The organism is Aureimonas sp. AU4 (assembly GCF_001463765.1).
Lineage (GTDB): Bacteria > Pseudomonadota > Alphaproteobacteria > Rhizobiales > Rhizobiaceae > Aureimonas.
Genome location: NZ_BBWK01000043.1, coordinates 1 through 57,671 on the forward strand (window position 1 = coordinate 1; position 57,671 = coordinate 57,671).

The following is a 57,671-nucleotide window of genomic DNA, read 5'->3' on the forward strand; positions in this document are numbered from 1 at the left end:
GTTCCCGCCGGCGCGGCGGTGACCAGGACCGCCGCGACGGCACCGGCCAGAAGCACGGTTCCTTTCGCGTGAGAGAGCATGGCGTGTCGAACCCTGTTGGTGACGCGGCCTGTTCGGGTGTTACCCGCCGGCCGTCTCGTTCTGTCTTCGGCTTTCTAGCCCGCACAGGTTTCGTTCCGATTGCGCGGGCGATACGGGACGATGTCATCCGATCTGCGCGGTTAACGCATTGCGCGCCGTCAAGTTTCGCGCGATCCCGCCGGTTGCGGCCGCGCCCGCCCCATGCCAGCCTTGCGCTGCACGCAGGGCGGGCGGGAACGTTTGACGAGGGACTGACTGATGATTCCGGGCGAGATCCTGACGCGCGAGGGCGACATCACGCTCAACGAGGGCCGCGAGGCGATCGAGCTCAAGGTCGCCAACACGGGCGATCGGCCGATCCAGGTCGGCTCCCACTACCACTTCGCCGAGACCAACCCGGCGCTGCGCTTCGACCGCGAGGCCGCGCGCGGTCTCCGGCTCGACATCGCGGCGGGCACCGCGGTGCGCTTCGAGCCGGGCCAAGCGCGCGACGTGCGCCTCGTGCCCTTCGCGGGCCATCGTCGCGTCTTCGGCTTCAACGCGAAGGTGTCGGGCGACCTTTGAGGGCGGGCTCCGTTCGGGGAGCCCGCCGCCCTCAGTTGCCGCGTGCGTCCGGCGTCGCGTTCGGCCCGGCGCGCAGCGCCGAGCGGATCCCCGACAGGTCGACGTTCACGCGCGGGCGCGGGATGTTGTAGAGCGACGCCGGTCCGGTTCCGGCAATGCTCTGGGAGCCGCCCGTGCCGGTTCCGAGGGCGGTGGTTCCGGTGCCGCCGATCGTGGTCGCCGCGCCCACGTTGCCGCTGCGCGCCACCGCGTCGGCATTCACCGAGTTGATCGTGGTGGAGCCGGCCGTGGCGCGCTGCTGCGTCGAGGTCGCACTGCTGCCGAGCGCGCCGCCGCTCGTGCCCACCGTGTTGGACGCGCCGCCAAGGCTCGGCGAGACGCCGCCCCCGGCGGACCCGCCGAGCGAGGAGCCCCCGGCGCTGCCGCCGCCCGCAGCGCCGCCGAGCGACTGGGCCAGAACCGGGGAGGCGAGGAGAAGCGCGGCCGAGACGGCCAGGGAAAGCGGGAGGCGGGACACGGGACGGTTCCTTCGGGTCGGGTTCATGACAGGCTCTAGCGCGAGCGATGCGGGTTGGGAACGATTCGCGCCCGGCGCGGCGGCGAGATCGGGCGCGTGACGCCGCTCCGGTTGAGAACGGAGGGGTCGGAGCGCGCGAAGTCGCCGGCCGTGTCGGGCTGGAGGGTGGAGCGACCCTCGGCCGCGCGCAGGCGCGTGGAGGTGCCGTCTGCGTCGGGCCTGGGCACGCGCGGGCGCAGGAACGAGTCGTCGACGTCCCGCCCGTAGGCCCGTTCCACCGGCGTGTCGCCGAAGACCGGCGCGTCCGGGATCGCGACGCTTGCGCGCGGCGAGCGGTAGTTGCCGATCCGCGCGCCGCTCATCGACGACCCGGCCGGCGTGCCGGGCGGGCCGAAGCCGTAGGGCTGGGCGAGGGCGGGCGTCGCCAGGAGGCCGAGGGCGAGAAGAAGCGGGCGCATGAGGCGATAATGCGCCGGGCGCGGAAAGGTCGCGAGAGGGGCGCGCCCGCCGCCCACAATTCTTCGCGATTGCGTTTGCCCCCGCGAGTGCGCTTAGACTTTGCTGCCCTGCCGTGAAACGAGGACCGCGCCGCACCATGCCCGTGACGATCTCCCGCGCCAGCTACGCCGCCATGTACGGGCCCACCGTCGGCGACAGGGTGAGGCTGGCCGACACGGAGCTCCTGATCGAGGTGGAACGCGACCTCACCACCTACGGCGAGGAGGTAAAGTTCGGCGGCGGCAAGGTGATCCGCGACGGCATGGGCCAGTCGCAGCTCAGCCGGGCGGAAGGGGCGGTCGACACCGTCATCACCAACGCGCTGATCGTCGACCATACCGGCATCTACAAGGCCGATGTGGGCCTGCGGGACGGGCGCATCCACGCCATCGGCAAGGCTGGCAACCCGGACACGCAGGCCGGCGTCACGATCGTGGTCGGCCCCGGCACGGAAGCGATCGCGGGCGAGGGCAAGATCCTGACCGCCGGGGCGATCGACAGCCACATCCACTTCATCTGCCCCCAGCAGGTCGAGGACGCGCTCCATTCCGGCGTCACCACCATGATCGGCGGCGGCACGGGACCCGCGCACGGCACGCTCGCCACCACCTGCACGCCCGGGCCCTGGCATCTGGCGCGCATGCTCCAGGCGCTCGACGGCCTGCCGATGAACTTCGCGCTGGCGGGCAAGGGCAACGCCTCCCGGCCGCAGGCGCTGGTGGAGATGATCCGCGCCGGCGCCTCCTCGCTCAAGCTCCACGAGGACTGGGGCACGACGCCCGCCGCGATCGACTGCTGCCTCACGGTCGCCGACGACCACGACGTGCAGGTCATGATCCACACCGACACGCTCAACGAGTCGGGCTTCGTCGAGAACACGGTGGACGCCTTCCGCGGGCGCACGATCCACGCCTTCCACACGGAAGGGGCGGGCGGCGGCCATGCACCCGACATCATCAAGGTCTGCGGCCTGCCCAACGTCCTGCCGGGCTCCACCAACCCGACGCGGCCCTATACGGCCAACACGCTGGAAGAGCATCTCGACATGCTCATGGTGTGCCACCACCTCGACCCCTCGATCCCCGAGGACATCGCCTTCGCCGAGTCGCGCATCCGGCGCGAGACGATCGCGGCCGAGGACATCCTGCACGACATCGGCGCCTTCTCGATCGTCGCCTCCGACAGCCAGGCCATGGGCCGCGTCGGCGAGGTGGTGATCCGCACCTTCCAGACCGCGAGCAAGATGCGCCAGCAGCGCGGGCGCCTGTCCGGCGAAACCGGCGACAACGACAACCTGCGCGTCCGCCGCTACATCGCCAAGATCACGATCAACCCCGCGATCGCGCAGGGGCTCTCGGCCGAGGTCGGCTCGGTGGAGGTCGGCAAGCGGGCCGACCTCGTGCTCTGGGACCCGGCCTTCTTCGGCGTGAAGCCGGCCATGGTGCTGCTTGGCGGCACCATCGCGGCCGCGCCGATGGGCGACCCCAACGCCTCGATCCCGACGCCCCAGCCCGTGCATTACCGCCCGATGTTCGCCGCCTTCGGCAAGGCGGTGGGCGCGAGCGGCATCACCTTCGTGTCGGGCGCCGCGATGGAGGACGACCTGCGCACGCGGCTTGGCTGCGAGAAGCTCTTCGTGCCCGTCCGCAACACGCGCGGCGGCATCGGCAAGCGCTCGATGGTGCTCAACGACCTCACCCCCCGCATCGAGGTCGACCCCGAGACCTACGAGGTGCGCGCCGACGGCGAGCTCCTGACCTGCGAGCCCGCCACGGTCCTGCCGATGGCCCAGCGCTACTTCCTGTTCTAGATTCAGCCCATGGCCAAGGCGCTTCCGCACGAACCCACGCTCTACGAACGCGACTTCTTCGCCTGGACGCAGGACCAGGCGGCGCGCCTGCGCGCGCGCGCCGCCTTCGACAACCGGGGCGACATCGACTGGGAGAATGCCGCCGAGGAGATCGAGGACTTGGGCTCTTCGCAACGCAACGAGATCGAAAGCCGTCTCGCCGTTCTCCTGATGCATCTTCTGACATGGCGTTTCCAACCCGCCGAACGTTCCAACAGCGGGCGCGCCACGATCGCCGAGCAGCGCTTGAGGCTCGCGCGGCGCCTGCGGCAGAATCCGCGCCTGCGATCCTACCCCGGCGATATCCTGGCCGAGGAATATCCCCTGGCCAAGCTGCGCGCCGTCGCGGAAACGGGACTGGTGCCGGATGCCTTCCCCGACGCCTGTCCCTTCACGATCGAAGACATCCTGGACCCCGACTTCCTGCCGGAGGCTGCATGACCGTCCGCCCCTTCCCGGCGAGCCGACCCGCGTGATCGAGGCCGGCACCATCATCGAGCGCGGCGCCTGGGAGCGACCGGCGGCCGACACGATCACCCTCGACGAGGCGCAGCGCCACCGCCGCCGCATGGCCATGGTCTCGGACGGCGGCATCGCCTTCCTGCTCGACCTGCCCGAAGCGCATCGCCTGCGCGAGGGCGACGCGATCCTCCTGTCGGACGGGCGCCTCCTGGAGGTGCGCGCCAAGCCCGAGCCGCTCGTGGCGGTGTCGGGGCAGGGTGCGGCGCACCTCCTCGCGCTCGCCTGGCAGATCGGCAACCGGCACCTTCCCTGCCAAATCGAGGCGGACCGCCTTCTCCTGCGGCGCGACCACGTGGTGGAGGCCATGCTGCGCGAGCTCGGCGCGCAGGTCGAGCCGGTCGAGGCGGCCTTCGATCCGGAAGGCGGCGCCTATGGCGGAACGCATGGCGGCCATCACCACCCCCATCATGGACACGACTGACGGCACCGGGCGCGGCGGGGGCCTCGCCCTCGTCCAGCTCCTGACCTGGCTCTCGCCCGCCTTTCCGGTCGGCGCCTTCGCCATGTCGCACGGGCTGGAAACGGCGGTGCGCGAGGGGCATGTGCGCGACGGCGAGGCGGCGCGCGACTGGATCGCGGCGCTTCTCGCGCAAGGCAGCGGCTGGAACGACCTCGTGCTTCTCGCGGCCGCCTACAGGGCTTGTGCCGCCGGCGACGGCCACGCCGTGCGCGAGGTGGCCGAGCTGGCCCTCGCGCTCGCCGGCTCGCAGTCGCGCCGCGCCGAAACGCTGGACCTGGGCGAGGCCTTCCGCCGCGCCTCGGCACCCTGGGCCGGACGGCCGAGTGAGGGTGAGGAAGAGGCCTATCCGGTCGCCGTCGCGCGGCTCTGCGCGGCTCGCGCCATTCCCCTCGACGCCGCGCTCCTCGCCTATGCGCAGGGCTTTTCGTCGACGCTCCTGTCGGCCGGGCTTCGTCTCGTGCCGCTCGGGCAGGGGGCGGTGACGCAGGCGCAGCACGACCTGGAAACTCCCATCCTCGATGCCGCCCGGCGCGCGGGCGCCTCGACGCTCGCCGACCTCGGCTCCGCCGCGCTCCTGTCCGACCTTTGCGCCCTTCGCCACGAGACCCTGCAACCAAGGCTCTTCCGATCATGACCGAGACGCATGCTTCGCCCCGCCGCAACGGCCCCTTGCGCGTCGGCATCGGCGGCCCGGTCGGGTCCGGCAAGACGACGCTCTGCGAGCGCCTGTGCCGCGCCTTGCGCGACAGGGTGTCGATCGGCGTCGTCACCAACGACATCTACACGACCGAGGACGCCGAGGCGCTGGTGCGACGGCAGGCGCTGCCGGCCGACCGCGTCATCGGCGTCGAGACCGGCGGCTGCCCGCACACGGCGATCCGCGAGGACGCCTCGCTCAACCTGCGCGCCATCGCCGAGCTTCGCGCGCGCCACCCGGACCTCGACCTCGTGCTGGTGGAATCGGGCGGCGACAACCTCGCCGCCACCTTCTCACCCGACCTCGTGGACCTGCAGATCTACGTGATCTCGGTGTGCCAGGGCGACGACATTCCCCGCAAGGGAGGGCCCGCCATCACGCGGTCCGACCTTCTCGTCGTCAACAAGACCGACCTCGCGCCCCATGTCGGCGCCGACCTCGATCGCATGGCGCAGGACGCCGCGCGCGGGCGCGGCCAGCGTCCGGTCGCCTTCTGCGACCTGTCGCGAAGCGTCGGCCTGGACGCCGTGACGGCCTTCCTCGCGACGCAAGGCGGGCTAGCGCTGCGCGAGCCTGCGACCGCCTGACGCAGGCGCGTTCCCGCGATGCGGCGCGACCGCTTGAGATTTCCTTTACGCCGCGGAACCTAGAACCGATCCCGAGCCGGCCAAAGAGTCCGGCCGGGGTCCAGAGCCATGAACGCGCCAATGACCGCTCCCGAGGGCATGCCGACCATGCCGGGGATCGGCCTGTTGCTCGGCCTGCCGCCCGGCCCGCGCGAGGCCTTCGAGCGCGACACCGAGCGGCAGCGCGTGCGCCAGCTGCGAGCCACGATCGTTCTCGGCCTCGTCTTCTACAATCTCTACAACCTGTCGAACTTCATCCTGATGCAGGAGCTCGGCTGGCTGCCGACGATCCTGCGCCTCGCCGTCACGGCGGCGGGAGGCGTCTTGATCGGGGCCGTGCCGCATCTCGGCGCGCGGCTGCGCGAGACGCTGGTCGCGATCGCCATGACCGGCGCCTCGCTCGTGCCGCTCTTCCTGTTCTGGCTGACGCGCTCGAGCCTCGGGCCCTATTCCTTCAGCGACTTCTTCCTGACGGTGGTCTATGCCAGCGTCCTTCTGGTCCTGCGCTTTCCCGCGGCCCTTCTCTACACGGCGCTCTGCCTGCCGCTGGCACTCGCGGCGATCTGGACGCAGCCGATCCTCACGCATGAACTGTGCTGGGCCCTGACGCTCCAGACCCTGACCGCCCTGATCTTTCTTCTCGTCAGCAACTGGTTGGTCCAGCGCATGCATCGCGAGAGCTACGTCGAGGTCTGGCTGCGCACGCGCGAGGCGCGCGAGCTTGAGACCGCGCGGCGCGCCTTCGCCGACCTCTCCGCCACCGACGCGCTGACGGGCCTTGCCAACCGGCGCCGATTCGACGAGGCGCTGGCCGAGGCCCATGCCAGAGCCCGCACCGCCGGCATCCCCTATGCGCTGCTGATGATCGACGTCGACCACTTCAAGCGCTTCAACGACGCCTACGGCCACCCGGCTGGCGACGGCTGCCTTCGAAGCGTGGCCGGCATCCTGGCCGCAGAGCTTTCGGGACGCGACGCCCTGATCGCGCGCTATGGCGGCGAGGAGTTCGCCGTCGTGCTGCGGGGAGGCGGCATGGACGGTGGGGCAAGGCTCGCCGCGCAGCTCGTCGAGGCGGTGGAGGCCCATGCCATCGCGCATGGCCAGCGTCCCGACACGGGGTGCTTCGTGACCGTCAGCGTCGGGGTCGCCGCCTACGAGGTGACGTCGGCCCTGCCGACCGCCGTGATGCGCGCGGCCGACGCCGCGCTCTACGAGGCCAAGCGGCGCGGCCGCAACCGCCACGCGCTCTTCGGCGCGGACGAGCCGGAGGCGCTGACCGCCTGACGCCTCAGGGAAGCACGAGCTCAAAGCCCTCCCCGAACGCGTATTCCTCGAGGTTGACCCCGTCGCCCTCGCGATCGACGACCAGGAAGTCGCAGACTTCCTCCAGCGCGATCAGCGGATGGTGCCATGCGCCCGCCGGATAGCTGACGCCTTGTCCAGCCCGCGCCATGAAGGCAGCCGGCTCGCCCGGCCTGCCGCCCGCGTCCTGCGCCACGACCACGAGATAGGGGTGCGGCGAAAGCGGCACGAAGGCCTGGCTGCCGAGCGGGTGGCGCTCCATCATCCGGATCGCGACCGGCGGCGCGAAGGGCTTGCCGCGAAAGATCGAGAGGATCGCGCGACCCTCGCCCACCTCCACCGGCGCCACCTCGTGGAAGCGCGTCGTGGTGCCGCCGTTGATGAGGCGGATCGAGCGGGCGTTGTCGCTCTCGATCACCTCGCCGAAGGGGCGAAAGGCATCGGCGTCGAGCGGCCGGGCCGTGATGCGCCTCACGGGGCGCGCCGCCCGAAAAGGCGCAGGCGCGACACGCCGCCGTCCGGAAAGATGTCGAGACGCACGTGGGTGACGGGACCGAGCGGCTCGACCCGGTCGATGCGGCGCTCCTCGTCGGCCTCGAGCTTGGTCTCGGGCACGAGGAGGGGCCAGCGGGCCGACACCTCGTCCAGCTCGGCGGGCGCGGGATCGCTGTCCAGCCTTGCCGCGCGCAGCGAGAAGCGGTCGGGATAGTTGCCCTTGAAGTGGCGCGTGTCGATCAGGAGATGCCGGATCGTGCCGGCGGTCCCGAGCTTCAGGACGCTCCAGTCGTTGCCCGGCCGGCGGCGGCGCGCCGTCTCCCAGCCATCGGCCATGAACGGGGCGCGGCCGGGCGCCAGCATGTTGGCGGGGTGGCCGTAATGCGCGTCGTTCCAGCCGAGCGGCACGCCGCCATTGACCTGCGCGGCGAGGTCGATCTCCTCCTCGGCCGAGACGTCCGACCAGTCGACCTGGATCGTGCCGAAGACGCGCAGGCGCGCAACGCCGCCGTCGGGATGGATATGGAGACGCAGCCACCGCGCGGGCGCGGGCTCGGCGATCGTGAAGAGGTTGTGCCCGTTGCCCTGCAGGGCGGAGCGCGGCACGAGCGGGCGCCAGTCGCCCTCGCCCGGCTCGCCCGCCGTGTCGGCGGCCTCGACCATCGCCTCGGGCGGAAAGTTGCCGGTGAAGAAGCTCGTGTCGATGTCGACGGCGTGAACCGTGCCGCGCCGGCCGAGGCGGATCACCGCCCAGTCGTGGCCGGCCACGCGCTTGCGGCGCGACTCCCAGCCGTCCATCCACTTGCCGTGGTCGTCGAAGCGGTCGGGATAGAAGACCGGCGGAGCCGGGTCGATCATGCGGCTCTTGTCGGCGAAGAAGTCGTCGGTGGCGAACGTCACCTCGGTGCCGAGCCGGGGATGGGCGAGGTCCACGAAGCGCTGAAGAAGGGCGTCCGCCTCGGGCAAAGGCTGGGCTGCGATGAAGCGGTCGCTCAAGAACGGTCTCCGAGGATCTGGTGGATGCGAAGGCGCGCGATCGTTTCCACCTCGCGCGCGGCGGTTTCCAGCTCGGCGGCCGGGTCGTTTTCGACGCGGCTCTCGAACTGGCGAAGGATGTCGTGCTTGGAAAGGCCGCGCACGGCCACCACGAAGGGGAAGCCGAAACGGGCGCGATAGCGCGTGTTGAGCGCGGTGAAGCGCGAAAGCTCGTCCTCGGTCAGCTGGTCGAGCCCGGCCGAGCGCTGCTCGCCGGCCGACTCGGCCGTCAGCCCGCCGCCGAGCGCGAGCCGTCCCGCAAGGTCGGGATGCGCCTCGACGACCGCGCGCCGTTCGTCGGGCGAGGCGAGGCGGAAGGCGGTTGCGAGCGCCGCCGCCAAGCCGTCGGCCGTGTCGTGGGCGGGGCCAAGGCCGCGCTCGTAGGCGCGTTCCGCCACCCAAGGCGAATGCTCGAAGACGCCGCCGAACATCGCGAGGAACACAGGGCGCTCCAGGCGGCTCGGCCGGGTGCGGGGAGCAAAGGGAAAGCGCTCGCGCCAGTGTCGCGCGATCGCCTCGCGCGTGGCCACCCACACGCCGTCCTTGGACCCGATGTAGTCGAGGAAGCGCGCCAGCGACGCCGCGCGCCCCGGCCGCCCGACGAGGCGGCAATGGAGGCCGACGTTCAGCATCTTCGCCGAGCCGGCCTCGCCTTCCGCGTAGAGCGTGTCGAACGCGTCCTTGAGATAGCTGAAGAACTGGTCGCCCGCGTTGAAGCCTTGGGGCGTTGCGAAGCGCATGTCGTTGGTGTCGAGCGTGTAGGGCAGCACGAGGATCGGCTTGGTCTCGGTCTCCTGCCAGTAGGGCAGGTCGTCGGCATAGGCATCCGACACGTAGAGGAAGTCGCGTTCCGCCGCGAGTTCCAGCGTATGCTCCGACGAGCGCCCCGTGTACCAGCCGAGCGGCGCCGCGCCGGTGACGGCCGCATGGAGCGCGACGGCCTCCGCCATGTCGGCGCGCTCGGCCTCGCGCGCGTGGTCGCGGTAGTCGATCCATTTGAGGCCGTGGCTCGCGATCTCCCAGCCCGCCTCCTTCATCGCGGCGACCTGTTCGGGGGAACGCTCGAGGGCGGTGGCCACGCCGTAGACGGTCACCGGCAGGCGGCGCTCGGTGAACAGGCGATGGAGGCGCCAGAAGCCAGCGCGCGCGCCGTACTCGTAGATCGACTCCATGTTCATGTGGCGCTGGCCGACCCAGGGGCTGGCGCCGACGATCTCCGACAGGAAGGCCTCCGAGGCCTTGTCGCCGTGGATCACCGCGTTCTCGCCGCCCTCCTCGTAGTTCACCACGAACTGGACGCAGATCCGGGCCGGTCCGCTCCCGCCGGGATTCGGCCAGGCGGGATCGGGGGTCCTGCGGCCGTAGCCGAGCATGTCGCGGGGGTAGAAGGTCATCGGCGGAGCTCGTGAGGTCGAAAGGCAGGTGACGAGGTAAACCGAAGCCCGCCCGCTTTCCAAGCCTCGGCCCACGCCCATCGATCGCCCGCCCGATCCTGACCCACTGGACGCCGGGTCGCCGGCGGGTGCAAACTCCTGACCAACGGGTCAAAATCGCAAGGGAGGACGGGCGCATGGCGGACGGGATGGCGGGCGGGCGGCTGACGACGCATGTGCTCGACACCGCGCGCGGTCGTCCGGCCGAGGGGCTCGACCTCGTGCTCGACCGCCTGGACGGGGCGGGCGGCCGCGAACGGCTGGCGGAGACCCGCACCAACAGCGACGGGCGCTGCGACGCACCGCTTCTGGACGGCGCCAGCTTCCGGCCCGGCCTCTACGAGCTGACGTTCCGCTGCGGCGACTACCTCAGGCGCAACGCCGGCGATCTGCCGGACCCGCTCTTCCTGGACGAGATCCCGATCCGCTTCGGCCTGTCGGAGGCGCGGCACTACCATGTGCCGCTGCTTCTCTCGCCCTTCGGCTATACCACCTATCGCGGGAGCTGACGCATGGACGCGATCCGCTTTCTCCTGAACGGCCGGGAATGCACGGTGGAGGGCGTCTCGCCCACCGCGACCGTGCTCGAGCACCTGCGCCGCACCGAGCGCCTGACGGGCACCAAGGAAGGCTGCGCGGAAGGCGACTGCGGCGCCTGCACCGTTCTCCTGTCCGAGCCGGACGGGGAGGGGGGGCTCCGACGCCGCGCGGTGAACTCGTGCATCCTCTTCCTGCCCGCGCTCCACGGAAAGAGCGTCGAGACCGTAGAGAGCCTGAAGGCGCCGGATGGCACGCCCCATCCCGTGCAGCGCGCCCTGGTCGAGCATCACGCCAGCCAGTGCGGCTTCTGCACGCCGGGCTTTGCGGTGCAGCTTCACGCCGGCTGGATCGGGGGCGCGCTTCCGGCGGGCGACCGGGCGGCGGTGAAGGATCTCGTCTCGGGAAACCTGTGCCGCTGCACCGGCTACGGGCCGATCGTCGATGCGGGATTGGATCTCGCCGACGTGCCGGTGCCGGATACGGCGGAGGCCGATGCCGCGACGGCGCGGCAACTCGTGGCCATGCGCGGTGACGAGGTGTTCGACTACCGGTCGCATGCCGGGCGCTGGCTCTCCCCGCGCGACGTCGACACGCTGGCCGACCTCTACGCCGCCCACCCGGAGGCGCAGCTTGTGGCAGGCTCCACCGATGTTGGGCTCTGGGTCACCAAGGGGCACCGCGCGTTGCCGCTCCTGATCGACGTCGCGAACGTCGCGGACCTCCGGCATGTCGAGGAGGGGCCGCACGCGCTCTACTTCGGCGCCGCCGTCACCCATGCCGAGGCGCGCCCGCATCTGGCCCGCCTCCACCCCGACCTCGACGAGCTGATGCGCCGCTTTGCCGGCTACCAGACGCGCAACAGCGGGACGGTCGGCGGCAACATCGCCAACGGCTCGCCGATCGGGGATCTTGCGCCCGCGCTGATCGCGCTCGGCGCGCGCGTCCATCTTCGCCGGGGCGACGCGATGCGCCAGCTGCCGCTGGAGGACTTCTTCCTCGCCTATGGCCGGCAGGACCGCCAGCCATCGGAGTTCGTGGTGGCGCTGGAGGTGCCGCTTCTCGACCCGGCCGAGCGCTACGCCGTATCGAAGATCTCGAAGCGCTTCGATTCGGACATCTCGGCCGTGCTCGCCGCCTTCAAGCTGCGCTTCGAGGGCGATGTCGTCGCGGAAGCCCGGCTTGCCTTCGGCGGCATGGCCGGAACGCCCGCCCGCGCCTCGACCGCCGAGGCCGCGCTTCTCGGCCGCCGCTTCGACCGCGAGGCCGCGCGCGACGCGGCCGAGGCGCTGGCCGAGGACTTTCAGCCGCTCACCGACATGCGGGCGAGCGCCGGCTACCGCCTTCTTGTCGCGGGCAACGCCATCGAGCGCTTCCGCCTGGAGCTGGAAGGCAGCGTTCCCACCCGGATCCGCGAGGTGGCCTGAGCCATGGAAGAGACCCGTATCCAGGACCGCGGCGAGGCCGGCACGATCGATCCGGCCGAGGCGCCGGGCGAAAAGCCCCCGGTACGCCATCCCCAGCGCCTGCGCGGCGGCGTCGGGCGCCCGGTGCCGCACGATTCCGGCCCGCGTCACGTCTCGGGCGAGGCGCTCTACACCGACGACGATCCCGAACTTCCCGGCACGCTCCAGGTCTTCATCGCCATGAGCGCGCGCGCCCACGCCAGGCTCCGGCGCCTCGACCTCGACGCCGTGCGGCAGGCGCCGGGCGTCGCCTGCGTGCTGTCAGCCCGCGACATTCCGGGCGTCAACGACTATTCGCCGGTCTTCGGCGACGATCCGATCTTTCCGGAAACCCATGTCGAATATGTCGGCCAGCCGCTCTTCGCGGTGGCGGCCGAGACCGTGGGCCAAGCCCGCGCGGCGGCCAAGCTCGCCGTTGTGGACTACGAGGACCTGAAACCTGCGGTCACGATCGACGAGGCGCTTCGCCTCGCCGATGCGGCGGGACGCGACCTTCTCGACCCGCACGAGATGCGCCTCGGCGATGCCGCTGCCGCGATCCGCGCCGCGCCGCTCACGCTCGAGGGTGAGGTCGAGACCGGCGGGCAGGACCATTTCTACCTCGAGGGTCAGATCGCCTATGCCTGGCCGCTGGAGGGCGGCGACATCCTCGTGCGCTCCTCGACGCAGCACCCTTCCGAGGTCCAGCACAACGTCGCCAAGGCCCTCGGCCTGTCGGATCACGCCGTCACGGTCGAGGTGCGTCGCATGGGCGGCGGCTTCGGCGGCAAGGAATCGCAGCCCGCGCTGTTTGCCAGCGTCTGCGCGCTGGTCGCCCAGGCCACCGGCCGACCGGCCAAGTGCCGGCTCGACCGCGACGACGACATGGAGATGACCGGCAAGCGCCACGAGATGCGCACGCGCTATCTCGTCGGCTTCGACGAGACGGGGCGCCTCCATGGCGCCGACTTCCGGCATCTCGTGCGCTGCGGCTACTCGCGCGACCTGTCGGGCGCGATCGCCGACCGGGCGATGTTTCATGCCGACAACGCCTACGACCTCAAGGCTGCGCGCATCCATTCGCGGCGCCTGAAGACCCACACCGTCTCCAACACCGCGTTTCGTGGCTTCGGCGGGCCGCAGGGCATGGTCGCGATCGAGCGGGCGATGGACCGCATCGCCTTTAAGACCGGGCTCGATCCGCTGGACGTCAGGAAGCGCAACTTCTACGCCCCGATGGGACGCGGCCAGCCCGGCACGACGCCCTACGGCCAGAGCGTCGAGGACTGCGTGATCGGCGAGATCGTCGCGGAGCTCGAAGCCTCCAGCGACTACCGCGCGAGGCGCGAGGCGGTGCGTCGCTTCAACGAGGGGAGCCCCGTCCTCAAGAAGGGGCTGGCGCTGACGCCGGTGAAGTTCGGCATCTCCTTCACCACCTCGCACCTCAACCAGGCCGGCGCGCTCGTCCACATCTACAAGGACGGCTCGATCCACCTGAACCACGGCGGTACGGAGATGGGGCAGGGCCTCTTCACCAAGGTCGCGCAGGTCGTGGCCGAGGAGTTCGGCGTCGAGCTGGCATCGGTGAAGATCACCGCGACCACCACCGCCAAGGTGCCCAACACCTCGGCCACCGCCGCATCATCCGGTGCCGACCTCAACGGCATGGCCGCGCAGAACGCCTGCCGCACCTTGAAGGAGCGCCTCGCCGACTACGCCTGCCAGCGCTACGACCTGCGCCGCGACGAGGTGCAGTTCCTGCCCGGCCGCGTCCGGCTGGGGGCCGAGGAGAAGCGCTTCCGCGACCTTGTGGGCGAGGCCTATCTCGCGCGCGTCTCGCTCTCGGCGACCGGCTTCTATGCGACGCCCGGCATCTCCTACGACCGCGATAAGGCGAAGGGTAAGCCCTTCTACTACTTCGCCTACGGCGCCTCCTGCTCGGAGGTCGTGATCGACACGCTGACCGGCGAGAACCGCCTCATCCGCGCCGACATCCTCCACGACGTCGGCCAGTCGCTGAACCCGGCGCTCGACCTCGGCCAAATCGAGGGCGGCTTCATCCAGGGACTGGGCTGGCTGACAACGGAAGAGCTTTGGTGGGACACGAGCGGGCGCCTGCGCACCCACGCGCCCTCGACCTACAAGATCCCGACCGCCAACGACCGGCCCGACGACCTGCGCGTTTCCCTCTGGGAGAAGGGGCGCAACCCGGCCGCGACCGTGTTTCGCTCCAAGGCCGTGGGCGAGCCGCCCTTCATGCTGGCGCTCTCGGCCTTTTCTGCGCTCGGCGACGCCGTGCTCGCGGCGGGCGACTACCGCCGCTTCCCCGCGCTCGACGCTCCGGCGACGCCGGAGCGCCTGCTTCACGCGGTCGAGGCGGTGCGTCGGTGAGCGAGCCCGACCTCGCCCGCGCGCTCCAAGGGGCCGAGCCCGCCTGCCTCGTCGAGGTCGAGCGCGCGCGCGGGTCCACGCCGCGCGAGGAGGGGGCGGCGATGCTGGTGACGGCCCTTGGCGTCGAGGGCACGGTCGGCGGCGGCGCGCTGGAGATGGAAGGGATCATCGAGGCGCGCCGGCTGCTTGCGGCCGGCGAGGACGCCTCGCGCCTGGCCGTACCGCTCGGTCCCGCGATCGGCCAGTGCTGCGGCGGGCATGTCACCTTGCTCGTGCGCCGGCTCACCAGGGGCGTCGCGGCCGAGCGCGAGGCCCGGCTTGCGGCCGAGCGCGCGCGGGACCCCGCCGTCCTCGTCTTCGGCGCGGGCCATACGGGACAGGCACTGGCCCGCGCGCTCCAGCCGCTGCCGCTGCGCCTCCTCGTCGTCGACACGCGCGCCGACCATCTCACGCTTCTGCCGCCCGAGGTGGATCGCTGGCTGACCGTCTTGCCCGAGGAGACGATCGAGGCGGCGGAGCCGGGCAGCGCCTTCGTCGTGATGACCCACGACCACGGGCTCGACTTCCTGCTCGCCGCCGCCGCCCTTGCGCGGGGCGACGCGGCCTATGTCGGCATGATCGGCTCCGCCACGAAGCGCCGGACCTTCGAGCGGCGTCTGGCCGGGGAAGGGCGCAAGGATGACGCGCGCAACCTGACGCTGCCGATCGGCGGCACCGCCGTGCGCGACAAGCGCCCGAGCGTGATCGCGGCGCTGGCTGCGGCGGAAATTCTCGTCGCTTTCGCACGATCGCGGGAAAACCGCTGCACAGGCTTTGCGCCTGCGCAAAACGGATGCAATAACGTTTCCGACCAATCCACTGCAGCCCTTCATGCCGCCACGTCTTGAGCTGTCCCACGTCACGAAGAGCTTCCCGGGCGTCGTCGCCAACGACGACGTGAGCTTCTCCGTCGATCCCGGACGCATTCACGCCCTGCTTGGCGAGAACGGAGCCGGCAAGTCGACGCTGGTGAAGATCATCTACGGCGTTCAATCCGCCGACTCGGGCGAGGTGCGCATCGACGGCCGCGCCACCGCCATCCGCTCGCCGCGCGAGGCGCGGGGCGCGGGCATCGGCATGGTGTTCCAGCACTTCTGCCTGTTCGAGGCGATGACGGTTTTGGAGAACATCGCGCTCGGCCTCGACGACCCGCCGCCGCGCCGCCAGCTCGAGGCGAAGGTGCGCGAGGTCATGGAGACCTACGGCCTCGTTCTCGACCCGCACCGCGAGGTGCACACGCTCTCGGTCGGCGAGCGCCAGCGCATCGAGATCGTGCGCGCGCTGCTCGGCCGTCCGCGCCTCCTGATCATGGACGAGCCGACCTCGGTTCTGACCCCTCAGGAGGCCGAGGCGCTGTTCGGCGTCCTGCGCCAACTCGCGACCGAGGGCTGTTCGATCCTCTACATCTCGCACAAGCTCGCCGAGATCAAAGCGCTCTGCCAGTCGGCGACGATCCTGCGCGGCGGGCGTGTCGTCGACACCTGCGACCCGCGCGAGGAAACGGCCCGCACCATGGCCGAGCGCATGATCGGCGGCTCGCTCAAGCAGCTGACCGCCCGCAAGGCCTCGGCGAAGGGCACCGAGCGTCTGGCGATCACCAACCTTTCGGCTCCCGGCGAGCCGCCCTTCGGCACCAGCCTTCGCGATGTCTCGCTCACCGTTCGCGGCGGCGAGATCCTCGGCATCGCGGGGGTGGCCGGCAACGGGCAGAACGAGCTTCTCGCCGCGCTGTCGGGCGAGCGGACGAGCGGCGTCACGGGTTCGATCCGCATCGAGGGAGAGGCGGCGGAGCGGCTCGGCGTGTCGGCGCGCCGCCGTCTGGGCCTTGCCACCCTGCCCGAGGAGCGCAACGGCCATGCGGCGGTCCCTGCGCTCTCGCTCACCGACAACGCCATCCTCTCGGCGCGCGCGCGGGCCAGGCTGTCCGGCGGCGGCCTCGTGCGCTTTGCCGCCGCGCGGCGCTTCGCAAGCTCCGTCATCTCCGCCTTCGGCGTCAAGGCGACGGGACCCGGCGCCACCGCCGCGAGCCTGTCGGGCGGCAACCTCCAGAAGTTCGTGGTGGGGCGCGAGATCGCGCAGGAGCCCGCCGTCCTCGCCGTGTCCCAGCCGACCTGGGGCGTGGACGCGGGCGCGGCCGGGCAGATCCGGCAGGCCATGCTCGACCTGGCCGCCCGCGGCTCGGCCATCCTCGTGGTCAGCCAGGATCTCGACGAGCTCCTGGAGCTGTGCGACCGCATCGCCGTGATCAACGAGGGCCGCCTGTCGGAGGCGATGCCGGTGGAGGGCATCTCGATCGAGCGCGTCGGCCTCCTGATGGGCGGCATCCACGGCGAGACGCCGCACGAGGCGGCGGCATGAGCGCGCTTCGCTTCGACAAAGCTTGGCGCTTCGAACCGCGGCGCGAGCCGAGCCGCCTCATGCTCTGGTTGACGCCCGTCCTGGCGGTCGCGCTGACACTGATCGTCGGCGCCGTGGTCTTCACGGCGCTGGGCTACGACGGCTTCGGCGCGGTGCGCGAGATCTTCGTCTCGCCGCTCTTCGACAGCTACCGCTGGCAGGACCTTCTGGTGAAGGCCGCGCCGCTGGCGCTGATCGCCGTCGGCCTGTCGATCGGCTTTCGCGCCAACGTCTGGAACATCGGGGCGGAAGGACAGTACGTGCTCGGCGGATTGGGAGGCACGGGTCTCGCGCTCCTGACGCTGGACGCGGAAGGGGTCTGGATCCTGCCGGCGATGATGGTCTGCGGCATCCTCGGCGGCATGATCTGGGCAGCCGTCCCGGCCTTCCTGCGCACGCGGCTCGGCGTCTCGGAGATCCTGTCCTCCCTGATGCTGAACTACGTCGCGATCCAGCTTCTCTATTATCTCATGCGCGGGCCCTGGAAGGACCCGATGGGGTTCAACTTCCCGCAGACCGCCATGTTCTCGGCCTCGCAGACGCTGCCCACTGCGGTGCCGGGCACCCTGATCCATATCGGCATTCCGATCGCGCTGGCGCTGGCGCTCGTCGCCTGGGGGCTTCTCGCCCGCACGCTCGCCGGCTTCCAGGTCCGCGTGGTGGGCCTCAGCCCCCAGGCCGCGCGCTTTGCGGGCTTTCGCGAGGGGCGCGTCGTCTGGATGGCGCTGTTGTTCGGTGGCGGCATGGCAGGGCTCGCCGGCGTTCTGGAGGCGGCGGGACCCTTCGGCCAGATGGTGCCGGCCTTCCCGACGGGCTACGGCTACACGGCCATCATCGTCGCCTTTCTCGGCCGGCTCCACCCACTCGGCATCGTGGCCGCCGCGCTCGTGCTGGCGCTGACCTATGTCGGCGGCGAGAGCGCGCAGACCTCGATCGGCCTGCCGGCCGCCGCGATCGGCGTGTTCCAGGCCATGATGCTGTTCTTCCTGCTCGGCGTCGACATCCTCGTGCGATACCGCCTGACGCGCGGCGCGCGACCCGTCGCGCCGCTTCCCGCTCCGCTGCCCAAGCCCGAGCCGGTTCGCGCCCGCGAGGCCGCGCTATGAGCCCGGAGCTTGCGGTCGCGATCGTCGTGGCGGTGGTGGCGTCGGCCACGCCCATCCTTCTCGCCGCGCTCGGCGAACTCGTCGCCGAGAAGTCCGGCGTCCTCAACCTCGGCGTCGAGGGCATGATGCTGGTCGGGGCGGTGACGGGCTTCGCCGTCTCGGTCACCACCGGCTCGCCAGCCCTCGGGGCGCTCGCCGCCGTCGTGGCCGGAGCCGCGGTCTCACTGATCTTCGCCTTCCTCACCCTCACGCTCACCGCCAACCAGGTGGCGACGGGGCTGGCGCTGACGATCTTCGGCACGGGCGTCTCGGCGCTCGGCGGCGCCGGATTCGTGGGCATCACCACGCCGACGCTCGGCTCGCCCTTTCCCGCAAGCCTTGCGAACGACCCGTTCTGGCGCATCCTCTTCGGCTACTCGCCGATCGTCTACTTCTCGCTTTTCCTCACCTTCGCCGTCTCCTGGTTCCTCCGCTACACGCGCGGCGGGCTGATCCTGCGCGCGGTGGGCGAGAGCGACAGCTCCGCCCATTCCATCGGCTACCGCGTGATCGCGGTGCGCTACATGGCCGTCCTGTTCGGGGGCGCCTGCGCGGGGCTGGCGGGCAGCTACTATTCGCTCGTGCTGACGCCCATGTGGGCCGAGCGGCTGACGGCGGGGCGCGGCTGGATCGCGATCGCGCTGGTGGTCTTCGCCTCCTGGCGGCCCGGCCGGCTCCTGCTCGGCGCCTACCTCTTCGGCGCGGTGATCACGCTGGAACTGCAGGCCAAGGCGGCGGGCTGGAGCGTCTTCGCTCCCGAGTTCCTGACCAGCCTTCCGTATCTGGCCACCATCCTCGTCCTCGCGCTCCTGTCGGGGCGCGCCCGGTCCTCGGCCTCCGCGCCGGCGTGCCTCGGCAAGCCGTTCCGCGCGAGCGCCTGACATCTTCCCCTCCAGAAGGAACCGAACATGAGCCTGATGACCCGCCGACAAGTCCTCCTGGGAGGCGCAGCGCTCGCCACTGTTGTCGCATTCAGCGGCATGCCGGCCTTCGCGCAGGTCACCGATCGGCCCGTCAAGGCGGCCTTCGTCTATGTCGGACCGGTCGGCGACTTCGGCTATTCCTTCGCCCACGACCAGGGCCGCAAGTACCTCTCCGAGAAGCTGGGCTCGAAGGTCGAGACGACCTTCGTCGAGAACGTGGCGGAAGGCCCCGACGCCGAGCGCGTGATCCGCAAGCTCGCCCAGGACGGCAACGACATCATCTTCTCGACCTCGTTCGGCTTCATGAACCCGACGCTGAAGGTCGCCAAGCAGTTCCCGAAGGTGAAGTTCGAGCACGCGACGGGCTACCAGACCGCGCCAAACATGGGCATCTACAACGCCCGCTTCTACGAGGGCCGCGCCGTGCTCGGCACGATCGCGGGCATGATGTCGAAGTCAGGCAAGGCAGGCTATGTCGCCTCCTTCCCGATCCCGGAGGTCGTGATGGGCATCAACGCCTTCACGCTCGCCGCGCGTAAGGTGAACCCGAAGTTCGAGACGCAGGTCGTCTGGGTGAACTCGTGGTACGACCCCGCCAAGGAGGCGCAGGCGACCTCGGCGCTACTCGACCAGGGTGCCGACGTCATCACCCAGCACACCGACAGCCCCGGCCCCCTGCAGGAAGCCGAGAAGCGCGGCGCCATCGCCTTCGGCCAGGCATGGGACATGCAGAGCTTCGCGCCCAACGCCCACATGACGGCGATCGTCGACAACTGGGGCCCCTACTATGTCAGCCGCGTCGAGGCCGTGGCGGCCGGCTCCTGGAAGCAGGACGACGTCTGGCTCGGCATGAAGGAGGGCGAGGTCACCATGGCGCCCTTCAACGACAAGATGCCGGCCGACGTGAAGGACGCCGCGCAGAAGGTCGTCGACGAGACCAAGGCCGGCACCTACAAGATCTTCACCGGCCCGCTCATAGACCAGTCGGGCGCCGAGAAGATCGCGGCCGGCACCGTGATCCCGGATGCCGACCTCCTGAAGATGGACTGGTACGTCCAGGGCGTGCGCAACTGAGCCTGCCGGTTTGACCTTGCGCGTCGCCCGGTCTCGGGCGATGCTGCATCTTGGGGGCGGCGTGACGAGCGCCGCCCTTTCCATGCCCGCTTCTCCCACCGTCTCCTGAACGGCGAGAGGCCGCCAAAGGGCATTCCACGGATCTCTCAGAACCGGCGCTCGCGACAAGGGGGCGGCGCCGCGAGGTGTCCCATGTGGACCTACGCTTCCGAATGGCTCCAGGTCGCCGTGCGCTGGACCCACATCGTCACCGCGATCGCCTGGATCGGGTCGAGCTTCTACTTCATCGCCCTCGATCTCGGCCTGCGCCGCCCGCGCGGCGCGCCCATGACGGGCGTGGGCGGCGAGGCCTGGCAGGTCCACGGCGGCGGCTTCTACCACGTCCAGAAATACATGGTGGCCCCGGCGCACATGCCGGAGGACCTGACCTGGTTCAAGTGGGAGAGCTACTCCACTTGGGCTTCGGGCTTCGCGCTCCTGTTCCTGGTCTACTATCTCGGCGCCGACCTCTACCTTATCGACCCCGCGCGCGCCGACCTCGCCCCCTGGGCCGCGACGCTGATCGGCATCGCGGGCCTTGCCCTCGGCTGGGTGGTCTACGACGCGATCTGCAAGTCGTCCTTGAAGCGAAACGACAGCGCGCTTCTCGGCGTGCTCTTCGTCTACGTGGTCGCGACGAGCTTCGTCTTCGCGCAGGTCTTCTCGGGGCGGGGCGCGATGCTCCACACGGGCGCGATGATCGCCACCATCATGACCGCCAACGTCGCGATGCTGATCATCCCCAACCAGCGCATCGTGGTGGCGGACCTGAAAGCGGGCCGCTCGCCCGACCCGAGCTTGGGCGCAGCGGCCAAGCAGCGCTCGCTCCACAACAACTACCTGACCCTGCCGGTCGTCTTCCTGATGATGTCGAACCACTTCCCGCTGGTCTTCGCCACGCGCTGGAACTGGGTGATCGCCGGCATCGTGCTCGTGATCGGTGCGCTGGTGCGCCACTTCTTCAACACGATGCACAAGACCGGCGCCAAGCTCTGGTGGTGCTGGGGCGCGGCGGGCGCCTTGTTCGCCGTGATCATCGCTCTGTCCGGCGCGCCGGGCTGGACCGAGGTGCCGGCCGAGACGCCGGAGGACGCGGCGGCGATGGAGTTTCCCGCCGACCCCGAGCTCGCGCTCGCGACCTCGCCGCACTTTGCCGAGGCCGAGGGCATCGTCCAGTCGCGCTGCTCCATGTGCCATGCGAGGAAGCCGCTCTGGCCGGGCCTTGCGCATCCTCCCAAGAACGTCGTTCTCGAATCGGGTCGCGACATCGTGCTCGCCGCCTCGCTGATCGAGAACCAGGCCGTGCGCTCGCACGCCATGCCGCCCGGCAACCTCACCGGCATCGAGCCGGCGGAGCGCCTGGCGCTCGCGCGCTGGCTGCGTTCGGGCGACGGCGTCTGGCGCCCCTGAAGGAAGAGCTCCATGACCTTTGAGACCCTGGCCGGCGCCTCGCTGGCGATTCGCGCGCGCGTCCTCACCTACCACGCCCATCCGATGCGCGAGGGCGAGGGGGCGCATCGCTTCATCGAGGACGGTCTGGTCGTCGTGCGCGACGGCGTGATCGAGCGCGTCGGCGAGGCAAGCGAGCTTCTTCCCACGCTCGATCCGGCGCTTGAGGTCGCCGACCACCGGCCGCTCCTGCTGATGGCCGGCTTCATCGACCCGCATCTCCACATGCCGCAGACGCAGGTGATCGGGTCCTACGGCACGCAGCTCATGGAATGGCTCGCGCGCTACACCTTTCCCGAGGAGAGCCGCTACGGCGATCCGGCCGTGTCGGATGAGGCCGCGCGCTTCCTCCTGGCCGAGCTCCTGCGCAACGGCACGACGACCGCCAGCGCCTTCTGCACCTCGCATCCGCAGTCCGCCGAGAGCCTGTTCCGGGAAGCGGACCGGCTCGGCATGCGCCTCGTCGCCGGCAAGGTGATGATGGACCGCAACGCGCCGCCCGCGCTCCTCGACACGCCGGAACGCGGCTTCGAGGAGTCGAAGGCTCTGATCGGGCGCTGGCACGGGCGCGGTCGGCTCGCCTACGCCATCTCGCCGCGCTTCGCCCCGACCTCGAGCGAGGCGCAGCTGGAGGCGGCCGGCCAGCTCGCCGCCGATCATCCCGACCTTCACATCCAGACGCACCTGTCCGAGAACCACGGCGAGATCGCCTTCGTGCGCGAACTCTTTCCCTGGGCCGAGGATTATACGGCGGTCTACGAGCGCTACGGCCTCGTGCGCCCGCGCGCGCTGTTCGGCCACTGCATCCACCTGTCGGAGCGCGAGCGCGCGAGCCTGGCCGGCCAAGGCGCCTCGGCGATCTTCTGTCCGACCTCGAACCTCTTTCTGGGCTCGGGGCTCTTCGACCGCGACGCGGCGCTGGCGGCCGGCCTGCGGACCGGGCTCGCCACCGACATCGGCGGCGGCACGTCCTACTCGCTGCTCGCCACCGCGGCAGAGGCCTACAAGGCCCTGGCGCTGCGCGACCAGAAGCTGACCGGCCACGCCGCGCTTTACATGATCACCGCCGGCAACGCGGAAGCGCTGGGCTGGGGCGACCGGATCGGGCAGGTGGCGCCCGGCTTCGAGGCCGACCTCGTGCTCGTCGACACGGGCGCGACGCCCGCCATGCGGCGGCGCATGGAGCGGGCCGAAAGCCTCGAGGAGGAACTCTTCGCCCTCGTCACCATGGGCGACGACCGCGCGGTGGCCGCGACCTACCTTGCCGGGCGCCTCGCCCACCGGCGCTGACAAAAGCGCGTTCCGGGGGGCGACAAGCCCGACGCCAGCCTTATCTTCCGCGCCGGACCGATCGAGCTTGGAAGGGGATCCCATGCGGCTGGTGCGCTACGGAGAGGCGGGGGCCGAGAAGCCCGGCCTCATCGACGACGAAAACCATCTGAGGGATCTGTCGGGCGAGATACCCGACATCGCCGGCGAGGTTCTCTCGCGCCAGGGCCTCGATCGCCTGCGCGCCCTCGACGTGCGCTCGCTGCCCAAGATCGACCCCAACCAGCGCCTCGGGCCGCCCGTGGCCGGCACGCGCAACTTCCTGGCGGTCGGTCGGAACTACAGCGAGCACGCCGCCGAAACCGGCTCCGACGTGCCCAAGGAGCCGCTTCTCTTCAACAAGGCCGTGTCCTCGATCGCGGGTCCGCGCGACGACATCTCCTATCCGCCGGGCGCCACACAGGTCGACTGGGAGGTCGAGCTCGCGGTCGTGATCGGCGAGCGCTGCTACAACGTGGACGAGGACAAGGTGCTCGACTACGTCGCCGGCTACTGCCTGTGCAACGACGTCTCCGAGCGCCAGTGGCAGAAGAATCGCGGCGGACAGTGGATCAAGGGCAAGAGCGCGCCCGGCTTCGGCCCGCTCGGCCCCTGGCTCGTCACGCGCGACGCGATCGAGGATGCGGGCCGGCTCGACCTCTGGCTCTCGGTGAACGGGGAGCGCCGGCAGGAGGGCTCGACCGCCGACATGATCTTCACGGTCCCGCAGATCCTGTCCTACGCCTCGCGCTTCTTCGCCCTCCAGCCCGGCGACGTGGTGACCACCGGCACGCCGTCCGGGGTCGCCGCCGGCATGAAGCCGCCGCAGTGGCTGAAGGCGGGCGACATCGTCACGCTCGGCAGCCCGCACCTGGGCGAACAGCGTCAGACGATCCTCGGCTGACGGAACGGCCGGCGTCGGACGGGCGTTGCTGACCCGTCCGAGCCATCAGGGGGTCGCGCGGACGCAACGCGCCGTGCCGGGCCCCGCTCTGCCTCGCAAGACCCGCAGACAATCCGCCTGGAAAGGTCCGCCCATGTCCCAAGTCGAGATCGCCGCGCCCAAGGCCCGCAGAAAGATGCAAGGGGCCGGCGCGAACGAGGGCTCCATCGCGCGCATTCGCGAACTGGCCCAGGCCCGCGTCGCGATCGAGGGCGTCGAGCCCATGATCGACGCCGGGCGCTTCGCCGTGAAGCGCCTGGCGGGCGAGACGCTGACGGTCTCGGCCGACATCTTCACCGACGGGCACGAGATCATCGACGCCGCGCTCATCACGCGAGGGGCCGGCGACACGGACTGGCGCGAGACGCCCTTCACCTTCATCGCGAACGACCGCTGGGCGGCGAGCGTCACCTTCGATCGGCCCGGCGCCTACCGCTACTCCATCATCGCCTGGCGCGACGTCTTCGCGACCTGGGCGAGCGACACCAGGAAGAAGCGGGTCGCCGGCGTCGACATCGCGCTGGAGCTGCGCGAGGGCCAGATCCTCCTGGAGAAGGCAGCCGCGTCCGGCCGCGGCACGAAGGACGACGCCAAGCGCCTCAAGGCGCTGCGCGCGCGCATCGACAAGCTGGCCGCCAAGGGGGACGGCGAGGCGCTCTACGAGGCGATGACGGAAGGCGACACCGCGCTCCTCCTGCGCGAGGTGGGCGTGCGCGAGAACCTGTCGCGCTTCGAGATCGACGTGCCGGTCTGGGTGGACCGCGAGGCCGCCGGCTTCTCGGCCTGGTACGAGTTGATGCCGCGCTCGCAGTCGGGCGATGTGAACCGCCACGGCACGTTCGACGACGTCATCAAGCGCCTGCCCGACATCGAGGAGATGGGCTTCGACGTCCTCTACTTCCCGCCGATCCACCCGATCGGCAAGACCAACCGCAAGGGGAAGAACAACAGCGTCACCGCGCAGGAGGGCGAGCCGGGCTCCCCTTACGCGATCGGATCGGCGGAGGGCGGCCACAAGGACCTCCATCCCGAGCTCGGCTCGTTTGCCGACTTCCAGCGGCTCGTGACGCGCGCGGCCGACCACGGGCTCGAGATCGCCATCGACTTCGCGATCCAGTGCTCGCCCGACCACCCCTGGATCAAGGAGCATCCGGACTGGTTCGACTGGCGGCCCGACGGCTCGATCAAATACGCCGAGAACCCGCCCAAGAAGTACCAGGACATCGTCAACGTCGACTTCTACGCCGAAGGGGCGATCCCCTCGCTCTGGCTGGAGCTGCGCGACGTCGTCCTGTTCTGGCTCGACAAGGGCGTGCGCATCTTCCGCGTCGACAACCCGCACACCAAGCCCTTCCCGTTCTGGGAGTGGATGATCGCCGAGGTGCGCGAGCGCGACCCCGGCGCCGTGTTCCTGGCCGAGGCCTTCACGCGGCCCAAGCTCATGAAGCGCCTTGCCAAGGTCGGCTACAACCAGAGCTACTCGTACTTCACGTGGCGGAACCGCAAGTGGGAGCTGCGCGAGTACCTGACCGAGCTGACGACGGCCGAGTGCGCCGAGTTCATGCGGCCGAACTTCTTCGTCAACACGCCCGACATCAACCCGCTCTTCCTTCAGACGAGCGGGCGGCCGGGCTTCCAGCTGCGCTTGGCGCTGGCCGCGACGCTCGCCGGCAACTACGGCGTCTATTCCGGCTTCGAGCTGTGCGAGAGCGAACCGCTCGCGCCCGGCAAGGAGGAGTATCTCAACTCCGAGAAGTACGAGATCCGCGCCTTCGACTGGCGCGCGCCCGGCAACATCCGCGAGGACATCCGCTTCTTCAACCGCATCCGCCGCTCGGAGCCGGCGCTGCGCGACTTCCGTAATCTCGAGTTCTACAACTTCTGGAACGACGAGATCCTCTACTACGGTCGCCGCACGCCGGACCTCTCCTCCTTCCTGCTGGTGATGGTGTCGCTCGATCCGCAGCATCCGCAGGGCGGGCATTTCGAGGTGCCGCTCTGGGAGTTCGACCTGCCCGACAACGGCTCGGTCAAGGTCGAGGACCTCGTGACCGGCCAGCAGTTCGTCTGGAGCGGCAAGGTCCAGCATTGGTGGTTCCGGCCCGACGAGCGGCCCTACGCGGTGTTCCGCATCTCGGTCTGACCCCGGCCCGGCCGACCCCATCCGGTTTTCTCGATTCCTCTTCTCGCAGTCGCCCGATGAACGAACTCTCCCCGATCCAGAGCGCCGAGCCCGACTCGACGCCCGACCGCAGCGCCAACGACTGGTACAAGGACGCGGTCATCTACCAGTTGCACGTCAAGACCTTCATGGACGCCAACAACGACGGCATCGGCGACTTCGCCGGTCTCCTGTCGAAGCTGGACTACGTGAAGGAACTCGGCGTCACCGCCATCTGGATCATGCCCTTCTACCCCTCGCCGCTGCGCGACGACGGCTACGACATCTCGGACTACGAGACGATCAACCCGTCCTACGGCTCGATGGAGGACTTCGAGCGCTTGGTCGAGGAGGCGCACAAGCGCGACCTCAAGATCATCACCGAGCTCGTGATCAACCACACGAGCGACCAGCATCCCTGGTTCCAGGCGGCGCGCAACGCACCCAAGGGGTCGCCTGAGCGCGACTTCTACGTCTGGCGCGACGACGACAAGGGCTACGACCAGACCCGCATCATCTTCCTCGACACGGAATCGTCGAACTGGACCTGGGACCCGGTGGCGGGCCAGTACTTCTGGCACCGCTTCTACTCGCACCAGCCCGACCTCAACTTCGACAACCCGCGCGTGATCGAGGAGGTGCTGAAGACGATGCGCTTCTGGCTCGACAAGGGCGTGGACGGCCTGAGGCTCGACGCGATCCCCTATCTGGTCGAGCGCGAGGGCACCAACAACGAGAACCTTCCCGAGACGCACGACGTCCTGAAGGTGATCCGTGCCGAGATCGACGCGCATTATCCCGACCGCATGCTGCTCGCCGAGGCCAACCAGTGGCCCGAGGACACGCGTCCCTATTTCGGCGAGGGCGACGAGTGCCACATGGCGTTCCACTTCCCGCTCATGCCGCGCATGTACATGGCGCTGGCGCAGGAGGATCGGCACCCGATCACCGACATCCTGCGCCAGACGCCCGACATCCCGTCCAACTGCCAGTGGGCGATCTTCCTGCGCAACCACGACGAGCTGACGCTCGAGATGGTGACCGCCGAGGAGCGCGACTATCTCTGGTCCACCTATGCCAACGACAAGCGGGCGCGCATCAATCTCGGCATCCGGCGGCGCCTCGGGCCGCTGATGGGCGGTGACCGGCGCAAGGTCGAACTGCTCAACGCCCTTCTCATGTCCATGCCCGGCACGCCCGTCCTCTACTACGGCGACGAGATCGGCATGGGCGACAACTACTATCTCGGCGACCGCGATGGTGTCCGGACGCCCATGCAGTGGTCGGCCGACCGCAACGGCGGCTTCTCGCGGGCCGATCCGCAGCGCCTCTACCTCCCGCCCATCCAGGACCCGGTCTACGGCTTCCAGGCCGTGAACGTCGAGGCGCAGTCGGCCAACCCCGCCTCGCAGCTTGCCTGGATGCGCCGCCTCGTGCAGGTGCGCGGCACGCGCCAGGCCTTCGGGCGCGGCACGATCTCGTTCCTGTACCCGTCGAACCGCAAGATCCTCGCCTATATCAGAGAGCACGAGGGCGACCGCATCCTGTGCGTGGCCAACCTGTCGGGCTCGGCCCAGGCGGTGGAACTCGACCTCTCCGCCTATGCGGGCTCGGTGCCTGTCGAGATGCTCGGCCTCTCGCCCTTCCCCAAGATCGGCGCGACGCCCTACAACCTGTCGATGCCGGCCTACGGCTTCTACTGGTTCGCGCTCGGCACCGAGGACACGGTGCGGGCCTCGACGAGCCCCGATCCTCTGCCGGAATTCCAGACGCTCGTGATCACGGGCGACCTCAAGGAGACCATTCCGGGCCGCAACCGGCGCGAGATCGAGAACGTGCTGCCCGGCTTCGTCGGGCGCCAGCGCTGGTTCGCGGGCCGCACCGAGAAGATCGGCGGCGTGACCTACGCGATCGCCGGTCAGCCGACCCCGGGCTCGCGCCAGCACCTTCTCGGCGAGGCGGTGGTGCGCACGGAGGGCGGCGACCAGCGCTACTTCCTCCCGCTCGCCGCCAAGTGGGGCGAGGAGCACCTTCACGCCAACGCCCCGACGCTGCCCTTCACGCTGGCCAAGATCCGTCTCGGCGCCCATGTCGGCGCGGTGATCGACGCCGCGCGCGACACGAGCTTCGTCCACCTCATGGTCCAGCTCATGGCCAAGGGCGGCACGATCGAACTCGGCGAGCAGCGCATCCGCATCGAAAAGTCGAGCGCCGAGGCCGAGCTGCTCCAGGCCGCCGCCGCGGTCGCCCCGGACGAGATCACGCCCCTGTCGGGCGAGCAGTCCAACACCTCGATCGCGGTGGGAAGCGCGGGAATCCTCAAGTTCTACCGCCGCCTTCGCGACGGCGAGCAGCCCGAGCTGGAGGTGACGCGCTTCCTGACCGAGCGCACCGACTTCACCGCCGCGCCGGCGCTTCTGGCCTCGATGGAGCTGGAGCGCGTCGACGGCAGCCGCGCGGCGGTCGCCGCGCTGTTCGAGCGCATCGTCAACCAGGGCGACGCCTGGACGCGCGTGACGGAGTCGCTCTCGCGCTATCTGCGCGACAACGCCTACGGCACGGAAGCGTCGGCGGAGGCGACGGAAGAGGGGAGCGACGGCGAGATGCCGCTCATCCTCCAGTTCGATCCCGGCGAGACAATCGGGCGGCGCACGGGCGAGATGCACGCGGCGCTCGCCACGCGCACGGGCGACCCGGCCTTCGATCCCGAGCCCTTCGATGCCGCCTCGGTCGCGGCGCTGGTGCGCGAGGCGCAAGGCGAGGCGCACGAGGTTCTCGATATCCTGGCAGGGCTCTCCGTCGAGGGTGCGACAGGCGAGGAGGTTCGCCGCCTCGTGGACGCTCGCGCGGCGATCGACCGCTGGTTCGCCGGCTTCGCCGACCTTTCGGCGGCCGGGCTGCGCACCCGCATCCACGGCGACTACCACCTCGGCCAGCTTCTGGTGTCGCTGAACGACATCGTGATCCTGGACTTCGAGGGCGAGCCGGGCCGCTCGCTCGAGGAGCGGCGCGCCAAGACCTCGCCGCTGCGCGACGTCGCCGGCATGATGCGCTCCTACGACTACGCGGCCTTCGCGGCGCGCGACCGGGTCGGCCCCGCCGACGAGGCGACGCTGGAGCGCATCCGCGAGATGGCCGAGAACTGGCGCGACGCGACCGTGGCGACGTTCCTCCAGGCATGGGAGGCGGCGAGCGGGGTGGATCTCTCCGACGAGGGGAACCAGCGGCTGCTCGATCTCTTCCTTCTCCAGAAAGCCTTCTACGAGCTGCGCTACGAGGCGGCCATGCGCCCCGCCTGGCTCTCGATTCCCCTGCGCGGCATCGTCTCCCTCCTCCAGAAGCGACAGGTCCTTTCATGAGCGAGACCCGCGTTCCCGCGCCCATCGAACACGGCCTGCACGGCGACGAGGCGCGCGCGCTCGCGGCCGGCCGGCACGAGAACCCGTTTTCCGTGCTCGGCCGCCACCGCAACGCGCAGGGCTGGGTGGTGCGCGCCTACCGGCCGGGCGCCGAGGCGGCCGAGCTCGTGGACGAGCGCGGCCGCTCGCTCGGCCGCATGGAGGCGGGCGAGGTGCCCGGCCTCTTCACCGGCACGCTCCCCCACGACGCGGGCGCCTATCGCTTCCTGTTTCGCCATGGCGGCGACAGCTGGCAGGAGGAGGACACCTACCGCTTCGGCACGGTGATCTCCGACTTCGACGCCTACCTCATGGCGGAGGGAACGCACTACCGGCTCTACGAAAAGTTCGGCGCCCATCCCGCGATCATGGACGGGGTGGAGGGCGTCAGCTTCGCGGTCTGGGCGCCCGATGCCCGCCGCGTCTCGGTGGTCGGCAACTTCAACTCGTGGGACGGGCGGCGCCACGTCTGCCGCAAGCGTGTCGAGGCCGGCGTCTTCGAGATCTTTATCCCGGGTCTGAAGCGCGGCGAGGTCTACAAGTACGAGATCATCGGCGCCCATGGCGAGATCCTGCCCCTGAAGGCCGATCCCGTGGGCTTCCGGCAGGAGCTCGCGCCCTCCACCGCCTCGATCGTCGACGGCCTCGTCCAGCACGAGTGGAAGGATGCCGCCTTCCGGGCCAAGCCGTCCGACTGGCAGGACGCCTCCAAGCCGGTCTCGATCTACGAGGTGCACCTCGGCTCCTGGCGGCGCGGCGACGGCGACACCTTCCTCGACTACGACACGCTGGCGCGCGAGCTCGTGCCTTATGTAAAGGAAATGGGCTTCACGCATGTCGAGTTCATGCCGGTCTCCGAGCACCCGTTCTACGGCTCCTGGGGCTACCAGCCGATCGGCCTCTTCGCGCCCACCGCCCGCTTCGGCGATCCGGCCGGCTTCGCGCGCCTCGTCGACGCGCTGCATCAGGCCGATATCGGCGTCCTCCTCGACTGGGTGCCCGGCCACTTCCCGACCGACGTCCACGGGCTCGGCCGCTTCGACGGCACCGCGCTCTACGAGCATGCCGACCCCCGGCGCGGCTTCCACAAGGACTGGAACACGCTGATCTACGACTACGGGCGGACCGAGGTGAAGAACTTCCTCGTCGCCAATGGCCTCTACTGGCTCGACCAGTTCCACGTCGACGGACTGCGCGTCGATGCGGTGGCCTCGATGCTCTACCTCGACTACTCGCGGAACCACGGCGAGTGGGAGCCCAACATCTACGGCGGGCGCGAGAATCTCGAGGCCATGGCCTTCCTGAAGGAGACCAACGAGAAGGTCGGCGGCCTCTTCCCGAACGCCACGACCCACGCCGAGGAATCGACCTCCTTCCCGAACGTGTCGCGCCCGACCTACGCGGGCGGCCTCGGCTTCCACTTCAAGTGGAACATGGGCTGGATGCACGACACGCTGCACTTCATGCAGGAGGACCCGATCAACCGGAAGTACCACATGCACCACATGACCTTCGGCATGGTGTATGCGTACTCGGAGAACTTCGTCCTGCCGCTCTCCCACGACGAGGTCGTCTACGGAAAGGGCTCGATCCTCGGCAAGATGCCGGGCGACTGGTGGCAGAAGTTCGCGAACCTGCGCGCCTACTACGGCTTCATGTGGACCCACCCGGGCAAGAAGCTCCTGTTCATGGGCGGCGAGTTCGGCCAGTCGGAAGAGTGGAACCACGACCAGTCGCTCGACTGGCATCTTCTCCAGTATCGCGAGCATTCCGGCGTCCAGCGCCTCGTGCGCGACCTCAACACCCTTTATCGCGGGGTGCCGGCGCTCCACGAGAACGACTGCGACCCGAACGGCTTCGAATGGGTCGACACGTCGAACGTCGAGCAGTCGGTCCTGGCCTATCTGCGCAAGGATCGGAACGGCGGCACGGCGCTCGTGGTCTGCAACTTCACGCCCAACGTCCACCACGGCTACCGCATCGGCGTGCCGCACGGCGGCTTCTGGGCGGAGGCGATGAACACGGACGCCGAGATCTACGGCGGCTCCAACGTCGGCAACATGGGCGGCGCGCAGGCCGAGGAGGTCCACGCCAACGGCCGGCCCTTCTCGCTGTCCCTGTCGCTGCCCCCGCTCTCGACCATCGTTCTCGTGCCGGGCCAGGCGCCCTCGGCTGCCTAAGGAGTGGCTGCGATGCAGTCCCGACCGCTCGGCCGCACCGGCCTCTCCATCATGCCGCTCGTCTTCGGCGGCAACGTCTTCGGCTGGACGGCGGACGAGGCGACCTCGTTTCGCCTTCTCGATGCCTTCGTCGACCACGGCTTCAACGCCATCGACACGGCCGACGTCTATTCCGCCTGGGCGCCCGGCAACAAGGGTGGCGAATCGGAGACGATCATCGGCCGCTGGCTGAAGCGCGACCCGGCCAAGCGCGATCGGGTCGTCGTCATCACCAAGGTCGGCTCGGACGTCGGCGAGGGAAAGACGCTGAAGGAAGAGTACATCCCGCGCGCGGCCGAGAGATCGCTGGCGCGACTCGGGATCGACCGTATCGACCTCTACCTTTCGCACTGGCCCGACGACACGACCCCTCATGAGGAGACGCTCGCCGCCTTCGCCAGGCTGAAGGACGCCGGAAAGATCGCGGCGATCGGCTGCTCGAACTTTTCGGCCGAGCAGCTGAAGGCGTCGCTGGACGCCGCGCGCGCCAACGGCCTGCCGCGCTACGACGTGCTGCAGCCCGAATACAACCTCGTCGCCCGCTCGAGCCTGGAAGGTCCGCTCCTCGACCTGTGCCGCGCCGAGGAGATCGGCGTCATCACCTATTTCAGCCTCGCCTCGGGCTTCCTGTCCGGCAAGTACCGGAGCCAGGCCGACCTCTCGAAGAGCCAGCGCGGCGGGGGGCTGTCGAAATATCTCGACGCCCGGGGCCTCCGTGTCCTCGACGCTCTCGACGAGGTGGCGGGGCGCCACGGCGCGAAGCCGGCCGAGGTCGCGCTCGCCTGGATCATGCACAAGCCGGGCGTGACCGCCCCCATCGCCAGCGCGACCAGCGTCGAGCAACTGGAGAGCCTGGCGCGCGCGGCCGCGCTGGCGCTGTCGGGCGACGACATGCGCCGCCTCGACGAGGCGAGCGCCTGAGCGGGAAACAGGGGGCGCGTCAGGCCGCGAGCGGCACGGCGCGCTCGATCCGGTTCCGGCCCTCGCGCTTGGCGCGGTAGAGCGCGCGGTCGGCGGCCGCCAGAAGCGCGCCCAGACCCGTTGCGCTGTGCCGCTCGAACAGGGCGACGCCGACGCTGACCGTCGTGCGCACGGGAGCTGTGCCCGGCTTGTCGAGAACCGCCGCCTCGAGCGTGCGCGCCACGCGCCGGGCGACGGCTTCCGCCTCGCCCGCGTCGAGGCCCGGAAGGAGCGCCGCGAACTCCTCGCCGCCCAGGCGGGCGAGAACGTCGACGCCGCGCATCTCGCGCTGGGCGATGCGGCTGAAGAGCTGCAGCATCTCGTCACCCACGCCGTGGCCGTAGGTGTCGTTGATGCGCTTGAAATGGTCGAGGTCGAAGACGAGAAGGGCGCCCGGCTGGTCGCCCGAGACGAGCGCCTCGCCCTTGCCGAAGAAGGCGCGGCGGTTGTCGAGGCCGGTCAGGAAGTCGGTGCTGGAGGCGGCCTCGTGCCGGTTCTCGCGCTGCTCGCGCACCATGGCCAGAAGCGTCGCGGGGCCGGCGAAGGACCACAGGACGCCTTCGAACATGGTCACGGCCATGGTCGGCCCCCAGATCGTGACCGCGTCGCTGCTGAACATCGTCACGCCCGCCCGCACGGTGAAGAAGCCGGCATGGACGGCCATGAGGATCGAGGCCAGGCGCTGGGCGCGCAGCGCCCCGTCCGACTCCCACCAGGACCGCGCCAGGATCGCGCAACCGATCCAGCAGATCGCGCCGGACGCGAGCGAGGTCGTGACGATCCGCTCGCTCATCGCCTGGTACTGGCCGAACGCGACCCAGACGACGGTCGCGGCCATGAGGCCAGCCGTCAGGAACCGGGGCATGGCCCGTCCGAGGAAGCGGTACTGGCCGGTGATGACGGCTCCGTAACCCCAGGTCACGAGCACGTTCGACAAGCCGACGACGATCTCGTGCGGGACGTTCGGCACGATGCGCAGGATGCAGCCGGCGGCGATCATGAAATAGCCGGTCGCCCACCAGGCGAGCGGCGCGCGGTGGGTCTCGGTGGCGTGGCGCTCCCAAAGCGTCAGCGCCCCCGCGATCGTGGCCGTTCCCACGATCAGGTAGTAAAGGATCGGAACCTCGCCCGACATGAATCAGATCCCGCTTCGTCAGGCCCCCAGCATGGACGCGAAATGGAAAATGTTCCCTTTCGATCGGGAGGATGAGGATTCGTGGTGAACGCTTCCTTGCTCCTTCAGGCGGCGGCCGGTTCCTCGAGCGCCACCATGTCGACGCTGTGGCGCGTGCGCTGGGGGCCGGAGGTCATCAGGACGCCGTCGATCGGCGCGACGTCGGCATAGTCGCGCCCGACCGCGACGAGGACATGGTCCTCCAGCGCGAGGCAGGCGTTGGTCGGGTCGAAACCGATCCAGCCGGCCTCCTCGCCGAGCCAGACCTCGACCCACGCATGCATGGCGTCGGCGCCCGCCAGACGCGGCTTGCCGGGCGGGGGGAGGGTGCGCAGGAAGCCGCTGGCATAACGCACGGGTATGTCCAGCGCGCGCAGGCCCGCGATCAGGAGGTGGGCGAAGTCCTGGCATACCCCGGCACGGCGCTCGAAGGTCTCCTCGACCCGGGTCGAGACGTTGGAAACGCCCGGCGCGAAGCGGAACTCCGTGCGGATGCGGCGACTCATGGCCAGAAGGGTCTCGCCCAGGGGGCGCGCGGCGTCGAGGTCCTCGCTCAAGTAGCGGCCGACGGCGGGCGAGGGCTCAACGAGACGACCCGCGCCCAGGAAATGAGCGGGCCCCTCGCCCTCGCTCTCGCGCGAGGCGCCCGCTGCCGCGCGCAAGGACGCGAGGGCCGGCGTCGCGCCGAGGCGGGGCGCCGGGCGGTCGACCGCGACCACGAGCCGGGCGTCGACGGCGAGCGCGGCGTGCGGCTCGCGGATCAGGAGATGGTCGGTGGCGTTGCCGAAGAAGTCCGGCTCGGTCTCGATCTCGGCGGGGCGCGGCGCGATGTCGATGCGCGCGCTTTCTACCCTCTGGCCGGCATCCTCGCGCGGGGTGACGCGCAGGACATGGCGCGCGTCCTTGACCGTGCCGCGATAGCCGTAGCCGATATGGAGGTGGATGCGGTAGCGCACCGTCATTCGGCGTCCCAGCGCTCCGTGGCGCCCTCCGGCTCGGCGGCGAAGAAGCGTTCGGTGAGAAGATCGGAGATGTCGGCAAGGTCGCGTGCGACGCGCCCGAGCCAGGCGGCGTTCACCTCGCCCGGCAGCGCGGTCTCGAGGCGGACCTTGAGGCGCGCGGCGCGGCGCGAGGGCGGATCGAGGCTCTCGCCCGGACGGTTTCCCGGCATCTGCGCCAGAAGCTCGCGCAGGGCCTCGACCTGGTAGGCGACAGAGCGGGGATTGAGCGGGTCGAGCGCCACGAGATCGAGGACGCTCGGCGCCGAGAGCTCGACCGAGAAGCGGCGCCGGTAGGTCATGCGGCTGTCGGCATAGTCGAGAAGGGCGTCGAGCACGCCCTCGTCCTCGACCGCCAGGAAGGCCGCGCCGATTTCGGCCGCCAGAAGCCCGCGCTCGAGGCGCCGGCCGCACTGGAGGAAGCGCCAGCCCGAGAGGCGCACCATGTTCTCGCCGACAAGGCCCGAGAAGCCGGCAAGGCGCGTCAGAAGGCGATCGGCAAGGACATCGTCGTCGCGCCCTCCCGGCCCTGCCACGGCCTCGTCGAGCACCTCCACGATCTCGTGCAGGACGCGCCAGCCGTCGGGCGAGAAGCGGTCGCGGATGCGCGAGGCGATGTCGTAGGCGCCGCGCGCGAGCTGCCGAAGGCCAAGGGCCGCGTCCTCGCCGGCCTGGGCGACGCCCGAGCGCACGAGAAGCGCGGCGCGCGTCTCGGCCAGCTTGCCGGACGGCGCGTCGGCGGCCAGGGCCGCGCGCCACAGGCGCACCGCCGCCTCCAGCCGTTCCACGGAACGGCCGAGCCAGAAGAGGTTGTCGGCGGCGCGCGAGGGGAGGGAGCCGGGCAGGCGGCGCTGGAAGCCGTCCGCGGGCGGCCCGAGCAGCGTGACGGGGCGCTCCTCTCCTTCCGCCGCGATCCAGACGTCGAGCGAGCGCCCGCCGGCCGCGATCGCCTCGACGTCGGAGCCGGCGCCGGGCGCCGCGCGCGCGAAGCCTCCCGGCATCACCTCCCAGCCCCCCGGCCCGCGCGCGAGGAAGACGCGCAGCGTCACGGCGCGCGGCACGAGGCGCCCGCCCTCCAGGACCGGCGTCGTGGAGGCGGCGGGAGCGCGCCGGGCGGCCAGCTCGCTCCAGCGCTCCCCGGCGGCTGCCTCGACCGCCGCCTCGGCCCGGCCCGGAAAGCCCTCGACCGTCCGCCAGCCCGCCTCGCGCGCCCGCTCTCGCGCGGCCGGCTCGCCCAGCCACAGCGTCTCGGGCGAGGCGAGCGCGAGGGGCTCGCCCAGAAGCGCCACCGCCATCGCCTCCTCGAAGGCGGCGAAGGCCGGCGTCTCGGCCAGCCCCGAGCCGAGCGCGTTGACGAGATGGAGGTTGCCCGCGCGAACGGCGCGCACCAGGCCCGGCGTTCCGAGGCGCGAGCGCGACTTCAGCTCCAGCGGATCGGTCCAGTCGGCGTCGAGGCGCCGCCAGAGCACCGAGACCGGGCGCAGCCCCTCGACGGTGCGCACCCGCGCCTCGTCGCCATGAACGGCGAGATCCCCGCCTTCCAGAAGTTGGAGGCCGAGATAGCGGGCGAGATAGCTGTGTTCGAAATAGGTCTCGTTGGAGGGACCGGGCGTCAGGAGACCGGGCCGCCCGCCCCCCTCCGGACGGCCGCCCAGCGCGTCCAGCGTCTCGCGGAAGCGGGTGAAGAAGCCGGCCAGGCGCCGCAGCCGATGCGCCTTCGCCAGATCGGGCAGGGCGCGCGCGGTGGCAACGCGGTTCTCCAGGGCGAAGCCGGCGCCGGACGGCGCCTGCGTCCGGTCGGCGACGGCCCACCACCTCCCGGCCGCGTCCCGGCGCAGGTCGATCGCGAGGAAGCCGAGGAGAGGCCGCCCGCCCGACGCCTGGTTCGCCAGAGGGCGCAGGAACTCGGGGTTCGCGCCGACGAGCCGGCCGGGCAGGACGCCCTCGCGGATCAGGCGCCGCGCGCCGTAGAGGTCGGCCAGAAGCGCTTCCAGAAAGCCGGCGCGCGCCTTGAGGTCGCGCTCCAGCCCGCGCCATTCCTCGGGCGAAAGGATGAGAGGCGGAACCGCCAGCGGCCATTGCCGCTCGCCGCCCTCGCCGCCCGCCCGGTAGAAGACGCCGGCCTCGCGCAGGTATTGCGCGGCCGAGCCGAGGCGCCGCTCGCGCTCCTCGGCCGACAGGGCGCCCAGCGCCTCGATCAGCGCCCGGTAGTGCGGGCGCACGCCCCCGCCATCGGCGCGCATCTCGTCATGCGTGCCGGGGGGCGGGACGTAGCCGTCCAGAAGCGGGCTTCCCGCCGCGGGCGTGCGGGCGAGGCGGTCAGAGCGCAAGGGAGGCGGGCCGGCGCAGGTCCAGCGTCAGGGGAAAGTTCGGATCGGGCAGCTCGGGCGGCGGCGCGAAGCCGCCGGCCGTGTGGCCGATCTCCTCGAAGCGGGCGAGGCGCCGCGCCTCGGCCTCGTAGCCGTTGACCGGGAACGTGTCGTAGGCCCGCCCGCCGGGATGGGCCGTGTGGTAGCGGCAGCCGCCGAGCGAGCGCCCGTTCCACAGGTCGTAAAGGTCGAAGGTGAGGGGGGCGTGGACGGGAATCGTCGGGTGGAGGCCGGAGGCCGGGGCCCAGGCCTTGAAGCGCACGCCGCCCACCGCCTCGCCGACCCGTCCGGTCGCGGTCAGCGGCACGGTGCGCCCGTTGCACGTGAGCCGATGGCGCGAGGGATCGAAGCCGTTGAGCTTGGCCTGGAGGCGCTCCACCGAGGAGTCGACGAAGCGCACCGTGCCGCCGATGGCGCCGGTCTCGCCCATGACGTGCCAGGGCTCCAGCGCCTGATTGAGTTCCAGCGAGACGCCGCCCTCGAGCGCGACGCGGCCGCAGAAGGGAAAGCGGAACTCGGCCTGCGCCTCGAACCATTCGGGCCGCAGCGGATAGCCGGCCTCATCGAGCTCGGCGAGGACGTCGAGGAAGTCCGCCCAGACGAAGGCCGGCAGCATGAAGCGGTCGTGGAGCTGCGTGCCCCAGCGCGCGAGCCGCCCCGAGGCGGGTTCGCGCCAGAGCTTGGCGACGAGCGCACGGATGAGAAGCTGCTGGGCGAGGCTCATGCGCGCGTGCGGCGGCATCTCGAAGCCGCGGAACTCGACGAGGCCGAGCCGCCCGGTCGGTCCGTCCGGCGAGTAGAGCTTGTCGATGCAGATCTCGGAGCGGTGCGTGTTTCCGGTGACGTCGGCCAGAAGGTTGCGGAACAAGCGGTCCACCAGCCAGGGCGCGGGCGGCTCGCCCTCGCCGGGCGGCGGCACGTTCGCCATCGCGATCTCGAGCTCGTAGAGCGCGTCGTGGCGCGCCTCGTCGACGCGCGGCGCCTGGCTCGTCGGGCCGACGAAGAGGCCCGAGAAGAGGTAGCTCAGCGAGGGGTGGCGCTGCCAGGTGAGGATCAGCGACTTCAGAAGGTCGGGCCGGCGCAGGAAGGGCGAGTCGGCGGGCGTCCGGCCGCCGAGCACGACGTGGTTGCCGCCGCCGGTTCCCGCGTGCCGCCCGTCCACCATGAACTTGTCGGTGCCGAGCCGCGAGTGGCGCGCGTCCTCGTAGACGCCGGTGGTGATCGCGACCGCCTCGTCCCAGCTGTGCGCGGGATGGACGTTGACCTCGACGACGCCGGGATCGGGCGCGACGCGGATGACGTCGAGGCGCGGGTCGAAGGGCGGCGCGTAGCCCTCGATGCGAAGGGGCAGGCGATGCTCGGCAGCGGCCGCCTCCACCGCCGCCAGAAGCTCCAGATAGTCCTCGACCCGCTCCACCGGCGGCATGAAGACGTGAAGCACCCCGTCGCGCGGCTCGACCGCGAGCGCGGTGCGCACATGGCCCGCGATCTCGGTGTCGGAGGCGGTGACGGGCGCCTGCCAGCGCCCGGCGTCGGCCGTGTCGATGCGCGGCTGCGTCTGTCCCAGAGCGGCGCGGGGCGGCAGGGGCGGGAAGCTTTGCTGCGGGTCGGCGGGGTGGGTGTAGGGGTAGAGCGCGGGCGGCAGGTGCGGCAGCGAGGAGAGCGGCAGGCGATAGCCGAGCGCGCTGTCGCCGGGCACGAGGAAGAGGTGGCCGCGCCGCGTCCGCCAGCGCTCCGACAGCCAGCGCCGGCCATCCGCCTGCCAGGGCTGCACCGGCAAGACCGCACCGACCGGCCGGCCGAGTCCCCGGTCGAAGACGCGCGCGAGGCGCTGGCGCTCCTCGGGGTCTTCCAGCTTGGAATCGGCGGGCGAGACGTTGACCGGGAGCTTGGCCTCGCGCGCCACGAAGTAGGTCGGGTCCTCGAAGGCGGGCAGGGCGTTGGCGGGATCGAGCCCGAGGCGCGCGGCGACGCTCTCCAGGATGTGCTGAGCGGCGTCGACGGTCGCGGACGGCGCGTCTTCGGCCGGCGCCTCGCCGGCGACCAGCGCGGGGTCGCGCCAGACCGGCTCGCCGTCGCGCCGCCAGTAGATCGAGTAGGTCCAGCGCGGCAGCGTCTCGCCGGGATACCACTTGCCCTGGCCGTGGTGGAGGAAGCCGCCCGGCGCGAAGCGCTGCTGCAGCCGGCGCAGGAGCGTGTCGGCGAGCCCGCGCTTGGCGGGGCCCGTCGCGTCGGCGTTCCACTCGGGTGCCTCGAAGTCGTCGACCGAGACGAAGGTCGGCTCGCCGCCCATGGTGAGGCGCACGTCCATGCGCTGGAGGTCGGCGTCCACCTTTCGACCCATCGCGTCGAGCGCCTGCCAGCTCTCGTCCGAGAAGGGCTTGGTGACGCGCGGCTCCTCGCGCAGGCGCTGGACCTCCATGGCGAAGTCGAAGGTCGTCTCGGCCGGCTCGACGCCGCCCGCGATCGGCGCGGCCGAGCGGTAGTGCGGGGTGGAGGCGAGCGGCACGTGGCTCTCGCCGGTCAGAAGGCCCGAGGTCGGGTCGAGCCCGATCCAGCCCGCGCCCGGCAGGAAGGCTTCCGCCCAGGCGTGAAGGTCGCAGAAGTCGTGGCTCGTGCCGGCCGGCCCGTCGAGGGCCACCACGTCGGGTTTGAGCTGGATCAGGTAGCCGGAGGTGAAGCGCGCCGCGATGCCGAGATGGCGCAGCGCCTGCACGAGGAGCCAGGTGGAGTCGCGGCACGAGCCCGAACGCTTTTCCAGCGTCTCCTCGGGCGTCTGGACGCCGGGCTCCATGCGGATGAGATAGCCGATCTCGCTCGCCACGCGCCGGTTGAGATCGATCAGGAAGTCGACGCTGCGGCGCGGGGTCCGGTCGACGCCCTCGAGAAACCGCTGAAGACGCGGCCCGGCCATGTCATGGGCGAGATAGGGCGCCAGATCCGCGCCGAGCTCGGCGTCGTAGCCGAAGGGATAGGTCTCGGCCGCGTCCTCCACGAAGAAGTCGAACGGGTTGTAGACCGTCATGTCGGCGAGAAGGTCGACCTCGATGCGCAGCTCGCGCACCGGCTCGGGAAAGACGAGCCGCGCCAGCCAGTTGCCGAACGGGTCCTGCTGCCAGTTCAGGAAGTGCCCGGCGGGTTCGACACGGAGGCTGTAGGCGGGCGTGCGCGTTCGCGAATGGGGCGCGGGGCGCAGGCGCACCGTCTGCGGCCCGAGCCGCACCGGGCGGTCGTAGCGATAATGCGTCAGGTGGCGGAGGGCGGCGAGAACCGGCATGGAATCCGTCGGCTGAGGGCACGGAGGGGCTGAGACCGGACCATAGCCTCTCCCGCGCCGCACACAACCGTCGCAGAGGCGAAGAATGCCGCCGAAACGGGCACCGGGTCCCGATCGGGCGAAGCCGCGTTGTGTCGGGAACCCCGGCCCGCTCCCGCAGTTAGCGGGTGGATCTCCCGTTTTTCCGCGCTGCACCCGAGGGTGTCCGACATGAAGCTCTTTTCCTGCCCGGCCTGCGACCAGGTCGTGTTCTTCGACAACATCCGCTGCGAGCGCTGCGGCCATGCGCTCGGCTACGAGCCGCGTTCCAACCGCATGCTGGCGCTGGAGGCGGACGGCGACGCCTTCGTCTCGATCGAGCGCGGCGGCCGGCGCGCGGAGCGCTGGCGCTACTGCGACAACCACCGCTACGGTGTGTGCAACTGGCTAATTCCGGCCGACAGCCCCGACCTTCTGTGCCTTGCCGACCGGCACAACCTCATGGTGCCCGACCTCTCCGACCCCGCCAACCAAGCGCTCTGGGGAAAGATGGAGGCCGCCAAGCATCGCATGTTCTACACGCTCCTGCGGCTCAAGCTGCCGCTCTGGACGCGCGCCGAGCATCCCGAGGGCCTCGGCTTCAAGTTCCTGGCCGACGACCCGGCGGCCGGCATCAAGGTGATGACCGGCCACGACGAGGGCATCGTCACCGTGGCGCTGGCCGAGGCCGACGACGTGGAGCGCGAAACGCGGCGCAACGCCATGGGCGAGCCCTACCGCACGCTGCTCGGCCATTTCCGGCACGAGGTCGGCCACTGGTACTGGGACATGCTGGTGCGCGACGGCGGGGCGCTGGAGGCATGCCGCGCCCTCTTCGGCGACGAGCGGGTCGACTACGGCCAGGCGCTCCAGGCGCATTACGCCAACGGCCCCAAGTCCGGCTGGCAGGAGCAGTACGTCTCATCCTATGCGGCCTCCCACCCTTGGGAGGATTTTGCGGAAACCTGGGCGCACTACCTCCATATCGTCGACACGCTGGAGGTCGGCGGCTCCTACGGCATGACGATCCACCCGCGCCTTGACCGCGACGGCATCCTCACCACCGATCTCGACTTCAAGGTCTACGACGAGGCGACCACGATCGAGGAGATCGCGGACGCCTGGCTCGCGCTCAGCCAGGCGCTGAACTCGATGAACCGGGCCATGGGGCTGAGCGACCTCTACCCGTTCGTCCTGTCGCGCACCGTGATCGGCAAGCTCGGCTTCATCCACGATCTCGTGCACGGGCGCGTCGGGCAGGCCGCCGCGCCGGCGGGTGCCGCGCCCGCCCGGGGGACCATGGCCGCCTGACGAAATCGTTTGGGCGCCCCTTAGGAAATAATCGCGGGCGCGCGCCCCTGCCGGCGGCGCGGCCCGCTCCAGTTAAGCCTCGCGCGGACGCCGGACGGGACGGCGCGCGGGAGGTCTCCCGCTTTGAATATCTGAGTATCGGACGGAAGGGGCGACGACCTATGGACACCGCTTACGGAGAAACGGCCGCCGCGCAGGCGCCGGCCCAGAACACGTTCGGCTTCGAGACCCACTGGGGCGCGACCTACCGGCCGGACGGAACGCGCTTCCGCATCTGGGCGCCGAGCGCGAACGGTATCGAACTGGCGCTGGCGAGCGACGAGGCCGCCAAGCCCGACAGCTTCCATCCCATGACGAAGAGCGAGGACGGCTGGTGGGAGGTCGTGACCAAGGCCGAGCCCGACCAGTTCTACGGCTTCCGCTTCGAGGGTGACAAGACCTATCCCGACCCCGCCGCCCGGGCGCAAGGGGGCGACGTCCACTGGCTCTCGCGGCTCGTCGATCCCGCCAGCCATCGCTGGCGCTCGGCGGCCTGGAAGGGCCGGCCCTGGCACGAATGCGTCTTCTACGAGCTGCATGTCGGCACGTTCACGCCGGAGGGCACGTTCGAGGCGGCGATCGGGAAGCTCGACCACCTGCGCGACAGCGGCATCACGGCGATCGAGCTCATGCCGGTCGCCCAGTTCGGCGGCCAGCGCGGCTGGGGCTACGACGGCGTGCTGCTTTATGCGCCGCATCAGGCCTATGGCGGCCCTGAGGGGCTGAAGAAGCTCGTCGACGCCGCGCACGAGCGCGGCCTCATGGTCTTCCTCGACGTCGTCTACAACCACTTCGGGCCGGACGGGAACTACCTCCCGGCCTACGTGCCGGAGTTCTTTCATCAGGAGATCAGCACGCCCTGGGGCGCGGCGATCGCCTATGACGAGACGCCGGTGCGCGAGTTCATGATCCAGAACGCGCTCTACTGGATGCAGGAATACCGGATCGACGGGCTGCGGCTCGACGCGATCGACTCCATCAAGGACACGACCGACACGCCGCTCGTGAAGGAGCTGGCCGCCCGCGTGCGGGAGGTGATCACGGACCGCCACGTCCACATCACCACCGAGGACGACCGCAACATCGTCTGGCACATCGACCGCAACGAGGACGGCTCGATCCCGCTCGTGTCGGGCGAGTGGAACGACGACTTCCACCATTGCGCCCACGTGATCGGCACCAACGACCGCGAGAGCTACTACCGCGACTACGACCCGCACTCGACCGAGCAGATGGCGACGGCGCTCGCCACCGGCTTCGTGTTCCAGGGCCAGTATTCCGACCACCGCGAGCGCGACGTCGGCACGGCCTCGGCGAGCCTGCCGCCCACCGCCTTCGTGAACTTCATCCAGAACCACGACCAGATCGGCAACCGCGCCTTCGGCGACCGCCTGCGCTCGCTGGCCTCGGCGCGGTCCTACGACTGCCTCCAGGCCATTCTTCTCCTGTCGCCCCAGATCCCGCTCATGTTCCAGGGTGACGAGTTCGGCGACTGCAACTCCTTCTGCTTCTTCACCGACTTCGACGGCGAGCTCGCCAACGCGGTGTCGAAGGGCCGGCGGCGGGAGTTCAAGAGCTTCGCCGCCTTCGAGGACGAGGAGGCGCAGAAGATCTTCCCCGATCCCAACGACGACATGACCTTCGAGATTTCGCGCCTTGACTGGTCGCAGCTCCTCCAGCCGATCCACAAGCGCCGGCTCCAGGTCACCACCAAGCTCCTCCACATCCGCCAGGAGGTGCTCTTCCCGCTGCTCGACGGCGTGAAGGGTGACTGCGGCATGGCGCTGGTCGAGGAGCGCGCCTTCTGCGTGGTCTGGGAACTGCAGCCGGGCCGCTTCTACCACCTCTTCGCCAACCTCTCGGACGACCCATGGGAGATCGAGGACGGCCTGCTCAACCCGGCGGTCGGCTCGGCCCAGGCCGTCTACGCCAACCACAAGGACGTGGTGGAGCATGTCGGCAACGGCGCCATGCCGTCCTGGACGGTGCTCGCCCTCCTGTCGGACCGCGTTCTCGTGGAAGGCCTCGGCGATGAGTGAGCGTCTGGAAGATCTGGCCGAAAGCCACGGCATCCAGATCCGCTACCGCTCCGAGATGGGCGAACCCATGGCGATCGACGCCGAGGCGCAGGCCGCCCTCCTGCAGGCGCTGAGGGTCGATCCCGAGACCGGCGAGCGGGGACGCTTCGCGGAACTCCAGCATGCGCCGCGCCGGCGCTGCGCGCTGCCCGAGCGCGTGCGCGGCCAGCGCCGCTGGGGCGTGACGTGCCAGCTCTACGCCCTGCGCTCGCGCCGCTCGCTGGGGCTCGGCGACTTCGCCGATCTCGGCCAGCTCGCCGAGATCGCGGCGGCGGTCGGCGCCGACTTCGTGGGCGTCAACCCGATGCACGCGCTGTTTCTGGCCGATCCCGGCCGCTACAGCCCCTATTCGCCCTCGACGCGCCGCTTCATCAACCCGTTCTACGTCGCGGTGGACGCGGTGGAAGGGGGCCTTGATGCGACCGAGCGCCTGCGCGTGGCCGAGCCCGCCTTGTTCGAGGGGCTGGACGGCGAGCTCGTCGATTACGGCGCGGCCGGCATGCTGAAGCGCCGGCTTCTCCACGAGCTCTTCGAGGCTCAGAAGGACACCTTGCGCGACGACGCGACGCTGCGTGCGTTCCGCGACAAGGGCGGCCGGGCGCTTCAGGACTTCGCCCTGTTCGAGGCCCTGTCCGAATCCCGCGTGGCGGCTGGCGAGGGCGCGGGCTGGCACAACTGGCCGACGGAACTGCACGAGCGCTCAGGCGAGGCGGTGCGCCGCTTCGAGCGGGAAAACGCCGACGCCGTGCTCTTCCACCAGTGGCTCCAGTTCCTTGCCGACCGGCAGCTGTCGCAGGCGCAGGAGCGCGCGCTCCGCGCCGGCATGGCGGTGGGCCTTTATCTCGACTTCGCGGTGGGCGTCTCGCCGGACGGGGCCGAGACCTGGGCGGACCCGCAGGTGACGGTACGCGCCGCGCGCGTCGGCTCGCCGCCCGACATGTTCAACTCCGACGGCCAGGACTGGGGCCTCGCCCCGCTCTCGCCGGACGCGCTGGCCGAGCGGAACTACGCCCCGCTGGTCGGCGCCTACGAGAGCCTGATGGACCATGCGGGCGCGATCCGCATCGACCACGCGATGGGCCTCGCCCGCCTCTGGTGGATCCCCGAGACCTCGCGCTCCGCGGGCGGCGGCTACGTGCGCTATCCGCTCGGCGACATGATCGACGCGCTCGCGGAGGTGTCGGAGCGGCGCGACTGCCTCGTGATCGGCGAGGATCTCGGCACCGTGCCGGAGGGCTTCCGCGAGACGGCGGAGGAGGCCGCGATCCTGTCCTACAAGGTGCTCTACTTCGAGCGCTGGGAGGACGGACTCTTCAAGGCGACGACGGAATACCCGGAGCTGTCGCTCGCCTGCATCTCGACCCACGACCTCGCCGCGCTCGCCGGCTGGTGGCACGGCTCCGACATCCGCCTGCGCTCCGAGACCGGGCGGCAGAGCGAGGCGCACACCGCGCGCGACCTTGCCTCGCGCGACCGCGACCGCAAGGCGCTGCTCGGCGCGCTGCGCCACGAGAACCTTCTGTCGCCCCATCTGGCGGGGCTGCTCGACAGCGGCGATCCGCTGCCCGAGCGCCTCGACGCCGAGCTTGCCATCGCGATCCATCGCTTCGCCGCGCGAACGCGCTCCATGCTGTTTGCCGTCCAGGTCGAGGACATGATCCTGTCGGAGCGCCAGCCGAACCTGCCCGGCACGACCGACGAGTATCCCAACTGGCGCATCCGCTCCGAGGTCCTCCTCGAGGACCTGAGCGCGGACGAGCGCTTCCAGGCCATGGCTCGGGCGCTGCGCGACGAGCGCCCGCAACGCGCCTGACCTTCCCTTCTTCCGCTTTCCCGGAGTTTCCATGAGCCGTCCCCTCGTCGCGACCTACCGCCTCCAGTTCCGCGAGGGGACGGGCTTCGCGCAAGCAGAAGGCCTCGTGCCCTATCTCGGGCAGCTGGGAGCCAGCCACCTCTACGCCTCGCCGATCTTCGCCGCCTCGAAGGGTTCCACCCACGGCTACGACGTCGTCGACTACAACCGCTTCGAGCCGGACCTGGGCGGCGACGCGGGCTTCAACGCCATGAGCGACGCGCTGATCCGTGCCGACCTCGGCCTTGTCCTCGACTTCGTGCCCAACCACATGGGCGTCTCGCCGCGCAACCGCTGGTGGGAGGACGTCCTGCGCTGGGGCCGCGAGAGCTGGCACGCCGAGACGTTCGACATCTCCTGGGACGCCGAGAAGATCCTCATCCCCACGCTCGGCAAGCCCTATGGCGAGGCGCTGGAGAGCGGCGACCTCCAGATCGTCTACGACGAGGAGCGGCGCGAGATCCGCTTCTCGGCGTCGGGCTACACGCTGCCGGTCGACCCGCGCACGCTCAGCCACGTCTTCGCCTTCGTGGAGCACGAGGAGCGCGACCGGCTCGTGCGCCGCTTCTCCTCGGCCGTGCCGGCCGACGGGGAGGAACTGGGCGAGCGCTTCGCCGAGCATGTCGCCGACCCCGCCTTCCTCGAGGCCCTCAAGCGGGGCATCGGGGCGATCAACGCCGACAAGGCGGCGCTGCACGCCTTCCACGAGGCGCAGACCTGGCGCCTCGCCTGGTGGCGCCTGGCGCGCGAGAAGCTGTCCTACCGCCGCTTCTTCGAGATCGCCGACCTCATCGGCGTGCGCCAGGAGATGCGGCGCGTCTTCCGCGAGTCGCACCAGACCATCATGCGCCTGGCCCGTGAGCGGCGGCTCGACGGCATCCGCATCGACCACGTGGACGGCGTCGCCGACCCCAAGGGCTACCTGCACGAGTTGGACCAGAACTTCCAGTCGCTGCGCCGCGACGTGTTCATCCATGTCGAGAAGATCCTGACCGGCCCCGAGCGGCTGCGCAAATCCTGGCGCATCGCGGGCACCACGGGCTACGAGTTCATCCAGGCTGTGGCCAACCTCTTCGTGTACGGCGCGCAGGAGGAGGCGATGACGCGCGCCTACCAAGACTTCGTCGGCGAGACCGAGGACCTGCGCGCCATGATCGCCGACCAGAAGCGCGCGATCTTCACCCACAACCTCGCCGGCGAGCTCTCGGTCCTGACGAGCGAGGCGATCAACGTCGCCGAACGCGGCCTCTCGACCCGCGACTTCGGGCGTGACGACCTGTCCCGCTCGATCGTCGAGGTCGCGACCGAGCTGCCGGTCTACCGCACCTATGTCGGCGTCGACGGCGTACCGGAAAAGGACGTCGAGGTGATCGACCAGGCGGTGGCGCGGGCCCAGGCCGGCCGCGAGGTCGAGGCGCAGGAGCCCGTCGCCTTCGTCGGCCGCCTCCTGAAGCTCGCCTTCGAGGACGGGCGCGACGTGACCGGCGCGCTGAAGTTCACGCGCCGCTTCCAGCAGACCACCGGCGCGGTCATGGCGAAAGCCGTCGAGGACACGGTCTTCTACCGCTACAACCGCCTGATCGCCTTGAACGAGGTCGGCGGCGAGCCCGACCACTACGGCGCCGACACGAACGCCTTCCACGATCAGATGCAGATCCGGCTGAAGGACCAGCCCGACGGGCTGATGGCGCTCTCCACCCACGACACCAAGCGCGGCGAGGACGCCCGCGCCCGCATCTACGCCCTGTCCGAGGCGCCCGAAGCCTGGAGCGAGATCGTCGAGCGCGCGGCGGAAGCCCTGAAGGCCTTCCGCGCCGATCTCGGCCACGGCCGCCTTTCGCCCGACCCCGCCACCGAATGGGGCTTCTACCAGTCGCTGCTCGGCGTCCTGCCGGCGGACTTCGACCCCGCCGACGAGGCGGCCGCCGCCGCGATCGCCCAGCGCCTGCAGGCCTTCGCCGAGAAGGCCGTGCGCGAGGCCAAGCGCTTCACCTCCTGGACCGCGCCCGCCGAGGACTACGAGGCGGCGCTGAAAAGCTTCGTCGAGGCCGCGCTCTCGCCCTCGAAGTCCGGCCCGTTCCTCGCCGCCTTCTGGCGCGAGGTGCAGCCCTTCGTGGTGGCGGGCGCGCTGAACTCGCTGTCGCAGACCCTGATCCGCCTTGCCGCTCCGGGCGTCCCCGACATCTACCAGGGCACGGAGTTCTACGACCTTTCCCTTGTCGACCCCGACAATCGGCGCAAGATCGACTTCGAGGCCCGCGCCCGCGCCATGGCGAACGGCGAGGGGGTGCCGGAGGCGCTGGCGCACTGGCGCGACGGCGAGGTCAAGGCCAAGCTCACCGCCGCCGCCCTCAAGGCGCGCAGACAAGCGCCGAACCTCTTCACGTCGGGCAAGTACCTGCCGCTCGAGGTCACCGGGCCGATGGCCGACCATGTGGTGGCCTTCGCGCGCACCGACGACGAGGGGCGCGTGGCGGTCGCGGTGGCCCCGCGCCTCGCCTACAAGCTCCTCGGGCACAAGGCCGAGCGGCCGATGCCCGATCCCGACCGCTGGGCCGACACGGCGGTTCGCCTGCCCTCGCACCTGGCCGGTGCGCGCTTCGAGAACGTGCTCACGCTCCGGGAGGTGCGCGGGGCGCCGGCGCTTCCCTTGCGCGACCTTCTCGCCGATCTGCCCGTCGCCCTTCTTCTCGCCGACTGAAAGGACACGCCATGCCGATCCGCGTCACCGTCTGGAACGAGTTCCTGCACGAGAGCGAAAACGCCGTGGTCAAGGAGGTCTATCCCGACGGCATCCACGAGACCATCGCCCGGAGCCTGCGGGAGGACGGCGAGCTCCAGGTCGCGACCGCGACGCTGCCCGAGCCCGAGCACGGCCTGACGGCCGAGCGCCTCGAGGAGACCGACGTCCTCCTGTGGTGGGGCCACAAGGCCCACGGGCAGGTGGCCGACGAGATCGTGGAGCGCGTGGCGCAGCGCGTCCACGAGGGCATGGGGCTCCTCGTCCTCCATTCCGGCCACTTCTCGAAGATCTTCAAGCGCCTGATGGGCACGCCCTGCTCCTTGCGCTGGCGCGAGGCGGGCGAGCGCGAGCGCCTCTGGGTGATCAACCCGAGCCACCCGATCACGCAAGGCATCGACCGCTTCATCGAGCTGCCGAACTCCGAGATGTACGGCGAGCCCTTCCTGGTTCCCGAGCCGCTGGAGACGGTCTTCGTGTCCTGGTTCGAGGGCGGCGAGGTGTTCCGCTCGGGGCTGACCTACCAGCGCGGGGCGGGGCGCATCTTCTACTTCGAGCCCGGCCACGAGACCTACCCGATCTACCATGACGCCAACATCCAGCGCGTGCTGCGCAACGCGGTGCGCTGGGCCTACAACCCGGCCCGGCCCTGGAAGGGCGTCGCCGAGGCGCCCAACGTGCCGATCGATCAGGCGCGGGAAAAGATCGAGAAGAAGGGCCGTTCGCTGCACAAGGCCGGCGAGGCGGGCTACCGCTGATGAGCGAGAAGCGCATCCTGATCCTGGGCACGGGCGGCATCGCCCATCGCCATGCCGAGCATTTCGGCGCCATTCCCGGCTGCCGCCTGGTGGCCGCCGTCGACACGAACCGCCAGCGCGCGCAGCAGTTCGCCACCGAGCACGCGATCGCGAACGCCTTCGGGAGCCTGGCCGAGGCGATCGCTTGGGGAGAGTTCGACGCCGCCGTGAACTCCACGCCCGACGGCGTTCACAAGGCGACCACGCTGCAGCTCATCGAGGCCGGCAAGCCGGTCTTCTGCGAGAAGCCGCTCGCGGTCGACCATCCCGACGCGATGGTGATGACCCAGGCCGCCGAGGAGGCGGGCCTCGTCAACATGGTGAACCTCACCTACCGCAACGCCCACGCCATCCAGATGGCGCGCCGCATGGTGGACGAGGGGCGCATCGGCACGATCCGCCATGTCGACGCGAACTACCTGCAGAGCTGGCTCACCGGAAAGCACTGGGGCGACTGGCGCACCGAGGAGCGCTGGCTCTGGCGCCTGTCCGCCGCCCACGGCTCGAAGGGCGTGCTTGGCGACATCGGTATCCACATCCTCGACTTCGCGACCTTCGGCTCGGGGCTCGACATCGCGGCGCTCCAGGCGCGCATGAAGACCTTCTCCAAGGCGGAAGGCGACCGGATCGGCGACTACGCTCTCGACGTCAACGACAGCGTCGCCATGACCGTGGAGATGGAGAACGGCGCGCTCGGCGTCATCCACATGAGCCGCTACGCCACCGGCAACCTCAACGACCTCCACCTCACGCTCTACGGCGAGAAGGGGGCCCTGCGCATCTGGGCCAACCAGCTGGACTCGACGCTCCACGTCTGTCTCGGCGCCGACATCGAGACCGCGACCTGGAAGCCGGTCGAGTGCCCGGTGACGCCGCGCAACGAGCATCGCTTCGCCATGGCGCTGATGAGCGGCGAGAACGGCCAGCCGAGCTTCCGCCGCGCGGCGGAGATCCAGAAGCTCCTAGATCTCTGCTTCGTCTCCGACCGCGAGGGCCGGATGCTCAACGTGGAGTGAGCCTGCATTCTTGCGAGAGTTCAATATGACGGGCGGTTGGTCGACCAACCGCCCGTCATGCGTCTCGGACCGGCATGGGCACGCAGCATTGGGACGCCGCCACAGGGGCCGATCTCGCCCGCGGCGGGCCGGGCGGAACGGGCGGGGTCGGGCTCCCTGATGCTCCCCCGCAGCGCCCCGGATTTCTTATTTCCGCCCTTCCGTTTTCCGCGAATTCGCCGCAATTCGTCAGCGAGCCGTAGCGATCACGCCGGCATGTCGAACGGTAAGAGAATATCATCCGATTCAAGCCGTTAAGCCGATTGTGCGGCACGGTTTTAAGCGCTTATCAACCGTCTTGCGCGAGTGTGCGCAGCGCCGACACCCCTTAAGCGAATACGCGCCCGGCGGGCCCTCTTGGAAGGGTCCACCTGGCAAACGATCGTCCGATCGCGATGCCGGCTTTGTCCTGATCGTTCGAAAAGCCCGCATTCCATGCAGACCGGAATCCTGCTCGCCTTCCTGGCCTACCTCGCCTATTCCTGCTCCGACGCCGCCGGCAAGCTGCTGGGGAGCCATATGTCGGTCTTCGAGATCGGCTTCTTCGTGTCGCTGATCGCGCTCATACCCGCCGTCCTCTCCAAGCGGGGCGACGAGACCTGGAGGCAGATCGCGCGGCCCCGCCGCCCCGGCCTCGTCGCGCTGCGCGTCATGACCGGCACGAGCGGCGGCATCACCGCCGTCTACGCCTTCACGCACCTGCCGATGGCCGAGGCCTACGCGCTGATCTTCCTCCTGCCGGTCTTCGTCGCGGTTCTCTCCGCCACGGTGCTGCGCGAGGTGGTGACGGCCTCGCGCTGGCTGGCGCTGCTCGGCGGGCTGGCCGGCGTGCTCCTCGTCGTGCGCCCCGGCTTCAACGCCCTGACGCTCGGCCACCTGTCGGCGCTGGTCTGCGCCTTCTGCGGGGCGTCCAGCGCGATCCTCCTGCGCCAGCTCGGCCCGACCGAGCGGCGCCTGACGCTGGTCGGCGCGGTGTTGACGGGCGCCGTGGTCGTCAACGGCCTTCTGATGGTGCCGAACTTCGTCATGCCCTCGCTCGCCGACTGGCCGATCCTCCTTTTCGGCGGGTTGTGCGCGGGCATCGGCAACATCGCCATGGTGGTGGCCGCCCGCCTTGCGCCCGCCAGCCGCATCGCGCCCGCCCAGTACAGCCAGATCGTCTGGGCAGCCGTGCTCGGCGCCGTTCTCTTCGGCGAGTTTCCCGATCCGCTCGCGGTCGCCGGCATGGCGCTGGTGGGCTTCTGCGGCATGGCGACCCTGACCGGCGGCACGCCCGCGCCCGCCGCCGTGCCGGGCTCCGCGCCCGCCCGGCGCCACTGGACCTCGGCCTTCCGGGGCGCCAAGGCCTGACCGCGCCGCGACCTGCCGCCGCATACCCCGAAAGGCCCGCCCGCAAGGCGGGCCTTTCGCGTTGGAGAGGGGCGTGTCGTAGCATCCTACTACCTGCCCCGCGCCCCGCCCCCTAGACTCGTTCCATCCAAGGGCCGGAGCCTCCAGGCGGCGGTCCCGCAGGCAGGGCAGGGCAGGACCGCGACGTGGCCAAACTCATCCATTCCATGATCCGCGTGCGCGAGGAGGCGCGCTCGGTCGCGTTCTACCGGACCGCCTTCGGGCTGGAGATCGCCGACCGGCTCGACTTCGAGAGCTTCACCCTGATCTACATGAGCAACGGCGAGAGCGGCTTCGAGCTGGAGCTGACCGTCAACAAGGGGCGCGAGCGCCCCTACGACCTCGGCGACGGCTACGGGCACCTGGCCGTGTCCGTCGCCGATCTCGAAGCCGAGCACCGCCGCATGGCGGAGGCGGGCCTCGGACCGAAGGACATCAAGCAACTCGATCATTCCAGCGGCAACCACGCCCGCTTCTTCTTCATCGAAGACCCCGACGGCTACAAGATCGAGGTCCTGGAGAGGGGCTGGCGCTTCCAGTAGGCACGCGCGGCGGCCGGCGCCCCGCTGCCGGCCCCTCGCCCAAGTTTGGGAGGACTTGGCGACCATGATGAAAGAACCCGACCGGGCGGGACCGTCCCGCCGCCGCTTCCTGCAAGGGGCGGGCACGACGCTTCTGGCCATGACCATCCTGCCGAGCGGCCTGGTGCGGGGCGTGGCCTGGGCGCAGATGCCCCGCGCCACCGAGCCCGAGGTCTTCGCCTCGCTCGTCCAGATGTCGCGCGACTGCTATCCCCACGACCGGATCGAGGACAAGCACTACGCCACCGCCGTCGAGATCCTCGACGAGGCGGCCCGCGCCTCGCCCGCCGACCGCGACCTCCTGGAAAAGGGCATGGCCGCGCTCAACAAGTCGGCGACCGAGCGCCACGGCATGCCCTACGCCAAGATCCCCGCCGAGGCGGACCGGGTGGCGCTCCTGCGGGAGATCGAGCAGACGCCCTTCTTCCAGAAGGTGCGCGGCAACCTCGTGGTCGGGCTCTACAACCAGAAGGATCTCTGGCCGCTCTTCGGCTACGAGGGCTCGTCCTTCGACAAGGGCGGCTATCTCAACCGCGGCTTCGACGACATCAGCTGGCTCGGCTGAGCCGGGTCGGCAGCAGCGCAGGCACGCCTATCGTTTCAGCGGCCGAAGGGGCCGGCAACCTCCGCGCCAGACGGGGGATCGCCCCCGCATGGCCAGGAGGAGATGCAAGATGAGTGCACCCTACGACCTCAACGACGACACCGTGTTCGTGATCGTCGGCTCGGGCGCGGGCGGCGGAACGCTCGGCACCCAGCTCGCCCTGAAGGGCATCGACACCGTGATCCTGGAGGCCGGAAAGCGGCACGAGACCTGGGACTTCGTCAACGACGAGTGGGATTCCTTCGCCCAGCTCGCCTGGGGCGACAAGCGCATGACGTCCGGATCGTGGGACATCGCGCGCACCTTCCCGAACCTGCCGGCCTGGATCGTGAAGTCGGTCGGCGGCTCGACGGTGCACTGGGCCGGCGCCTCGCTGCGCTTCCAGGAGCACGAGTTCAAGACGCGCACCCACTACGGCGAGGTGAAGGGCGCCAACCTCCTCGACTGGCCGGTCGACCTCAAGGAGATGGAGCCCTGGTACGCCCAGGCCGAGGAGCGCATGGGCGTCACGCGCACCAACGGCATTCCCGGACTTCCCGGCAACAACAACTTCAAGGTGCTCGAGGCCGGCGCCAAGAAGATCGGCTACAAGGAAGTCCACACCGGCAACATGGCGATCAACTCGCAGCCGCGCGACGACCGCGGCTCGTGCCTGCAGCTCGGCTTCTGCTTCCAAGGCTGCAAGTCCGGCGCGAAATGGTCGACGCTGGTCGCCGAGATCCCGAAGGGCGAGGCGACCGGCCGCCTCGAGGTGCGCCCCGAATGCCAGGTGCTGCGCATCGAGCACGATGCGAGCGGCCGCGTGACGGGCGTCGTCTACGCCGACGCGCAAGGGGTGGAGCAGCGCCAGAAGGCCAAGGCCGTGGCGGTGGCCGGCAACTCAATCGAGAGCCCGCGCCTCCTCCTCAACTCGCATTCCTCAATGTTCCCGGACGGGCTCGCCAACTCGTCCGGACAGGTCGGGCGCAACTACATGCGCCACACGACCGGCTCGGTCTACGGCGTGTTCGACAAGCCGGTCCACATGTATCGCGGCACCACCATGGCGGGCATCGTGCGCGACGAGGCCCGGCACGATCCCTCGCGCGGCTTCGTCGGCGGCTACGAGTTCGAGACGCTGTCGCTCGGCCTGCCCTTCATGGCGGCCTTCCTCGACCCGCAGAAGTGGGGCCGCGACTTCACCGACGCGATGGACAACTACCAGAACCTCGCGGGGATGTGGATCGTGGGCGAGGACATGCCGCGCGAGGGCAACCGCATCACGCTGGCCGAGGAGAAGGACGCCTTCGGCATGCCCGTCGCCTCCGTGAACTTCGACGACCACGAGAACGACACGGCCATGCGCACCCATGCCTATAAGCAAGGCTCGGCCATCTACGAGGCGGTGGGCGCGCGACGCACGATCCACACGCCGCCCTATCCCTCGACCCACAACCTCGGCACCAACCGCATGAGCGAGAACCCGCGCGACGGCGTGGTGGACCGTTTCGGCCGCGCGCACGACGTGCCCAACCTCTTCGTGTCGGACGGCTCGCAGTTCACGACCGGCGCGGCCGAGAACCCGACGCTCACGATCGTGGCGCTGGCGCTGCGACAGGCCGATCACATCGCCGCTCAGATGGGGCGCGGCGAGATCTGAACGCCGCGCCCGCGCGGGGGCCGCAACAGGCCCCGCGCCTTCCCGTCACCCGACGTTCAAAGGCCTGTCCATGTCGCTTTCCAGAACCGCCTTCGCGCTCGTGCTCGGTCTCCTCGCGCTGCCGGGCGCGGGCCACGCGGCCGAGATCGAGGTGAAGATGCTGAACCTCGGGGCGAAGGGCCCCATGGTCTTCGAGCCGGACTTCGTGCGCGCCGCGCCCGGCGACACGGTGGTCTTCGTGCCGACCGACGCGGGGCACAACGCCGAGTCCGTGCCCGGCATGCTTCCCGAGGGCGTCCCGCCGTTCAAGAGCGGCTTCAACAAGGAGTACCGGCTGACCGTCGAGAAGCCGGGCGTCTACGGCATCAAGTGCACGCCCCACTACGGCATGGGCATGGTGGCCCTTGTCGCGGTGGGCGAGCCGGTCAACCTCGAGGCCGCCAAGGCCGTGAAGCATCCCGGCCGCGCGGGCCAGGTCTTCCAGCAGCTCCTGGCCGAAGCCGCGTCCGGCTCCTAGAAGCCGGCGGGTCCGGCAGCGGCCTGACTTCCGAGGCCGTTCCCGGCGTTCACGCCGCGACGAGCACCCGGCCCGCCTGCGCCCTGCCGCTCGCCTGCGCGTGCTTGAGACAGGCGCAGCGCAGAAGCGAGGCGAAGTTGCGCGCCTCGCCGTGCAGCTCCAGCACCTCGTCGTAGAGCACCGTCAGGAAGCGCGGCAGCGTCATGTGCTGCGAGGCGGCCAGCTCCTCCAGAACGCTCCAGTACATGGTCTCCAGGCGGATCGAGGTCGCGTGGCCGCCCAGCCGCACCGATCGCGTCTCGCCCTCGTATTCGGCTTGCGGAATTCCCGAAAACACGTGGCACATGGCTTTCAGTCTCCTCCCTTGATCGCTGAGTTAAGCGCCTTTGCTGCCGGGCGGCAACGGCGGATCGGTCGCGCGCGACATGCCGATTCCCGGGCTTTCGCGACGCGCGGTGACAGGCGGCGAGGCTTATCGCCGCTTGCTGCATTGCAACGCGGACAAAGTTGCAGTTAGCTCCCGCCCCGCGTGCGGCCCCGCCGGCCGCGAAGGGAGACACTCGTGCCGATCTCGAAGATCCTCGTCGCCAACCGTTCCGAGATTGCGATCCGCGTCTTTCGCGCCGCCAACGAGCTGGGGCTGAAGACCGTCGCGATCTGGGCCGAGGAGGACAAGTACGCCCTGCATCGCTTCAAGGCCGACGAGAGCTACCCGATCGGCCGCGGCGCGCATCTCGCCCGCGACCTTGGGCCCATCGAGAGTTACCTCTCGATCGACGAGGTCATCCGCGTGGCGAAGCTCTCGGGCGCGGATGCGATCCATCCGGGCTACGGCCTCCTGTCGGAAAGCCCCGAGTTCGCCGAGGCCTGTGCGGAAGCCGGCATCACCTTCATCGGCCCGACGGCCGACACGATGCGCCGCCTCGGCAACAAGGTCGCCGCGCGCAACCTGGCCGTCGAGGTGGGCGTGCCGGTGGTCCCGGCGACCGACCCGCTGCCCGACGACATGGAGGAGGTGAAGCGCCTCGCCGAGACGATCGGCTATCCCCTGATGCTGAAGGCCTCGTGGGGCGGAGGCGGGCGCGGCATGCGCGCGATCCGCAGGGCGGAGGACCTCGCGCGCGAGGTGACCGAGGCCAAGCGCGAGGCCATGGCCGCCTTCGGCAAGGACGAGGTGTATCTGGAGAAGCTCGTCGAGCGCGCTCGCCACGTCGAGGTCCAGATCCTCGGCGACCGGCACGGAAACGTCGTGGACCTCTTCGAGCGCGACTGCTCGATCCAGCGTCGCAACCAGAAGGTCGTGGAGCGCGCGCCCGCGCCCTACCTCGACGACACGAAGCGCCGGGAACTCGCTGCCTATGCGCGCACCATCTGCGCGGCGACGAACTACGTGGGCGCGGGAACCGTCGAGTTCCTGATGGATGCCGACACGGGCGCCTTCTACTTCATCGAGGTCAACCCGCGCATCCAGGTCGAGCACACGGTCACCGAGGTCGTCACCGGCATCGACATCGTGAAGGCGCAGATCCACATCCTCGACGGGCACGCGATCGGCACGCCGCAATCGGGCGTGCCGCGCCAGGAGGACATCCGTCTCAACGGCCATGCCCTCCAGTGCCGCATCACGACCGAGGACCCCGAGCACAACTTCATTCCCGACTACGGCCGCATCACCGCCTATCGCGGCGCGACCGGCTTCGGCATCCGCCTCGACGGCGGCACGGCCTATTCGGGCGCGATCATCACGCGCTTCTACGACCCGCTTCTCGAGAAGATCACCGCCTGGGCGCCGAGCCCCGAGGAGGCGATCGCGCGCATGCACCGGGCGCTGCGCGAGTTCCGCATCCGGGGCGTCGCCACCAACCTCACCTTCCTGGAAGCCATCATCACGCATCCGGCCTTTGCGGCCAACAGCTACACGACGCGCTTCATCGACACGACGCCGGAACTCTTCGCGCAGGTGAAGCGGCGCGACCGCGCGACCAAGCTCCTGACCTATCTCGCCGACGTCACCGTCAACGGCCATCCCGAGACGCGCGGGCGTCCCAAGCCCCCGGCCGACGCCCGGGCGCCGGTCGCGCCCGTCTTCCCGAACGAGATCCGTCCGGGCTCGCGCCAGCGGCTGGAAGAGCTGGGCGCGGAAGGCTTCGCGCGCTGGATGCGGGAACAGAGCCAAGTTCTCGTCACCGACACGACCATGCGCGACGGGCACCAGTCGCTGCTCGCCACCCGCATGCGCACCCACGACATCGCGGGCATCGCCGAGTCCTACGCGCGCGGCCTGCCGGAGCTTCTCTCGCTCGAGTGCTGGGGCGGCGCGACCTTCGACGTCGCGATGCGCTTCCTGACCGAGGACCCGTGGGAGCGTCTGGCGCTCGTCCGCGACCGGGCGCCCAACATCCTCCTCCAGATGCTGCTGCGCGGCTCCAACGGCGTCGGCTACACCAACTATCCTGATAACGTCGTCCAGCTCTTCGTGCGCCAGGCGGCCCAGGGCGGCGTCGATCTCTTCCGCGTCTTCGACTGCCTGAACTGGGTCGAGAACATGCGCGTCTCGATCGACGCGGTGCTGGACTCCGGCAAGCTGTGCGAGGGGGCGATCTGCTACACGGGCGACCTGTTCGACCCGGAGCGCTCGAAATACGACCTGAAGTACTATGTCGGCCTCGCCAGGGAGATGGAGCGCGCGGGCGTCCACATCCTCGGGCTCAAGGACATGGCGGGCC

The 57,671-nt window shown here is 70.2% G+C and carries 44 protein-coding genes (1 of these 44 running past the window's edge); 34 read left to right on the forward strand and 10 right to left on the reverse strand.

All coding sequences use genetic code 11. The features are described 5' to 3' along the window. Positions 1-339 precede the first annotated feature (339 nt). A complete protein-coding gene (locus AUL35_RS13305; RefSeq protein ID WP_062015550.1) occupies positions 340-645 on the forward strand; it encodes an urease subunit beta in 306 nt (101 codons plus the stop codon). Positions 646-676: 31 nt separating this feature from the next. Here the strand turns inward: AUL35_RS13305 and AUL35_RS13310 are convergent, their stop codons facing one another. After that, on the reverse strand, positions 677-1,162 hold the full coding sequence (locus AUL35_RS13310) for a hypothetical protein (protein ID WP_062015552.1): 486 nt from the start codon (positions 1,160-1,162) through the stop codon (positions 677-679). 35 nt (positions 1,163-1,197) lie between these two features. Continuing rightward, positions 1,198-1,620: a hypothetical protein gene (locus tag AUL35_RS13315; protein WP_156417985.1), complete on the reverse strand. Its 423-nt coding sequence runs from the start codon at positions 1,618-1,620 to the stop codon at positions 1,198-1,200. A gap of 137 nt (positions 1,621-1,757) precedes the next feature. On the opposite strand from AUL35_RS13315, the gene ureC reads away from it, so the two are divergent. The 6 genes from ureC (at position 1,758) to AUL35_RS13345 (ending at position 7,098) form a co-directional block, all read left to right on the forward strand. Next, a complete protein-coding gene (gene ureC, locus AUL35_RS13320) occupies positions 1,758-3,470 on the forward strand; it encodes an urease subunit alpha (RefSeq protein WP_062015556.1) in 1,713 nt (570 codons plus the stop codon). 9 nt (positions 3,471-3,479) lie between these two features. After that, positions 3,480-3,950, forward strand: a complete 471-nt coding sequence (locus tag AUL35_RS13325; protein WP_062015558.1) for a DUF29 domain-containing protein — start codon at positions 3,480-3,482, stop codon at positions 3,948-3,950. Positions 3,951-3,981: 31 nt separating this feature from the next. Next, positions 3,982-4,452, forward strand: a complete 471-nt coding sequence (locus tag AUL35_RS13330; protein WP_062015559.1) for an urease accessory protein UreE — start codon at positions 3,982-3,984, stop codon at positions 4,450-4,452. Further along, entirely contained in the window at positions 4,415-5,125 is a 711-nt protein-coding gene (locus AUL35_RS13335) for an urease accessory protein UreF (protein WP_244493771.1), read from the forward strand. The genes AUL35_RS13330 and AUL35_RS13335 overlap by 38 nt, the downstream gene beginning before the upstream one ends. Next, positions 5,122-5,775 carry an urease accessory protein UreG gene (gene ureG, locus AUL35_RS13340; RefSeq protein ID WP_062015561.1) on the forward strand — a complete coding sequence of 218 codons (654 nt, stop codon included), beginning with the start codon at positions 5,122-5,124 and terminating at the stop codon, positions 5,773-5,775. The genes AUL35_RS13335 and ureG overlap by 4 nt, the downstream gene beginning before the upstream one ends. A 108-nt stretch (positions 5,776-5,883) precedes the next feature. Then, entirely contained in the window at positions 5,884-7,098 is a 1,215-nt protein-coding gene (locus AUL35_RS13345) for a diguanylate cyclase (RefSeq protein ID WP_156417986.1), read from the forward strand. Between the two features lie 4 nt (positions 7,099-7,102). On the opposite strand, the gene AUL35_RS13350 is transcribed toward AUL35_RS13345, so the two are convergent. From AUL35_RS13350 to puuE, 3 genes are read right to left on the reverse strand one after another with little or no spacing between them, the layout of a single operon-like run. Then, positions 7,103-7,591, reverse strand: a complete 489-nt coding sequence (locus AUL35_RS13350; protein WP_062015565.1) for an ureidoglycolate lyase — start codon at positions 7,589-7,591, stop codon at positions 7,103-7,105. Next, positions 7,588-8,607: an allantoicase gene (gene alc, locus AUL35_RS13355; protein WP_082666318.1), complete on the reverse strand. Its 1,020-nt coding sequence runs from the start codon at positions 8,605-8,607 to the stop codon at positions 7,588-7,590. The genes AUL35_RS13350 and alc overlap by 4 nt, the downstream gene beginning before the upstream one ends. Then, positions 8,604-10,040 carry an allantoinase PuuE gene (gene puuE, locus AUL35_RS13360; protein ID WP_062015567.1) on the reverse strand — a complete coding sequence of 479 codons (1,437 nt, stop codon included), beginning with the start codon at positions 10,038-10,040 and terminating at the stop codon, positions 8,604-8,606. The genes alc and puuE overlap by 4 nt, the downstream gene beginning before the upstream one ends. A 176-nt stretch (positions 10,041-10,216) precedes the next feature. On the opposite strand from puuE, the gene uraH reads away from it, so the two are divergent. The 15 genes from uraH (at position 10,217) to AUL35_RS13435 (ending at position 32,468) form a co-directional block, all read left to right on the forward strand. Beyond that, on the forward strand, positions 10,217-10,588 hold the full coding sequence (gene uraH / locus AUL35_RS13365; protein WP_062015569.1) for a hydroxyisourate hydrolase: 372 nt from the start codon (positions 10,217-10,219) through the stop codon (positions 10,586-10,588). A 3-nt stretch (positions 10,589-10,591) separates the two neighbouring features. Next, positions 10,592-12,043 carry a xanthine dehydrogenase small subunit gene (xdhA, locus tag AUL35_RS13370; RefSeq protein ID WP_062015572.1) on the forward strand — a complete coding sequence of 484 codons (1,452 nt, stop codon included), beginning with the start codon at positions 10,592-10,594 and terminating at the stop codon, positions 12,041-12,043. 3 nt (positions 12,044-12,046) lie between these two features. Beyond that, a complete protein-coding gene (xdhB, locus tag AUL35_RS13375) occupies positions 12,047-14,452 on the forward strand; it encodes a xanthine dehydrogenase molybdopterin binding subunit (RefSeq protein WP_082666319.1) in 2,406 nt (801 codons plus the stop codon). After that, complete coding sequence (xdhC, locus tag AUL35_RS13380) at positions 14,449-15,339, forward strand: xanthine dehydrogenase accessory protein XdhC (protein WP_062015574.1); 891 nt, start codon at positions 14,449-14,451, stop codon at positions 15,337-15,339. The genes xdhB and xdhC overlap by 4 nt, the downstream gene beginning before the upstream one ends. Continuing rightward, on the forward strand, positions 15,323-16,849 hold the full coding sequence (locus AUL35_RS13385) for an ABC transporter ATP-binding protein (RefSeq protein ID WP_062015576.1): 1,527 nt from the start codon (positions 15,323-15,325) through the stop codon (positions 16,847-16,849). Before xdhC ends, AUL35_RS13385 begins: the two co-directional genes overlap by 17 nt. Further along, positions 16,846-17,994, forward strand: coding sequence for an ABC transporter permease (locus tag AUL35_RS13390; RefSeq protein WP_062015578.1), 1,149 nt, complete (start codon positions 16,846-16,848; stop codon positions 17,992-17,994). Before AUL35_RS13385 ends, AUL35_RS13390 begins: the two co-directional genes overlap by 4 nt. Further along, positions 17,991-18,914 carry an ABC transporter permease gene (locus AUL35_RS13395; RefSeq protein ID WP_062015580.1) on the forward strand — a complete coding sequence of 308 codons (924 nt, stop codon included), beginning with the start codon at positions 17,991-17,993 and terminating at the stop codon, positions 18,912-18,914. The genes AUL35_RS13390 and AUL35_RS13395 overlap by 4 nt, the downstream gene beginning before the upstream one ends. A gap of 27 nt (positions 18,915-18,941) precedes the next feature. Then, a complete protein-coding gene (locus AUL35_RS13400; protein WP_062015582.1) occupies positions 18,942-20,030 on the forward strand; it encodes a BMP family ABC transporter substrate-binding protein in 1,089 nt (362 codons plus the stop codon). Between the two features lie 192 nt (positions 20,031-20,222). After that, complete coding sequence (locus tag AUL35_RS13405; protein WP_062015584.1) at positions 20,223-21,479, forward strand: urate hydroxylase PuuD; 1,257 nt, start codon at positions 20,223-20,225, stop codon at positions 21,477-21,479. A 12-nt stretch (positions 21,480-21,491) separates the two neighbouring features. Further along, positions 21,492-22,808 carry a guanine deaminase gene (gene guaD, locus AUL35_RS13410; RefSeq protein WP_062015585.1) on the forward strand — a complete coding sequence of 439 codons (1,317 nt, stop codon included), beginning with the start codon at positions 21,492-21,494 and terminating at the stop codon, positions 22,806-22,808. A gap of 82 nt (positions 22,809-22,890) precedes the next feature. Continuing rightward, the gene (locus tag AUL35_RS13415; RefSeq protein ID WP_062015587.1) at positions 22,891-23,730 is read left to right on the forward strand and encodes a fumarylacetoacetate hydrolase family protein; all 840 of its coding nucleotides are present in this window, start codon (positions 22,891-22,893) and stop codon (positions 23,728-23,730) included. A 133-nt stretch (positions 23,731-23,863) separates the two neighbouring features. Beyond that, the gene (locus AUL35_RS13420) at positions 23,864-25,912 is read left to right on the forward strand and encodes an alpha-1,4-glucan--maltose-1-phosphate maltosyltransferase (RefSeq protein ID WP_082666320.1); all 2,049 of its coding nucleotides are present in this window, start codon (positions 23,864-23,866) and stop codon (positions 25,910-25,912) included. Positions 25,913-25,968: 56 nt separating this feature from the next. Further along, a complete protein-coding gene (treS, locus tag AUL35_RS13425; RefSeq protein ID WP_062015589.1) occupies positions 25,969-29,289 on the forward strand; it encodes a maltose alpha-D-glucosyltransferase in 3,321 nt (1,106 codons plus the stop codon). Further along, positions 29,286-31,508: a 1,4-alpha-glucan branching protein GlgB gene (gene glgB / locus AUL35_RS13430; protein WP_062015590.1), complete on the forward strand. Its 2,223-nt coding sequence runs from the start codon at positions 29,286-29,288 to the stop codon at positions 31,506-31,508. The genes treS and glgB overlap by 4 nt, the downstream gene beginning before the upstream one ends. 12 nt (positions 31,509-31,520) lie before the next feature. After that, positions 31,521-32,468, forward strand: a complete 948-nt coding sequence (locus AUL35_RS13435; protein ID WP_062015592.1) for an aldo/keto reductase — start codon at positions 31,521-31,523, stop codon at positions 32,466-32,468. A gap of 19 nt (positions 32,469-32,487) precedes the next feature. Here the strand turns inward: AUL35_RS13435 and AUL35_RS13440 are convergent, their stop codons facing one another. The 4 genes from AUL35_RS13440 to AUL35_RS13455 all read right to left on the reverse strand — a co-directional run bounded on the left by AUL35_RS13440 (position 32,488) and on the right by AUL35_RS13455 (position 40,325). Then, a complete protein-coding gene (locus AUL35_RS13440; protein ID WP_062015593.1) occupies positions 32,488-33,642 on the reverse strand; it encodes a diguanylate cyclase in 1,155 nt (384 codons plus the stop codon). A gap of 104 nt (positions 33,643-33,746) precedes the next feature. Further along, complete coding sequence (locus AUL35_RS13445) at positions 33,747-34,643, reverse strand: transglutaminase family protein (RefSeq protein ID WP_062015595.1); 897 nt, start codon at positions 34,641-34,643, stop codon at positions 33,747-33,749. Continuing rightward, positions 34,640-37,009: a circularly permuted type 2 ATP-grasp protein gene (locus AUL35_RS13450; protein WP_244493772.1), complete on the reverse strand. Its 2,370-nt coding sequence runs from the start codon at positions 37,007-37,009 to the stop codon at positions 34,640-34,642. The genes AUL35_RS13445 and AUL35_RS13450 overlap by 4 nt, the downstream gene beginning before the upstream one ends. Next, complete coding sequence (locus AUL35_RS13455) at positions 36,999-40,325, reverse strand: DUF2126 domain-containing protein (protein ID WP_062015597.1); 3,327 nt, start codon at positions 40,323-40,325, stop codon at positions 36,999-37,001. The genes AUL35_RS13450 and AUL35_RS13455 overlap by 11 nt, the downstream gene beginning before the upstream one ends. A 210-nt stretch (positions 40,326-40,535) precedes the next feature. On the opposite strand from AUL35_RS13455, the gene AUL35_RS13460 reads away from it, so the two are divergent. The 11 genes from AUL35_RS13460 to AUL35_RS13510 all read left to right on the forward strand — a co-directional run bounded on the left by AUL35_RS13460 (position 40,536) and on the right by AUL35_RS13510 (position 54,945). Next, entirely contained in the window at positions 40,536-41,654 is a 1,119-nt protein-coding gene (locus AUL35_RS13460) for a putative zinc-binding metallopeptidase (protein ID WP_062015598.1), read from the forward strand. 161 nt (positions 41,655-41,815) lie between these two features. Next, positions 41,816-43,732, forward strand: coding sequence for a malto-oligosyltrehalose trehalohydrolase (treZ, locus tag AUL35_RS13465; RefSeq protein WP_062015600.1), 1,917 nt, complete (start codon positions 41,816-41,818; stop codon positions 43,730-43,732). Continuing rightward, a complete protein-coding gene (gene malQ / locus AUL35_RS13470; protein WP_062015602.1) occupies positions 43,725-45,584 on the forward strand; it encodes a 4-alpha-glucanotransferase in 1,860 nt (619 codons plus the stop codon). Before treZ ends, malQ begins: the two co-directional genes overlap by 8 nt. Positions 45,585-45,615: 31 nt before the next feature. After that, positions 45,616-48,324, forward strand: a complete 2,709-nt coding sequence (treY, locus tag AUL35_RS13475; protein WP_062015604.1) for a malto-oligosyltrehalose synthase — start codon at positions 45,616-45,618, stop codon at positions 48,322-48,324. Between the two features lie 11 nt (positions 48,325-48,335). Continuing rightward, positions 48,336-49,121 (forward strand): ThuA domain-containing protein, encoded by a 786-nt coding sequence (locus AUL35_RS13480; protein WP_062015606.1) that lies wholly within the window; start codon positions 48,336-48,338, stop codon positions 49,119-49,121. After that, positions 49,121-50,176 carry a Gfo/Idh/MocA family protein gene (locus tag AUL35_RS13485; protein WP_062015607.1) on the forward strand — a complete coding sequence of 352 codons (1,056 nt, stop codon included), beginning with the start codon at positions 49,121-49,123 and terminating at the stop codon, positions 50,174-50,176. Before AUL35_RS13480 ends, AUL35_RS13485 begins: the two co-directional genes overlap by 1 nt. 474 nt (positions 50,177-50,650) lie before the next feature. Beyond that, the gene (locus AUL35_RS13490) at positions 50,651-51,565 is read left to right on the forward strand and encodes a DMT family transporter (protein WP_062015609.1); all 915 of its coding nucleotides are present in this window, start codon (positions 50,651-50,653) and stop codon (positions 51,563-51,565) included. Positions 51,566-51,750: 185 nt separating this feature from the next. Beyond that, positions 51,751-52,146: a VOC family protein gene (locus tag AUL35_RS13495; RefSeq protein WP_062015611.1), complete on the forward strand. Its 396-nt coding sequence runs from the start codon at positions 51,751-51,753 to the stop codon at positions 52,144-52,146. A 64-nt stretch (positions 52,147-52,210) separates the two neighbouring features. Continuing rightward, positions 52,211-52,750, forward strand: a complete 540-nt coding sequence (locus tag AUL35_RS13500; RefSeq protein WP_062015613.1) for a gluconate 2-dehydrogenase subunit 3 family protein — start codon at positions 52,211-52,213, stop codon at positions 52,748-52,750. Positions 52,751-52,859: 109 nt separating this feature from the next. Beyond that, positions 52,860-54,428 (forward strand): GMC family oxidoreductase, encoded by a 1,569-nt coding sequence (locus tag AUL35_RS13505; protein ID WP_062015615.1) that lies wholly within the window; start codon positions 52,860-52,862, stop codon positions 54,426-54,428. A 70-nt stretch (positions 54,429-54,498) separates the two neighbouring features. Beyond that, positions 54,499-54,945, forward strand: a complete 447-nt coding sequence (locus tag AUL35_RS13510) for a pseudoazurin (protein WP_062015617.1) — start codon at positions 54,499-54,501, stop codon at positions 54,943-54,945. A gap of 49 nt (positions 54,946-54,994) precedes the next feature. Here AUL35_RS13510 and AUL35_RS13515 read toward each other — a convergent pair whose 3' ends face one another. Further along, entirely contained in the window at positions 54,995-55,291 is a 297-nt protein-coding gene (locus AUL35_RS13515; RefSeq protein ID WP_062015619.1) for a ribbon-helix-helix domain-containing protein, read from the reverse strand. 216 nt (positions 55,292-55,507) lie between these two features. Between AUL35_RS13515 and pyc the strand changes: the two genes are divergently transcribed. Continuing rightward, positions 55,508-57,671, forward strand: the 5' portion of a protein-coding gene (gene pyc / locus AUL35_RS13520; RefSeq protein ID WP_062015620.1) for a pyruvate carboxylase. 1,298 nt of this gene lie beyond the right edge of the window; 2,164 of the gene's 3,462 nt are visible here — the first part of the coding sequence; its start codon is at positions 55,508-55,510; its stop codon lies beyond the right edge, outside the window.

What these genes read in the sequence shown, in the direction of transcription:
- AUL35_RS13390 (WP_062015578.1), top strand. Translation starts at nt 16,846, where the DNA reads ATGAGCGCGCTTCGCTTCGACAAAGCTTGGCGCTTCGAACCGCGGCGC.
- puuE (WP_062015567.1), bottom strand. Translation starts at nt 10,040, where the DNA reads ATGACCTTCTACCCCCGCGACATGCTCGGCTACGGCCGCAGGACCCCC.
- AUL35_RS13315 (WP_156417985.1), bottom strand. Translation starts at nt 1,620, where the DNA reads ATGCGCCCGCTTCTTCTCGCCCTCGGCCTCCTGGCGACGCCCGCCCTC.
- AUL35_RS13505 (WP_062015615.1), top strand. Translation starts at nt 52,860, where the DNA reads ATGAGTGCACCCTACGACCTCAACGACGACACCGTGTTCGTGATCGTC.
- treY (WP_062015604.1), top strand. Translation starts at nt 45,616, where the DNA reads ATGAGCCGTCCCCTCGTCGCGACCTACCGCCTCCAGTTCCGCGAGGGG.
- AUL35_RS13490 (WP_062015609.1), top strand. Translation starts at nt 50,651, where the DNA reads ATGCAGACCGGAATCCTGCTCGCCTTCCTGGCCTACCTCGCCTATTCC.
- AUL35_RS13435 (WP_062015592.1), top strand. Translation starts at nt 31,521, where the DNA reads ATGCAGTCCCGACCGCTCGGCCGCACCGGCCTCTCCATCATGCCGCTC.
- AUL35_RS13345 (WP_156417986.1), top strand. Translation starts at nt 5,884, where the DNA reads ATGAACGCGCCAATGACCGCTCCCGAGGGCATGCCGACCATGCCGGGG.
- AUL35_RS13415 (WP_062015587.1), top strand. Translation starts at nt 22,891, where the DNA reads ATGCGGCTGGTGCGCTACGGAGAGGCGGGGGCCGAGAAGCCCGGCCTC.
- AUL35_RS13460 (WP_062015598.1), top strand. Translation starts at nt 40,536, where the DNA reads ATGAAGCTCTTTTCCTGCCCGGCCTGCGACCAGGTCGTGTTCTTCGAC.
- ureC (WP_062015556.1), top strand. Translation starts at nt 1,758, where the DNA reads ATGCCCGTGACGATCTCCCGCGCCAGCTACGCCGCCATGTACGGGCCC.
- AUL35_RS13440 (WP_062015593.1), bottom strand. Translation starts at nt 33,642, where the DNA reads ATGTCGGGCGAGGTTCCGATCCTTTACTACCTGATCGTGGGAACGGCC.
- AUL35_RS13445 (WP_062015595.1), bottom strand. Translation starts at nt 34,643, where the DNA reads ATGACGGTGCGCTACCGCATCCACCTCCATATCGGCTACGGCTATCGC.
- AUL35_RS13420 (WP_082666320.1), top strand. Translation starts at nt 23,864, where the DNA reads ATGTCCCAAGTCGAGATCGCCGCGCCCAAGGCCCGCAGAAAGATGCAA.
- treZ (WP_062015600.1), top strand. Translation starts at nt 41,816, where the DNA reads ATGGACACCGCTTACGGAGAAACGGCCGCCGCGCAGGCGCCGGCCCAG.
- glgB (WP_062015590.1), top strand. Translation starts at nt 29,286, where the DNA reads ATGAGCGAGACCCGCGTTCCCGCGCCCATCGAACACGGCCTGCACGGC.
- ureG (WP_062015561.1), top strand. Translation starts at nt 5,122, where the DNA reads ATGACCGAGACGCATGCTTCGCCCCGCCGCAACGGCCCCTTGCGCGTC.
- AUL35_RS13500 (WP_062015613.1), top strand. Translation starts at nt 52,211, where the DNA reads ATGATGAAAGAACCCGACCGGGCGGGACCGTCCCGCCGCCGCTTCCTG.
- AUL35_RS13395 (WP_062015580.1), top strand. Translation starts at nt 17,991, where the DNA reads ATGAGCCCGGAGCTTGCGGTCGCGATCGTCGTGGCGGTGGTGGCGTCG.
- uraH (WP_062015569.1), top strand. Translation starts at nt 10,217, where the DNA reads ATGGCGGACGGGATGGCGGGCGGGCGGCTGACGACGCATGTGCTCGAC.
- AUL35_RS13510 (WP_062015617.1), top strand. Translation starts at nt 54,499, where the DNA reads ATGTCGCTTTCCAGAACCGCCTTCGCGCTCGTGCTCGGTCTCCTCGCG.
- xdhB (WP_082666319.1), top strand. Translation starts at nt 12,047, where the DNA reads ATGGAAGAGACCCGTATCCAGGACCGCGGCGAGGCCGGCACGATCGAT.
- AUL35_RS13305 (WP_062015550.1), top strand. Translation starts at nt 340, where the DNA reads ATGATTCCGGGCGAGATCCTGACGCGCGAGGGCGACATCACGCTCAAC.
- AUL35_RS13385 (WP_062015576.1), top strand. Translation starts at nt 15,323, where the DNA reads ATGCCGCCACGTCTTGAGCTGTCCCACGTCACGAAGAGCTTCCCGGGC.
- AUL35_RS13335 (WP_244493771.1), top strand. Translation starts at nt 4,415, where the DNA reads ATGGCGGCCATCACCACCCCCATCATGGACACGACTGACGGCACCGGG.
- AUL35_RS13455 (WP_062015597.1), bottom strand. Translation starts at nt 40,325, where the DNA reads ATGCCGGTTCTCGCCGCCCTCCGCCACCTGACGCATTATCGCTACGAC.
- treS (WP_062015589.1), top strand. Translation starts at nt 25,969, where the DNA reads ATGAACGAACTCTCCCCGATCCAGAGCGCCGAGCCCGACTCGACGCCC.
- AUL35_RS13400 (WP_062015582.1), top strand. Translation starts at nt 18,942, where the DNA reads ATGAGCCTGATGACCCGCCGACAAGTCCTCCTGGGAGGCGCAGCGCTC.
- AUL35_RS13405 (WP_062015584.1), top strand. Translation starts at nt 20,223, where the DNA reads ATGTGGACCTACGCTTCCGAATGGCTCCAGGTCGCCGTGCGCTGGACC.
- AUL35_RS13480 (WP_062015606.1), top strand. Translation starts at nt 48,336, where the DNA reads ATGCCGATCCGCGTCACCGTCTGGAACGAGTTCCTGCACGAGAGCGAA.
- malQ (WP_062015602.1), top strand. Translation starts at nt 43,725, where the DNA reads ATGAGTGAGCGTCTGGAAGATCTGGCCGAAAGCCACGGCATCCAGATC.
- AUL35_RS13515 (WP_062015619.1), bottom strand. Translation starts at nt 55,291, where the DNA reads ATGTGCCACGTGTTTTCGGGAATTCCGCAAGCCGAATACGAGGGCGAG.
- AUL35_RS13325 (WP_062015558.1), top strand. Translation starts at nt 3,480, where the DNA reads ATGGCCAAGGCGCTTCCGCACGAACCCACGCTCTACGAACGCGACTTC.
- xdhA (WP_062015572.1), top strand. Translation starts at nt 10,592, where the DNA reads ATGGACGCGATCCGCTTTCTCCTGAACGGCCGGGAATGCACGGTGGAG.
- guaD (WP_062015585.1), top strand. Translation starts at nt 21,492, where the DNA reads ATGACCTTTGAGACCCTGGCCGGCGCCTCGCTGGCGATTCGCGCGCGC.
- AUL35_RS13485 (WP_062015607.1), top strand. Translation starts at nt 49,121, where the DNA reads ATGAGCGAGAAGCGCATCCTGATCCTGGGCACGGGCGGCATCGCCCAT.